Origin of the sequence: Myxosarcina sp. GI1 (assembly GCF_000756305.1) — a bacterium.
Taxonomy (GTDB): Bacteria; Cyanobacteriota; Cyanobacteriia; order Cyanobacteriales; family Xenococcaceae; genus Myxosarcina.
Map to the genome: position 1 here is coordinate 1 of NZ_JRFE01000013.1, position 57,671 is coordinate 57,671.

Consider the following 57,671-nt stretch of genomic DNA (forward strand, 5'->3'; position numbering starts at 1 on the left):
ATTTATCTGACTATAACATTGCCATCATTGACGAATTTTCAATGGTGAATCGAGACAACTTCCAAGAAATAGTGACGGCGGCTCGTAGCTCGATTTTGACTAAAGTAGTGTTTGTTGGAGATGAGGCACAACTGCCACCAGTCAAAGAAAAAGAGCCAATTGTAGCCACTTCCAAGGTAATTAATCAAAGTGCTACTTTAATTAAAGTAGTTCGCTATGATGGGGAGCTTGCCTGTGTAGCTGAAGCCATTAGAAGCAATCCTGAATATAGTCGGGTTATTTATCCTTTGACTACTACGGGCGACCAAAGCATTCTTTGTCTTCGGCAWGTTGAATGGAGAGAAAGAGCGTTGGCGTTATTTAAGACTGAAGAATACAAGCTCAATCCCGACTATGTAAGGTTTCTAGCYTGGAGAAATCGCACRGTAGACTCGTTGAATAAATTCGTCCGTAGTAAATTATGGGGTGAAGATGCACCACCATTTGTACCAGGCGATCGTTTAATCGCCAAAAAACCTTTGTTTAGACCCAGACCAGGGGGAAAAGGGAAAAACAAATGGCGTATTTTAATTAATAATTCTGAGGAAGCTCAAGTTATAGAACCTGCTCAGCTAACAGAGTTAGTATTTCGGAAGCAGACTTATCAATATTGGCAAGTTAGAGTTCAGCCTGAAGCTAGTAAATCTCAAACCCTAAATATTCTGCATGAGAGTTGTCTTCATTCTTATGCAGAACAGATTAAATATCTTGCCAGTAAAAAGCAATGGTCTTACTACTTCGATTTATCGAGAATGTTTGATGATGTTGCCTATGCCTATGCTTTAACTATTCACAAAGCTCAAGGCAGCACCATTAATTATGTGTTCTTGGATGTTCGAGATCTGCGTAGTAGTAGCGATCGCCAAAAGCTCTTGTATACCGCTTTGACCCGCACCAAGAAACAGGTTTTAATTTATCAATAGCTGGCATTCCGCCCTCAAACTTTAAAAAAAGAACAGCAAATATTATGTTATTTCGCTAAGTACAGGACAAAAATTGTAGGGAGAAAAGAAATTCATCTTTTTTGAGGTCTAAATCAGTGACGATGGAACGCAAATGATCGAGACCATAACGGAAAATACTTTTAGCAAGTCTTCCGTGCTTTTTTATTTGGATAGGTTCATGTTGATGTAACCACTCTCCTGTCTTGACAGACCAACACAAAGCTAATGTCATTAAAGCTATTAACTTACTCAATCGCTCAGAGCGATTAAAGTGAGTCGATTCTAAGCAAAACCCCCTAGTCTTAAACATGCCAAATAAGGTCTCAATACCCCATCGCTGTCCATAGTCAGAAATAGCTGTGTCACAAGAGTCGGGAGTAATCACAATTAGTAACTCACCATTATCCAGACGTAAAGCAGAAACATAAACTAAACGTCCCCAAACAAGTTTTTTGCCCGATAAAACTTGAGTCTGTCCAGGTTGCAGGTGAGCAAAGATAATTGATGCTCTAAGTTCTTTTCGTCCATCGTTAATGCGATCGCTTGCTCTAATTCTTAATCTAAATCGAATTGTTGGTTCAATCAAAAGATACGAGAGCCAAAACTTACCAATAAATTCGCGGTCGCCAGTAAGATAAGCTACCTTCGCATCAGGGAATATAGAATAAAAACGCTCGAGTAAGTCCATTCTTTCATCGCTATTGGAATTTCCTTTTTTCTCCAGCATTTCCCAAACTAGAGGGTATGCAACGCCATTGTGTATTACTCCTAACAGAAGAATGTTAAACCGTTTCGCGCCAAAAGACCACTCGGTTCTATCAGTGCTTAGCACCCAAGGTTGAGGTATTTGCATCAAAGTCACAATTGCTTTAGCAATGACAACATAATCTAAATCGAAACTACGAAAGAAGCGTTGTAGCCTTTGCGAACGCGAATGCGTTCTAGTCGTCGTAAGACGACGATCTGCGCGTACGCGCTGCATTAGATTCTGTTTTTGCCTTACTTCTAAAGCCAGTTGCCAACTCTACTAAGTTAATTGTCTTTACCCTTAGTAGTGCAATGAGAAACAAAGCGAGGAAATTTAGTCTTGCGCCGTGCCACCCCAAAAGTGGTTTCAAGGTTTGCCGAAGTAAGATAATCTGATTCATAGGGTTCGGTTTGAGTGTAGTTACTTTCAATCAAACCCTTTTCCTGTATTCTTTTGCAAGCTTTTGTTCGATTTTTTGTCCCGTACTTAGTTTTGTTCCATGCTTTCCATGCTTTCTTCTTCATAAGAAATTTTTTGTGAAGTTATTAGAATAGATTTTAGTTTTTTAGAAATATATGTAAATCTAAAAAAGTATTAGAATGGACAACAAACTCTAAGCTTTAAGGCTTAAAAATGAATCTATATACTGCCCACCCAAACAAGATTACCTAAGCACTAAAATACCTAGCCACAGGATGATAAGCCACGATCGCAGTGGTAGACTGTTCGGGATAGAGTTGTTCGCTTTCGTCCATATACATACCAATTCGTTTGGTATCGAGTAAATCTAGTTGCTTGTACTGATCCTGAATGTTGGGACAGGCGGGATAGCCAAAGCTGTAGCGCGAACCACGATAGCGTTGCTGTAAGATATCGCGGATATTATCCGATTCTTCTGCTGCAAAGCCCAACTCTTTACGAATTCTGGCGTGTGTCCATTCAGCCAAAGCTTCTGCCATTTGTACTGCCATGCCGTGATAGTAGAGGTATTCAGTGTATTTGTCGTCTTTAAATAGCTTTTGGGCGTATTCGGTGGCGATTTCTCCTACCGTTACCGCCTGCATGGGGAAGACATCGATATGTTCGGAATTTTTAGTAGCAAAGAAATCGGCAATACAGAGGCGTTTACCAGAAGACTGACGGGGAAATTCAAACGAGGTTACTGGTTTGACAAATCCTTTATCGGTTGGTTCGTAAATGTGCAGGGTGTTACCTTCGGCGTTACAGGGAAAGTAACCATATATTACCGTTAGCTGTAATAAATTTTCTTTGACAACCTTTTGTTTCCATTCTTCTAAAATTGGATGAACGGTATCAGCTAAAAACTTATCGTATTCTTCCCTAGACTGTTCTTTTTTCTTGCGGAATTGCCACTGTCCGACAAATAAAGCCTGCAAATCCAGATAGGGAAAAACTTCTTCAAAGGGTATATCTTCTGGGTTTAATATTTTCGTACCCCAGAAAGGAGGGGTGGGACGTTCTATATCTAAAGCTATTGCTTCCGAACGTTTGGTGTCGATAACTTTTGGTTCTTCCTTTTTACTTGCTTCGTCAACGAAAATTTTATCTTTATTTTCTCCAGCAAAAGGTTGTTCTTCTGTGGATGCGATTGGAGAATTGCCGTTACCTGAATCAGTTTCGTCTAAAAACCCTTTAATATCGTCCCAATTACTATCGGCTTTGGCAGGCATTAATTTATCCATAAAATGCAAATCTGCAAAAGCATCTTTACCGTAAACTACTTTACCTTTATAGACGTTTTGACAATCCTGATGGACAAACTTAGGTGTTAATGCCGCACCACCTAAGATAACGGGAATGGTAATACCTTTTTCATTAAAAGTTTCCAGATTATCTTTCATAAAAGCGGTAGATTTTACCAACAAACCACTCATAGCAATGCAGTCTGGCTGATGTTCTTCGTAAGCTTGAATAATATTTTCTACTGGTTGTTTGATGCCGAGATTGATTACCTTGTAGCCGTTATTAGACAGGATAATATCGACTAAGTTTTTACCAATGTCGTGAACGTCTCCTTTAACCGTAGCGATGACAAATTTACCCTTACCGCTACTGTCGGATTCTTCTTTATCCATGTATGGTTCTAAATGCGCTACCGCCGCCTTCATTGTCTGTGCTGACTGAAGCACAAAGGGAAGCTGCATCTGTCCCGAACCAAAGAGTTCGCCCACTACTTTCATGCCGTCTAACAAGAAAGTATTGACAATATCCAATGGTGGATATTTTTGCATCGCCTCGTCTAAGGCTTCATCCAAACCAATGCGTTCGCCGTCGATAATGTGTTGTTTAAGGCGTTCTTCAATAGGTAGGTTTTTATTTACGGCTTCGGCTTTTTTAGTTTTCTTACCTGCAAATAAAGTTGTCAGTTCCCCTAAAGGATCGTAAGTGCAAGCCTCGCCGTCAAATTGCCGTCTATCGTAAATTAAATCCAAACAAATCTTTTTGTGCCCTTCATCGATTTTAGCCAGAGGTAAAATTTTACTCGCGCTGACAATAGCCGCATCTAAACCTACCTGCATACATTCATGTAAAAAGACGGAGTTTAATACCTGTCTAGCAGCAGGATTTAAACCAAAGGAAACGTTAGAAACACCAAGTAAAATATGACACCCTGGTAGTTCTTCCCTAATGCTTTGAATTGCTTCTACGGTTGCCTTACCGTTTTCTCTATCTTCTTCGATCCCAGTAGAAACGGGTAAAGCCAAAGGATCGAAAAAGATTTCATGAGAAGGAATACCATAGGCTGTTGCGGCATTGTAAGCGCGTTTGGCAATCTCAAATTTTTTGTCCGCAGTCCGTCCCATACCATCTTCATCAATAGTACCGACAACTACTCCCGCGCCGTATTTTTTAGCTAAGTCCAAAACCTGACGGAATCTTTCTTCGCCATCTTCATAGTTAGTGGAGTTGAGGATACACTTACCACCCGCAACCTTTAACCCAGCCTCCATCTTTGTCCATTCGGTAGAGTCAAGCATGAGGGGAAGAGTGACGTTATTCACCAGACGGGATACCAGTTCGTGCATATCCCGTTCGCCATCTCTGCCTACATAGTCTACGTTGACATCGAGGACGTGTGCGCCTTCTTTTACCTGAGATTTGGCTAGAGAAACCAAGCTATCCCAATCTTCTTCATTAAGTAATTCTCGACATTTTTTAGAACCACTGGCGTTTAATCTTTCGCCGACGATTAGGAAAGAATTGTCTTGGATATATGGTTGCGTACTGTAGATAGATGCAGCAGAAGGTTCGTAATAGGGATGACGTTCTTTGGGTTTTAAATCGTTAGTCATCTCCGCCAAAGCTTGAATGTGATCGAAGCGAGTACCACAGCAGCCGCCTACTATCTGCACTCCCAAATCTTCGACGAAGTGCATTAACGCCATGCGTAGTTCCAACGGTGTAAGCTTATAGTGTGCCTGTCCGCCGACATTTTCGGGCAAACCTGCATTGGGTACGCAAGAAACAATAAACGGCGAATGTTCCGACAAATACTTAATATGATCTTTCATTAAATCGGGTCCCGTAGCGCAGTTTAGACCCAAAATATCGATAGGATAGCGTTCTAATATTGCCAATGCCGCGTCCATTTCCGTACCGACTAGCATTGTCCCCATCTGTTCCATCGTCACCGAAACCATTAAGGGAAGTCTGCTACCTTTTTTCTCAAATACCTCTTCTATGGCATTTAATGCTGCCTTAATCTGTAACACATCCTGACAGGTTTCTACCAGCAGCAAATCTACACCGCCGTCATATAAACCTTCTGCTTGTTCGACATAAGCATTGCGTAACGTATCGAAGTCTATATGTCCCAAAGTGGGTAATTTAGTACCAGGTCCCATCGAACCAGCCACAAAGCGCGGCTTATCGGGTGTAGAGTATTTTTTAGCAACTTTTTTGGCTATTTCCGCAGCGGTTTTATTAAGATAGTAAGCCTTGTCTGCTAAATCGTACTCGGCTAAAACTATCGATGTCCCGCCAAAAGTATCGGTTTCAATTACATCCGCACCAGCTTCTAAAAAACCTCGGTGTACCTTCTCCACCGCCTCTGGTTTGGTATGCACTAAATATTCATTACATCCTTCGTATTCCGCACCACCAAAATCGGTTGCGGTAAGGTTTTGTACCTGTAAGTTGGTTCCCATCGCGCCATCTAAGACGAGTACGGGACATTGGGGACTTTTAAGACGATTGAGAAAGAGACTGTTCATTGGTCGCGACTGCGGGTCAACAGAATAAAATTACATAAGTCTTATTATATGGTTGTCTTCAGGAAAAAGGGGAGGCTGTCTATTGCTGGGTTTTCAATCACGCTTCTTTCTTTTAAGCTTTAACTTCTACCAATCTAAATGGGAATAATAAAACTGATAGTATTAAAGCTTGTAAAAGCTAACAAAATATGGAATCTTTTATTATCCTCGCTTTATTTGCTTCTTTGTTTTTTCTTGTTTACATCCTTTATCAAGAAATTAATAAACAAAAAAGAGCTAAAAGAAAATTAAAACTAGATACAGGCTTAAATAAAAAACTTTTGACTATGTTAAACGGCGATGAAAAAGCTGCTTTGAGGCTATTAAGAAATATTCGCCAGAATAATTCTGGCAAAAGTTATGTTTGGTATCAGGAAAAAGTAATTAGAGATCTAGAAAGAGATAGACGTTATTAATATTTCAATCTAGTCGTTATTTGTTAGCGATCGCACTTACCATTCGACATCAAAATAGATCTAATAATTCTAAGCTGAATGCACTTTTACTTCTTGGTACAATCGCTCAGATAGTTGTTCTCGCGCTACTTCTAGATCGTATCTTGTTTGTAGATTCATCCAAAATTCTGCTTCCATGCCAAAAAAGTGTCCTAGTCGCAAAGCGGTATCTGCTGTAATACTTCTTTTGCCATGAACAATCTCATTAATTCGGCGTGGGGGCACTTTAATAGATTGGGCAACATAATACTGACTAATATTCATCGGCTTCAAAAAATCTTCTAATAAGATTTCACCAGGATGTATCGGCGGAAAATCACGTTGAGTCATAAATTTCTTCTCCTTTAATGATAGTCAACTATTTCAACGTCAAAGGCATTACCATCACGCCAAACAAAACATATTCGCCATTGATTGTTAATCCGAATACTATGCTGTCCTTGGCGATCGCCACTCAATGCCTCAAGCCTATTACCAGGTGGTATACGCAAAGTATCAAGAACACTTGCTGCACTTATTTGTTCTAGCTTACGAGCAGCTATTCTTTGAATATCCTGGGGTAACTTGCGACTGAATCGACCGTTAAAAATTTTTTCGGTTTCTTTACACCTAAACGAAGAAATCATAATTCAAATATTAACGTCCTGCGCTAATAACGGCAAGCGTTAATATTATTGCGATCGCGCCAGGGATGTTTTCAAGGTTGCTTTTATCTGATGCGTATCTAGCAAACCTTTTTGCCTGTCTCGCTTTAAATTATCGTCCCACTGCGATCGCACTAGATTTAGTCCTGTCTACGCCTGATGAATTAATCTTTCTATTTCTTACTCTACTTTTGGTTTGGCTTGTTTTAAGGAACAACTAAAACAGGACATGGTGCGAGATTAATTACCCGAATAGTCACACTGTCTGAGGCAGAATCTTCTACTAACCCCAAACCCCGACAACCCATTACAATTAAATCGGCATTAATTTCATCAGCCACATCACAAATAACAAATGGTGGCATACCTTCTTTTTCGATAGTTTCGGCGTTAATTCCGCGATCGCTCAAAAAACTCTTAGCAGAAGTAAGTAATTTAGCAACTTGTTCGGTGGAACTCATGACACCTTCGGCAGAGGTTTCCACTACCGATAGTATGACCAATTTACTGTTGTGGATTTTAACCAAATCTGCGACAACTTCAGCAGCACTTCTGGCTTCTCTAGTAATATCAATGGCAAATAAAATAGTTTGGAACATAAGACAAAATCTTCTCCAACACAATACCTACAAATTTTTAGAGCGATCGCTCTGGTTTAAATTGATTCTTACCTACGGGCGATTGGCAAAGCCAGCGCGCAAAGCGAGATAAGCCCGAAGGGAAGGGCGCGTCTGGCGATGTTTCGTCGCCAGTTTATGCCGCCCGTCATCCGCTTTGCGATCGCCAAAGGTATAAATAATTTTATTAATTCAATATACAGCGTTTTTTAGTTACATTTTATACTTTTTGTTCTAATACATTGGGCAATTAATAAGTAAAGCAAAACTGAGCGATTGGATATATTTGGCGATTATTGCCTATTAGGGAGTGCAAATAGAGCAAAAATCAAGAATATTTAAATTTAATTCTTTAATCCTGCTTGATGTTTGGTATTTATTTTTGTAAATATGAATTTCACTCTCTCAAAAATTACTATAAATATTTATTGCGTCAATAACAATTAAGAGGTGTATTTGTGTATCTGACACCAAAAGAAATGGAACGCCTGACAATCTTTACTGCTGCTGAAATTGCGCGTCGTCGTAAAGCAAAAGGGATTAAATTGAACGTTCCAGAAGCGATCGCTTACATCACCGATACGGTAGTAGAAGGAGCGAGAGAAGATAAGACAGTAGCTCAGTTAATGAGTGAAGGAGCAAATTTATTAACAACCGATGATGTTTTGCCAGGAGTAGCCGAACTAATTCCTTTAATTCAAGTAGAGGCTCATTTTCTCGATGGCACAAAATTAATTAGCATTCATAATCCCATCAGATCTCCATAATAGATAATTTAGGCATTTAAAGCTTATAACTAAAGTTGAGCTTAGTTCATTCAATAGAAAACTACCTTTTGACTTTTGATTTTTAACTTTTGACTCCATCATGATTCCAGGACAGATATTTTTTGCCGATAATGAAATTGAGATTAACGCAGGTAGAGACAAAAAAACTATAGCAGTAGCTAATACAGGCGATCGTCCGATTCAGGTAGGCTCTCATTTTCATTTTTTTGAAGTCAATCGCGCTCTTCAATTCGATCGCGCTACTGCTTTTGGTTTTCGTTTAGATATTCCTTCTGGTACGTCGGTGCGCTTTGAGCCTGGAGATACCAAAGAGGTTAGCTTAGTGGCAATTGGAGGTAACAGAAAAGTTAGAGGACTTAATAACTTAACTAACGCCACATTAGATAATTCTCAACATAAAGATGCTGCGATCGCCAAAGCTGAAGAATTGGGTTATATATCATAACGAGACGAGTAACTAAAACATGAGAATCAACCGCGAGCGTTACGGAGAACTATTCGGTCCGACGACAGGCGATCGCCTACGTTTGGGAGATACTTCGATAATTATTGAAATAGAAGCCGATACGGGGGTTTATGGCGATGAATGCGTCTTTGGTGGTGGTAAAACGCTGCGGGATGGTTTGGGTTTGGCACCAGGGGTTACGGCTGCTGAAGGAGCTTTGGATTTAGTCCTCACTAACGTCATTATCATGGATGCGGTTTTGGGAATTATCAAAACCGATTTGGGCATTAAAGACGGCAAAATTGTCGGCATTGGTAAAGCTGGCAATCCCGATATTATGGACGGAGTAACACCCAATTTGATTGTCAGTGCTAATACAGACGTGCGCTCGGCTGAAGGCTTAATTGCGACTGCTGGCGGTATCGACGGTCACGTTCACTTCGATAGTGCAGGATTGTGTGCCGAAGCTCTCTCTAGCGGTATTACTACCATGATTGGTGGCGGTTTGGGACCCGTGACCGTAGGAATTTGTTCCGGTGGCGCGAGAAATTTAGGAATCATGCTGCAAGCTACAGAAAGCTTTCCGATTAATTTTGGCTTTTTAGGCAAAGGAAGCTCTAGTCTACCCGCGAGTTTAAACGAACAAATAGAAGGCGGCGCGATCGGCTTAAAGATTCACGAAGATTGGGGAGCAATGCCTCCAGCGATCGATACCTGTCTGAGGGTAGCGGATGAATACGATTTTCAGGTACAGCTACATACCGATACTCTCAACGAATCTGGTTATGTAGAAGATACCCTGGCAGCGATCGCAGGTAGAACTATTCACATGTATCATACCGAAGGAGCGGGCGGCGGTCACGCACCAGACATTATTAAAGTTGCGGCATATCCTCACTGTCTGCCTTCTTCTACCAATCCTACCAATCCCTATACAGTTAATACTTTTGACGAACATCTAGATATGGTGATGGTCTGCCATCATTTAAACCCTAGAGTTCCCGAAGATATTGCCTTTGCCGAATCTCGGATTCGGGCTGAAACTATTGCTGCCGAAGACATTCTTCACGACATGGGTGCAATTTCGATGATGGGTTCGGACAGTCAGGGGATGGGACGCATTGCTGAAACTATTTGCCGCACCTGGCAACTAGCTTCTAAAATGAAAGACCAACGAGGCGCATTACCAGAAGACAGCGATAGGAACGACAACCAACGAGCCTTACGTTATTTAGCCAAATACACAATTAATCCCGCTCGCACCTACGGTATCGATAAATATGTCGGTTCTCTCGAATCAGGAAAAATAGCCGATATCGTCCTGTGGCAACCTGGATACTTTGGCATTAAGCCAGAATTGATTATTAAAGGCGGTTTTATTGCTTGGTCGCCTATGGGAGAGTCTAATGCTTCTTTGATGACCTGCGAACCAATTATTTATCGTCCGCAGTGGAGTAGTTTTGGTATTGCTCCTCAAGCTACTTCCTGTTGTTTTATGACTCAGGCGGCAATAGATAAAGGTTTACCCGATAAATTGGGCTTACGCAAACCAGCATTACCCGTAAGTGGTACTCGTACTCTATCTAAAATCGATCTAACGTACAATAATATTTGTCCCGATATTGAAGTCGATCCCGATACTTTTCAAGTAAAAGTCGATGGCGAGTTAGCAATGTGTCAACCTGTCGATCGCGTACCTTTAGGAAGATTGTACATGTTTCGGTAAGAACTTAAGACATTTAATTGTTAGTTTTTGACATATTGGCAATCGCAATAATCATTTCTATATATCCATTAATAAAAACAATCTTCACGCCAATTACGAGGATTTTCGATTATGTATTCTGCAATTCGTAAATAGGATTGTTCGTCTCGAATAATATGGTCGTGAAATCGAGATTGCCAACAAAAATCAAATCCCAATCGCCGTGAGTGTTTTGTTATCGCTGATTTATATCCCCCAACAATTGATGAAATGGTATTTTTGCCCTGGTTTTGAAACCGATTGCGACCAATTTCCCTGGTTTTATGGTTTACGGTAGAGACAAGGCATGCCTTGTCTCTACGTCCATCAATTGCGTTGTTGTTACTAGAATTATCCAAAATTAAAATTCCGTGAATATGGTTGGGCATTACCACAAATTCCCCCAAATGAAATCATCGGGCGGTCAACGTTCCGAGGAGACCTCGGAACTACGCCCGTTCAATATTTTTGGCATGATTTTTGATTTCGTACCACAGCACATCCGCAATAATTCCCACATGGGATAATATCATTTTGCCCCGTACCACCTCTCCGAAAAAATGACGGCGATCGCCCGTGCAAATGGTAATAAAATACATACCATTTGAACCATAATCCCAAGACTGTAAACGAGCCGAAGCAATACGATATTTACCTTTAAATTTTTCCTCGTTCAACGCAAACTCCTATTCTCTATTACCAAACTACTCTCCTCTAAGGTCTCAAATCTGTAATTTGAGTACTAAACTGCATAGACTCTCCCTTTAGCTTGCCTATAAGGTAAAACGATATAATAGGTCTTTTTAGGAGGGGTTCAGATTGCAATGGGTCTTAAAGAACAAATTGGTGAAGATATTAAATCGGCAATGAAAGCCAAAGACAAACTGCGCTTAGAAACAGTTAGAGGCATTAAAAAAGCCATTTTAGAAAAAGAAGTCTCTCTGCGTCCTCAAGGACAAGACAGCTTAACTCCAGAACAAGAAATCGAACTATTAGCGCAACAGGCAAAACAGCGACGCGACTCGATCGCCCAATTCCAACAAGCAGGACGAGAAGACCTGGCAGAAAAAGAAAGCCAGGAACTAGCAATTATTGAAACCTATTTACCCAAACAGGTCAGCGATGACGAGTTAGAAGCGATCGTTGACCAAATTATTGCCTCAGTGGGTGCCTCGTCGCCAAAAGATCTGGGTAAAGTAATGGGACCTGCGATGAAACAGCTTAAAGGCAAAGCTGACGGTAAAAAAATACAGGCTTTAGTTAAGAACAAGCTGGCTTAAATTTTGGGTTACAACTTCCAGTCACTTGAATTTAAGCTTTAGGCTTAAGATAAACTAAAGCTTGCCGCCAAATCATTGTCTGCTGGTCGTAATGATCTACCAAGCAAAAGCAATCATCGTCTTGCCAGATAATTTTGCCGAACAGCAAATCGTCAGTAACTAGCTTTAGTTCTACTTCTTGTTTGTCTTTAATATAGTCTTGGACTTTTCTGACGCTTGGTAGACCAGTATCAAATTCACTCATTTTAAATCGTTATTATTAGGAAAATTCGCAAATGACAATTGAGTTTAGCAAATATCAAGGATTGGGTAATGATTTTATTTTGGTCGATAATTTGCACTCTGTCGAACCCATAATAACTCCAGAACAAGCCGTAAAAATGTGCGATCGCCATTTTGGTATTGGTGCCGACGGTGTTATTTTCGCGCTGCCAGGGCGAGAAGATGCTGATTACACCATGCGTATTTATAATTCTGACGGTTCGGAACCAGAAATGTGCGGCAATGGTATTCGCTGTCTGGCTAAATTTATTGCTAAATTGACAGGCGAAACCAACGATAACAAAGCTTACAAAATTTATACCCTCGCTGGCATAATTACGCCAAAACTAACTGGCAACGGTGAAGTTACAGTAGATATGGGTATGCCACAGCTAACAGCAGCCAAAATTCCTACTACTTTGGTTGCTGAAGATGAAAAAGTTATCGATCTTTCTATCGCTGTCGGCGGTCGCACCTGGTCTGTTACCTGTGTCAGTATGGGCAATCCCCACTGTATTACTTTTGTTGAAGATAGCCAGGCGATCGCTTTAGAAACTATTGGACCGCTATTCGAGCATCATCAGGTTTTTCCCCAACGTACAAATACGGAGTTTATTGAAGTTGTCAACTCGGACTATATAAAAATGCGCGTCTGGGAACGAGGGGCGGGAATCACTTTGGCTTGTGGTACTGGTGCTTGTGCTTCGGTAGTTGCAGGGGTACTCAATAATAAGTGCGATCGCGCCTGTAAAGTAGAACTTCCAGGGGGATGCTTGCAAATTGAGTGGTCTGAATCTGATGGACGAGTTTACATGACTGGTCCTGCAATTGAAGTATTTACTGGTAAATATCTATAAAAAATCCCACCGCTCGTTATTAAGGGTGAGATAAAAAAGGATACCACTAAACACAAACATCAAATAACTTCGAGCTTTTTTGAGGCAATTTAATACAAACTTTACTAAATAGTCTGCTAGATAAATAATTTTACTTATTTAGTTATTAGCTCTGTTATTTATTAACCTCATTATAAACTTGAATCGGTAAAATCATCTAGTTAATTTGCCATGCTTTATCAAAGCTTTAAATAATTGGTTAAATAGATAAAAACTCTAAAAATTATCTAATTGTAAAAAAACTGGCAAGAGCAAATGCTAATTGAAATGAAGCTTAATAATTTTACCTGGTGGTTCTTAATAATTATTTTGCTAATTATTGCCTGGTCAACGATAACTTCTATCAGAGACGACCGACAGTCTCTAGCAATTAAATCTTTACTTAGCGATCCTTTTCTACAGCTACCTACTCCAACTTCAGTTAATGTGGTGTGGTTTACCGAATTTTCTGGCGATCGCCACTGGGTAACATACGGACAAAAGTTAGAAAATAAGGCTGTTGCTACTACTACCAAACTCAGTCGAGTTAGAGAAGACAAAGATTCGGAGTTTGATAACAATAGTACTAAACCCAAGCTTAGAAATATTTGGCGACATGAAGCGGTAGTTAAAGGACTATCTTCAGGTCAAGTAATTCCCTATCAAGTCAGTAGTGAACTTGGTGGCGCAATTATCAATAGCTCTACTTTTACCTTATCTAGTTTACCCGCCCCAGGAACGCCTTTAAGAATACTGCTCACTTCCGATCATCAGTTAATGCCGATGACAACTGCCAATCTGCAAAAAGTAACAGAAACTATTGATAACATAGATGCGGTTTTTATGGCGGGAGATTTAGTTAACGTTCCCGATCGCGCTTCAGAATGGTTTGATGACAATCGAGGCGGTGCTTTTTTTCCTGGCTTACAGGGACGCGCTAGCTACGAACTAGAAACTAATGGTGTTAAAACCACATATCAAGGGGGAGAAATAATTCAACACGCACCTTTGTTTACTGCTATTGGCAATCATGAAGTAATGGGGAGATTTTCTACTGAAAAACTTCTGAAGGAACAGTTTAATGATGGCGTTCCCCGTTCGGTTGCCGCCGATTATTACCGACAGACTAATCCTAATGGCGATCGCCCAATTCCTCATAGCTGGCTGGTAGACAATTCTTTTAATACCAACACCTACGAAGAAATTTTTAGTCTACCTCAAAGCGATCGCTATTATGCAGTTACCTTTGGCGATATTCGTCTGGTAGTTTTGTATGTAACTAATACCTGGCGCAGTCCCGATCTCGAACCCGATGTAAAAGGTAGATATCAAGAACGCCAAGCAGATTTAGACAATCCTTGGGAGTGGGGATACGGACAGCATATTTTTGAACCAATAGCCAAAGGTAGTTCTCAGTATCAGTGGTTAGAAACAGAACTAAACAGCGAAGCCTTTCGACAGGCAAAATACAAAATGGTCATGTTTCACCATCCTCCCCATACTCTAGGAGGTAATATCGTTCCCGCATACACCGATCCTCAACCGCAAGTTGAATATGAAGACAATAAAATTACCTCAGTTCGCTATCAATATCCCATTGCTAAAGACTATATCATTCAAGATTTGATTCCCCTGTTAGAATCGGCAGGAGTACAGTTAGTTTACTACGGACACTCCCATCTTTGGAATCGTTTTATCAGGCCCTCTGGTATGCACTTTTTAGAATCTTCTAACGTTGGTAACACTTATGGGGCGCATTTGGGTGACAACAAACGTTCCGTACCCGAAGACGATCCAGAAATTAACTACGCTACCGTCGGAGATCCCAATGGTTTAGAAGCGATCGTTCCTAGTATCGCACCGCTAATCGACGAGTCGGGAGTTCCTCTGCCTTATATAGCTAGTAATGAAATTACCGTTTTTAGCATTTTTGACACTGCTACAGGAACTATTAGCAGCTACCGTTACAATACCAGCCAGCCAGAATCGCCAGTAGTTAAGTTTGATGAGTTTTCATTAGATTAAATTGCGATCGTGGCATCGCGTCAAGCCAAATAACCAGAGTCGTCAACTACCGTAGCAATGAAATTGTCTATTGTATTTAGATCGCTCGGTATTTGCTCCTCAAAATAGTCATTTATGCCACAAGCTGTTAACTGTTGAATTTCCTCTCTAATATCAAATTCTGTCCAGCTATTTGCCAAGGTATTAATTTGGCGATCGTAATTATCTAAGTCTAGTTGTGAATCTTTGATTTTGTCTTTAACTGCAAGTAAAGCATCGGTTACTTTAGCTTCAACCATACCAGCAACATTGTTAAAGTCAGCATCGGTAGCATATTTAAAAGTTACCTTACCCGATTCATTACTACAATTCCACGATAAATTTTTATCTGAAGTAGTATCGTCACCGTCTACCCTATCGCTTGTAGTTCTAGTTTGAGGTTGGCGAGGATCGAAGCTGTTAGTGTCGTAAGTAGGTAAATTAGGAAAAATCTCGGCAAAATCGGCTAGATTAATATATTTGAAGTTAGTATTATTTTCAATTTCGCCATCTTCAGAAACTGTTGCAGGTTCGTTAAAACTATCCTGCACTACTAAAAGTCCAACAGGATAGTCATCGCCTAAAGGGACATTAGTAACATCTATGCCATCGGCTTCTTCTACACCGTCGATCTGCTTACCGTCTTCAATAGCAAAACTGCCAAGGTATGAATTGCTATCAGCGCGGTCGTAAATTGCAAAGGTGCTGTCTCCCTGACTTGAAGCTAATAAGTAACCGTTGCCGTCTTCGCCATAATAAATCGTCAATCCTTCTATATCTGCTGTCAGAGGAGAATTTCCCCAAATACCGTCTACCGTATCGACAATTGTTCCCTCATTACTTCCGTCAGGTTCGGCAGAATATTTCCAAATTCCGTATTCTTCCTGTGCGACATAAAGAACGCCCGTTTCGCGATCGACTACCATACCTTCTACCTGAGCATCTTCTAGTTCTAGCCCTTCGGGTACGGGAACTTCAAAAGTACGAACTATCTTGGCATTGACTACTGGTTCATCAGCCAGACCAAATGTCGGAGTTATTTCTAATTGAGCTATTTTATTGCTTTCTGCCTGAGAAACAAAGACATAAGTTTTATCATCAACAGTGCTTTTGTAGGTAGCCAAACCATAAGCGGTTGCTTCTCCATCATCTACACCAAAAATCGATTCGGGAAATTCAAAACCTTCATCCCATTTATATAGTTTTTTGGTTTCTGGTTCTATAGAAAAGAAAGCCAGGGTATCATTAGCGCGATCGCTGACGATTGCTAAATCTAAAGTGGCGGTTTCTCCAACAAACTGAGTTTTATATTCAACTCCATAGGCAATATCTACATTCTCATAGCGAACATTTTTAGGTGTAATGCTTTGTAATTCTTTTCCTTCTAAGTCATAAACTCGCAAACCACCGTTTTCAAAAGTAGTTATAACCAAACTTTCTTCAGGGTTATCGGGATGAACGTAAATCGCGGGATCGCCAGCATCAAAATTTTCAGCGGGTGTTTCTTTTGTGGCAGTAACCGCAGGTATAGCTTGAGTATTCATGGCAAAAGCTACATACCAGGTAGCGTGACTGTAGTTAAAATTATTATCGCTTATTTTCGCTGGTAAAGATTGATAATTGTTTGCCGTTAGCAAAATTTATTGTTGTGGAGATAATCATCATTACCATCGTCATAGCAAGAGCAGTTGGCGATCGCTCTATTCTTACTGTAAAAGCAAATTGGCAGCTATAAATCTTAGCTAGACTTATTTTTTTTTGCTCTCCTTTTAGCAATTATTCGTTCTTTGAATTCTAGTTCTGCCTCCCAAAAATCGAAGAGAGACTCGGTATTCTTTTTAGCCCCAGTCTCACCATCACCTGAATCGTAGAAAATTATTGGGTCTTCGACACCTTTTTCTGCTATAAAATACCATGATTCCATTCTATATTTCATAGCAAAAATAAAAGCGTTTGCAGGTAGCATTTTTTCTGTAAAAGCCGCTTTTTCTTCTGGTGGCGTTTCTAGTAGTACTTCTCGATCTGAATCTCTAAACAATTGGGTCAACAACAGTGGACTTGGATACAAAAATTCTAAATCTGTTGCCACAGAGCCAAAATTATGACCAAAGTATCTAAGAAAAACTTTATAGCTATATGGTAAAGATAGTTTATAGGTCTGCTCTATTTCAGCAATTTCTTGTTCGCTACAGCCTTTAAGTCGTTCTGGTGTAGCCACCTGAGAGCGGATAGCTCTGTGGTATAAATTATCTGCTCTAGCATCAAGAGACTGTTTGAGATTATTGTTCAAATTGTCCATATACTCTTAATCTAAATATTATTTAGAAATAAAACTATTTAGGATGACCATCGCCTTTAATAACATAGTGTCGGTTTATATTGACGAATCTAATTGTAAAAGTCTGTTAAATATATAGAAACAGTATTTAGACAAGTTAAATCATATCATTTTAATGTTTCAAAAATTTGTCTTTCTGCCAGTCCCAAAATAAGACGGATTTTGCTTTTGATTCTAACCACAGTTGCGAATTGTTTTTAACCTCTCCTACTACGGCAAAGTTAATATCTCGCTGATGAAACTGTTGCTCTACAACATCAACATTGTCTGGAAAAATGCTGAATATAAAGCCATAACTAGGAAAAGTTAGCAGCCAAGTTTCTAAAGGTATAGCTAGCGGACGGGGAATCTTATCTAGATCTAACACCGCACCACAATTAGAAGCTTCAATGAGCATTAACAAAGTTCCGACAATTCCCCCCATACTGATATCTTTTCCAGCCTGACATAAATCTCTTTCTGCCAGGTAAGGAAGAATGTTTAAATCTGCTTGCAGTCTGTCTGGATTGGATTTGGTTGCAGCATTCCAAAATGGAAATTGAGGGTGCATTTCTCCGCGCAGATCGATCGCAACAGCTAATAAATCTCCAGGCTGTGCTTCAAAACTGCTTATCAATTTATTGGCACGTCCCAAAATTGCTACCGATAAAGCATTGTAAGCACTTTTAAAATTAGTGTGTCCGCCGACAATAGGTACGTTGTAAGCTAGGGAAGCTGCTTTCATACCTTCTAGTAGCGGTGTGGCTTTAGCTGCATCCTCAGTCCAAATTGTATCCACAACAGCAGTAGCTTTACCTCCCATTGCGGCAATATCGCTAACGTTAACCATCACCGCACACCAACCAGCAAACCAGGGATCGCTTTCTACAAGTACGTGCCAGATTCCCTCGGCTGCCAAGAGTAAATAACCATCTCCATCTGGTATCGCCGCACAGTCATCGCCGACGCGAATAGAACTGTTCGTCGATAGAGCTAAAATTTTATCGGTAATTTGAATATCTTGTTTTTGAACGATGCCTAATGACTGTCTCAGTTTTGCTGCTAATTGCTGAAGTTTAGAAGTCTGGCGATCGCTCATGTTGCAACTTTTGTTTCTAGATTGAAGCGATCGCCGTTCGTCGCGTTAATATTTACGATAATAGTCGAGCAATATTTGAGTATAGCGATCGCTCGTCGAGTTAGCAATTAGGCTGAAAACCATACCAAATAGGCACTTAACCTCAATGCGGATGAAGAGACTCGAACTCTTACGTCAAAGACACTAGAACCTAAATCTAGCGCGTCTACCAATTCCGCCACATCCGCAGAAAATTACTAATCTACATCATAACAGAGACTGTCAATAAATTTACTGTAAATCGCAAAACTTACGCTGGCGATCGATATCGGGTTCTTGCCAGGAATATGCAAAGTGACTGACAGAATTAATTTCAGGAGTAGCTTTTCGCAAGGCTTCCATTTGTGCTTCTAAAGGAGGATGATCGCGATAGGGTTGTCCCCAGGTACCAGCCAGAGCGGGAGTAACTTTAGTTTCTGGAGCGGCTTTTTGTAGCACAGTTTTTACCTGTTGGGCGATACAATCGGTGCCTTCACACACCGCATACGCCATTGGATGCCATTCTAAAGCAGCAGGAAACTTATCCCAAGCCTGTAAGCGCGAATCAAATCCCGCTTTACCGACAATTTGATTGGCATCGGGAAAAAAGACCGCTCCTGCTGGAAGACTGCGATTGATAGCGGGAGCAGCAGCAAAAGAGAGAAAATCGAGAATTCCTTGTGCCGCATGAGCTACAGAAAATAGCCAGAGATCCGATTGAAAGATACGTTGGCGTTCTCCTAAAGATAGTTCTGATTCTGCAATAATTTTACGACCTTGCCAATCAGCATTTTCGTCTGGATACTGACGGTCGATTTCGGCAATGTCATTAGCTGTAATAGTGCCATGTTCGATATATTTAGCGATCGCTGCCCGTCCCTTATTATTCTTGGCACGTCCCAACATAGTTTGTAGTGAAGATTTACCATAAATCCACAGGTCGCGAACGCTACTAACCGCAGAATAACCATCCATACCGCGAGGATAGCGAATATAGTCGAATAAAATTCCATCTGGGTTGCGTTTGAGAACCGCTTCGACTAAATTGCGATAGTCTGCTTTGGCTTGCGGGCTGTAGGGGTCGATAAATGCTTGCGAGCGGTCTTGAACGAAAGTCAGGCTGTTATCTCCTGTAGCGTTACGCGCTAAAGCATCTTGTCGTTGGGGATCTTGAGCGTATGTATAGCCAAAATTCATGGTAAATAGCCAGGCGTAGACCTTTAAACCCCGTTGGTGACCTTTGGCAATAGTTTGCTGTAATAAGTCGAGATTTTCCGCACCAGGCGATCGCACTACTGGTATCCAGGGAGTAGGATTGTCTGCTGGAGGTAAGAGAACTTGACCGTCATAAAAAACTTCGAGATGAATTTTGTTATAACCCAAATTAACGATGCGATCGAGAACATAATCGAGGGAGCCTGGGCTGACATCGCAAGGATAGAGACGCAGCCAAACCGCCTGTTCTTCGGGCCAGCTTTGAGAGCGGCATTGTTGCAGCATTAAACTATGTTTGCGAACGATAGCTTGATACTCGGCGGCAGCTTGGGTATTATTTTCTAAAGCGGAGGCGAGCAACTGCTCTTTGGCAGCAACTTCTTCGGGAGCAAATTGGCAATATGCTCCCGTCGCAGCATGAGCAGATTTTATCGAGTGTAATGGAGATAATAAGCCTGCGGCGATCGCTACTCTGATTATAGTAGACCGAATTACCCGATTTTTAGTTGTTTGCCGCACTATTGCAATGCCTCCCTCGCTTCAATTTTCCTACGATATACCAAACAGAGTTTGTTGCTCTTTTTTTTAAAACTTATATCAATTTAACCTACATAAATTTTATTTTGATGTCGAGAGTAATTCTATCGATTGAAGTTCAACAATGAATAGCGACCATTGAGCGACCATCGATCAATAATAAATGCTTGATGATAACTGCTTTAGCAAAAAAAAGTCCCTCTCAAAATAATTTCTGAGAGAGAAACTACTAATAATTAAATGAAAAAACTAAACGCCTCGTTTGAGAGATATCTCTACCTGTTTGAATTCTTGGTTGAGTCTTTTCTTAAGTTTATCGGGTAAAGGACGATTGCCATAGGAACTATAGTAACCAGCAACTGCATTTAAAGCTGTTTGCATGGTGGTAAAAGAACGCAGACCAGAAGTTTTGGAATTGCGTCTATATCTAGAAGCATAATCGCTGATTTTTCGGCGTGCGTCGAGAACGACAGCATCTTTATCTGGAGAATTGTCTGGCAGATCGATCGCCCTTCTCAAGCTGTCCATAACTGCTACAGTATCTTGACTGAAATTACCCGATAATCCCGAAGGATTGGAAGTACAGCCCATTAAACCAATTACTGCTACTAGCATCAGAGCTAGTAGACGCGACAAAAATTTTTTAGAAAACATAAATTTATTTAGTCTCAATCCCAGGTTCAACTTATCCTATCAAGAAATCGGTACCTACCAATACCTCTTATAGATAGAACTAAGCTATAAATCAACCAAAACGACCGCTAACGTATTCTTTAGTTGCTTCTTCTTTGGGATTTTGGAAAATTTCTTCGGTCGGAGCGAATTCACCTAAATAACCCTGACGATTGCCGCTTTCGGTAGCCGTAACGTTAAAGAAACCAGTGTAGTCTGCCACCCTCGATGCCTGCTGCATATTATGAGTGACAATTACGATTGTATAGTTTTCTTTTAGTTGGTGAATTAATTCTTCAACTTTGAGTGTAGAAATGGGATCTAATGCCGAGCAAGGTTCGTCCATTAATACAACATCTGGCTGTAACGCTACGGCTCTGGCAATACATAAGCGTTGCTGCTGTCCGCCACTAAGTGCCAAACCGCTTTGTCTGAGTTTATCTTTAACCTCATCCCATAGTGCTGCCTGTCGGAGCGATCGCTCTACTAGCTCATCCATATCTCCCTTGTAGCCATTGATTCTGGCTCCAAAAGCAATATTTTCGTAGATTGATTTGGGAAAAGGATTGGGACGTTGAAACACCATGCCAATTTTACGTCTGACCTGCACTGGGTCGATGTCTTTTGCGTAGAGGTTTTGACCGTGATAGGTAATCAAACCTTCCAAACGAAAAATAGGTATTAAATCATTGAGGCGATTGTAGCAGCGAATGAGGGTACTTTTGCCACAGCCCGAAGGTCCGATAAAAGCGGTAACTTTATTTTTAGGAATATCTAAATAAATACCTTTTACAGCTAAAAAATCACCATAATAAACATTAACGTTTTCAGCTTTTAAAACCGTCTCTGTTTGAGTAACAGTTGCGCGATCGTACATAATTTTTCTTGCTCTTAATACATATAAATTTTAATAAACAGTTTGCAGACAAGATGCAGACTTAATTTATCATATTTTTCAGTCAAACTTTGCCTCTTTTTGCCAACCAAACTGTTCTATGTTGGCAACTTTTTAAATTTAAATAAATTTAAAGTCGATTTTATTCAATGCTAGCTGATGCGGGTTATGACTGAATTAACTTTCAATTAAACAATATGTTAACCTTTATTTAACCTAATCTTAAACTAAGGCGACGTTGAAATTAATTGAAGCGAAATACGTAGCAGGTATTAAACCTGTTTTATACCATATTAAACTAAAAAAGGCTTTCAAAATTTCGTTTCCCAAAGCTAACAAACGTTGCCTTTTAAAAGCTCGAAAATTACTATAAACAAATTTCTTATTGACATTATGGGTTTGTCTAAATTTAATCTAGCTATAGTACTTACCTATACAGGAGCGATTTACTCTTCAGCAGCATTTGCTTTACCTACACCATCTCAGTCAGTAGCAGAAGTAGTGTCTCATTTAGAGGGTGTTATGGATACTTCGGCTCAAGCTGCTGCTAATTCTGATAAAGCCAACGTACGCATGACCACCTGTAGAGTGGAAGTTGCTGACGCAAATAATTCTAGTTCGGTATATCTCTATCAAGAACAAGCTTTGAACGAAAGTTTGGATGCTCCCTATCGCCAAAGATTTTTAGAGATTTATCCAGGCAAACGCCAGGATATAGTGGTTTCCCGTTCTTATAAACCCGAATCTACCGAAGTTTGGAACGGATTTTGCGATCGCCCCCAAGCTCAAAGAATTGTAGATAGCGATCGCTTGGGTCAACCCTTGTGTAGCGTATTTCTTAAAAAGCTAGTTAGTGTATATGAAGGTAAAACTAAACCAGGAGGTTGTCCGACTAATTTTCGGGGAGCAAATTATATTACCAATACTATAATTTTACACGATCGCGGCATGGATACTTGGGATCGGGGTTTCGATAAGGCTGGCGATCGGGTTTGGGGTGCCGACGAAACTGGTTATCAATATCGTTGGTCTAATAAAGAGAAATAATTACACATAGATATGATAGAAAATTTGCCACCAGCCAACATTGAAGCCGAAGAAGAAATTTTAGGTGGTATTTTACTAGATCCCGAAGCCATGACTAGAGTGGCCGAACTATTAGTCAAAGATGCTTTTTACGTAAAAGCACATCGAGAAATCTACCAAGCTGCTTTAACCTTGCATGGTCAAGGTAAACCTACAGACTTAATGGCGGTTACTAGTTACTTGAGCGATCGCAATTTGTTAGACAAAGTTGGCGGTACTACCAAACTAGCGACGCTACTCAACCGTACCGTTTCGGCTGTGAATATAGATCGCTATGCCAACCTGATTATGGATAAATATATCCGTCGTCAGTTGATAACTTCGGGTCATGAAATTGTCGATCTCGGTTACGATAACGCCACCGAATTAGAAGTAGTTCTCGACGAATCCGAACAAAAAATCTTTCGCCTCACTCAAGAACGCCCGCAGCAAGGGTTAGTGCCAATATCCGAAACTTTGGTGACTACCTTTAATACGATTGAAGACTTGCATCAGGAAACCGCCTTACCAGGTATTCCTTCAGGCTTCTACGATTTAGATTCTATGACCAGCGGTTTTAGCCGTTCTGACTTAATTATCGTCGCTGGAAGACCGTCAATGGGTAAAACGGCATTTTCTCTTTGTATAGCTTCGAGTATCGCTAAAAATCATCAACTACCAGTGGCAATCTTTAGTTTAGAGATGTCAAGAGAGCAATTGACTCAAAGACTCTTATCTAGTGAAGCTAAAATTGCCAGCAATCGGCTGCGATCGGGTAGAATCGCCCAGAATGAGTTTGAACCGCTGGTTAACGCCGTTAGTAACCTTTCCGAACTGCCAATTTTTATCGACGATACGGCAAATCTTTCGGTGATGCAGATGCGATCGCAAGTACGCCGCCTACAGGCACAGCAGAAAGAACCATTAGGGTTGGTGTTACTCGACTACCTACAGCTAATGGAAGGTGGCGGCGATAACCGCGTTCAGGAATTATCCAAAATGACTAGAAGTCTTAAAGGCTTGGCTAGAGAACTCAATGTGCCGATTATTGCCCTATCTCAATTGAGTCGGGGAGTAGAACAAAGAACCAACAAACGTCCCATGCTATCGGATCTAAGAGAAAGCGGTTCCATCGAGCAGGACGCAGATTTGGTAATTATGCTCTATCGCGATGAATACTACAATCCCGATAGCCCAGAACGCGGTATTGCTGAAGCTAGTATAGTCAAACATCGTAATGGTCCTGTAGGTACGGTCAAGCTAATTTTTAATGCCGAATTGACTAAGTTTGAAAGTATGGCTAGACCTGGTGGCTATTGATGCTAAGAGAGTGTCTGCCACAACCAACGAATTACCAAGACGGTAAAGGTAGCAAATCCAACGACAATAATTACCAGTAGCAGAATCAACCCAGTTAAAAATAACCAATCGCTCTTACGATTATCACCATCGTACTGTATGTGTTTTTCTAACAAAGTCATGTTTCTGACGTTAGCTTTCCAACCAACATCAAAAATGTCGCCGATAACTGGCACCGTACCCAATACCGAGTCAAAGAGAATATTACCTACCATCTGCCAAATGACTTGTCGCGGTATTCCCATTCGTGCGGCTTCGACAATAATATATGCCCCCAAAGCACCAGTTACGGTATCGCCACCGCCAGGAAGCAACCCCAAAATCGGATCTAATCCGATACGATAGCCAATTCCAGGTATGGCGATCGCATTATCGAGTAAGTTAGAAAGACGACGGAGACGATTAATTTTAGTGGTATGAGGTTGAGGAGTTGGCATAAAGCTGTAATTCTCTTAAGGAAATAAACAGAACCGCGAGCCTTATTATACTTTGAGGTAAGATCGCCTTTAAATTTTAGCTGTTAGTAAAGCGATCGCCTACAGCAATCGTTCTCAGAAATAGTTACAATCTAGAATGGTGTTCGGCAATATACGAACTCCTGATAGGTTGCAAAGATAGAGGAAAAGATTATGGCTAATAGCCGTCGCGTGTCTCGCGTAGCTTCACTGATTAAGCGAGAAGTCGGTCAGATGTTGATTAACGGAATCAAAGACGATCGCGTTGGTTCTGGACTGGTCAGCATTACCGATGTCGATGTTTCTGGAGATTTGCAACACGTTAAAATCTTTGTCAGTATCTATGGTACTGAAGAAGCTAAAGCCGAGACGATGGAAGGGCTAAAGTCTTCTGTTGGCTATGTTCGTCGAGAGTTGGGACACAGAATGCGGTTGCGACGTACTCCAGAAATTGCCTTTTATGAAGATCGCTCTTTAGAAAGGGGCGATCGCATGTTAAATTTACTCGACGAAATAAAACAGGATCGCAAACAAAAAACTCATACGGCACAATTAGATGAAGATGTCAGTTAAATATTAGTGTCTACAACTTCATATAGTCCCACTTTATCTTTAAAACAACAAATCGGACAAATGATTATTGTCCGCGCTTCTGGCTATCTATTCGACCATCAAATTAGATATCCTGCCTGGGAAGCTAGCAACACTAAGTTACAAACATGGCTGGAAGAATTAAACTTAGGCGGAGTAATTTTATTAGGGGGTAGCAGTGTCGAACTACAGGCGCGATCGCGTCAACTGCAAGCCTGGGCAAAGACTTCTTTATTTATCGCAGCCGATATTGAAGAAGGAGTAGGGCAGCGTTTTAGCGGTGCGACATGGTTTCCGCCACCGATGGCGTTAGGGGCAATTGCGGCTAAAAACCTCAGCTTGGCAGAGAAATATGCAACAGAAATTGGTGCTATTACTGCCAGAGAAGCCTTAGCAGTAGGCATTAACTGGCTATTAGCACCTGTAGTAGATGTCAACAATAATCCTGATAACCCTGTAATAAATATTCGTGCTTTTGGCGATAATCCTGTTATTGTCAGTAAATTAGCAGCGGCTTTTATTAAAGGTGCCAATTCCCAACCAATTTTAACTACCGCCAAACATTTCCCAGGACATGGAGATACTGCCGTCGATTCTCATTTGGCTTTACCCTCGTTACCTCATTCAGATTCGCGTCTGGCAGCAGTGGAACTACCGCCGTTTGAAACGGCGATCGCTGCTGGCGTAGACAGCGTGATGACGGCGCATCTATCTATTCCTGTTTGGGATGAAAGATACCCTGCAACTTTGTCTTCGGCAATTGTAAACGATCGCCTGAGAAAGCGGCTAGGTTTTGATGGTTTGGTAGTTACCGATGCTTTGATTATGGGTGGTATAACTAAATTTGCCTCTCCAGAAGAAATTGCGATAAGGGCAATCGAAGCTGGTAGCGATATTTTATTAATGCCCGACGATCCCGAAGTGGCAATCGCTGCTATTTACAATGCCGTAATGTCTGGGCGCATCAGCCGACAAAGAATTGAAGAGTCTCTCGCCCGCATCGCAAAAGCGAAAGCTAAAGTAATTAGTAATAGTGAGGCAGAATTATCCCTGTTATCTACTAAGAAAGCAAAAGTTTTGGTTAAAGCAGTTTTACAAGACTCGTTGCGATCGGGAGGCAAGTTACCACTGCGATCGCAGCCAGATATCGAGCAACGCTCAATCGCAACAGCCCTTCAAAGAAGGGCACGCCCCCTAGCGGGGGCGGGGAAGCAGAGCTTCCCGTCTGGAGGGAACCTCCAGCGACCGATTGAGTCGCGCAATTTAATTGTGGTAGACGATGTACTTAACTGTGCTTTTTTAGATATTCATACTCCAGCAATAACTATTCCCCAACAGTTTAATTACCACAGACAGATCGTAGATTACAATACCATTGGCGCGATCGCTACCGCTCCCAGACCGACGCTACTACAAATATTTATTCGGGGCAATCCTTTTCGCGGTACTTCTGGGCTAACTACTCAAACTAAAAGTATTTATCGGCAACTTGTATCTAAAGAATTGGTAACGGGTTTAATTATTTATGGCAGCCCCTATGTTTTAGACTGGTTTATTAGCTTTATGTCTCAAGATTTGCCCTGGGTATTTTGTTACGGACAAATGTCAATAGCGCAGGCGATCGCGCTAAAAACTTTATTTAACCTTCCTTCAGATGAAAAGTACACTATTACTAAAACTGAAATAGATTTTGGATTTTAGAGATAGTTCGGTTATAGATGAAGATTTTTGAGTAATTAGAAGTTTTGTACGTTTCGATACAGCAAAAAATTAATTACCCCTTCCATATTCTGCTATATGGTTTATAGTTATATGTATAGTTATAAATTTATTTTACAGATATATGACAACTGCAACTGTTTCACCTGCTCCTAAAATAGGCTATTCCTTAGATAGCATCAAAGACGAAGCTCGCCAGCTAATTGAGAAAGGCGTTATTAGTCGCCAACAGCCAATTTACGTACTTTGTAAGTTTATCCCCGCTCGTGAATGGGTCGGAGTTGAATGCGAATTGGAAAGATGTGATTATTTACTCCGCGATCCTATTGGCGATTTGGTTGCTTATCAAACTTGGGAAAATGATTGAGTTGAAACCTTTTCATTAAGTTTTTTTAATAGTTTTATAAAACCAAAAAATTTTTTTTAGCAGCAAAAACCTAGTAAACTAGGTTTTTTTTATATTATATTTATTTTTTTCATCTATCAAAAGAAATAATCTAAATTAGCGATAGATTATCAATATCGCTCGCTCGATACTTTTAAAAAAGTAAAATTAAAAGATTAAGTTTGCTTTAAAAACTTAATCTTTTTTGACAAATAAGTAATCAAATATACAAAATAACAGAGTATTATTAAATGACATAGATAAATTGATTTCGCACTGCAAAATATTCTTTATTCGTTTTAGTGGGTAACTTTTTATGAGTACCAATGCCGCTTTAGCCCCAAACTCCCTTCAATATTCTATAGAAACTCTTCGAGAAGAAGTACGTCATCTAGTAGAACGAGGAGTTATTCGACGCACTCAACCCCTATATGTTTTGTGTGAGTATTTACCCGCTAGGGAATGGTTGGGAATTGAGTGCCAATTGGAAAGATATGACTACTTGCTTCGCGATCGCATTGGAGATTTAATTGGCGAACCACGGTGGGAAAGCGATTAACCGTTATCAATGAACAATGTTTACCGATCCGTTGTTGATTGCTCATTGCTCATTGCTTATTGTCATTTACACTCTTTCTAAATATGAATTTAAATCATCAACTAGCTGAGTTAGCTCGACTTCAGTAGTAATGCGAATGCGCTCATCACGCATGGTCAGCAAAATCTTAGCTGCAAAAGGACTGGGATAAATATTGGGATTGCAAAATATCTCTAAAAAGATTTCTCCCGTATAGCGATACTCCATAGATTTTTGAGGTTGAGGTCTACTGCCGCTATTAGGATCGCGAGTTGCAGACGCTTTCAGACTTTGCATGAGATTAGATATTTCTTGCTGAAGCTGTTTGGCTCCATCAGGTGTAAAGTTGAAGCTAAGAGAACCTTGAGGAATATTAATCGTTAGTTGAGTCATAAATAACTAATATATATATCTGCCAACAAAAATTGAATTAAAACTAGGCTATTCAAACCTCAAGCGATTGTCGATCGCATCAGCTAAACTTTGAGGTAATTGGAAACATTTTAGGTTTTAAAGCGTAGGTAATAGGTTTACTTAACTAATTTGCAAACTACTGTATGTGGAAAACAGCATTGCAATACCGATTCCTAAAAGCAGTCCAACAACTACTTGAAAAGGAGTATGTCCTAAAAGTTCTTTTAATCTTTCTTCATTAAAATGGTGTTTTTCTTGAAACAATTCATCGACAATTTGATTGAGGATTTTAGCCTGTTTTCCTGCTGCTTGCCGCACACCTGCTGCGTCGTACATGACAATTACCGCAAATAAACAGGCGATCGCAAATTCTGGAGAAGACCAACCCATATTTAAACCGATATAGGTTGCCAAAGAACCGACTAATGCCGAATGCGCGCTAGGCATTCCCCCCGTAGTTACTAAATAGTTAAGATTGACTCTGCGTTTCCTAATCAACTCAATTGCTAGCTTTAATCCTTGAGCAGTCAAACAAGCAAGGACTGCAACCAGCAGTGTCTGATTGTGGAATATGTCAGCAAATTCCTGCATGGTTTGTTTTGTGCCTCAACAACTTCATCTAAGTTTGGTGCGTTTTTTATTAGCGAAAGATCGTGTTCCAGAAAAAATTAAAAATATAGTAGTTCTATCGATCGCGAGTTACGATAAATTCGGCAATTGCTGTTAGCGGTTTGGCTCTGTCGCCATAAATTTTTAGTTGGGCGATCGCTTCAGCTACTAACTGTCTGGCTTGAGCCTGAGATTTTTCTAATCCCCATAAACTAGGATAGGTAGCTTTTTGCGCTCGTATATCTTTGCCTGCGGTTTTTCCTAATTGTTCGTTTGTCGCCGTAATATCTAAAATATCATCAATTATCTGGAAAGCCAGACCGATGTTTTGAGCATAACTAGTAAGTCTGGCAATATCTGTCTGACTAGCACCTGTTAAAATTGCTCCCGATTCTACAGAAGCTCTTAATAAAGCTCCTGTTTTATGAGTATGAATAAAAGTTAAAGTTTCTGCATCCAAATCGGTTTTACCTTCGGATTCAAGATCTAGCACCTGACCGCCTACCAAGCCTGCCGCACCTACCGTACGTCCCAAACAGGCAATAACCTGTAAGATTTTTTCTGGCGCGACGTTTTTGGTTGTCAGGGCAACATGCTCGAAGGCATAAGCTAACAGTCCATCACCCGCTAAGATGGCAATATCTTCACCATAAACTTTATGATTGGTGGGTTTTCCCCGACGATAATCATCATCGTCCATTGCCGGCAGATCGTCGTGAATTAAAGACATGGTATGAATCATCTCTAAAGCACAGGCGGTCGGCATTGCCATTTCAATTGTTCCTCCTGCCAGTTCGCAAGTTGCCAAACACAAAATTGGTCGCAACCGTTTACCTCCAGCCAGAAGAGAATAACGCATGGCCTCATAAATCGTCGCAGGTCTAGTAATAGATATAGAGCGATCCAAAGCCTGTTCGACTAGAGCTTTTCGCTGCTGTAAATAGCTTTTTAAGTTAAATGTAGATTGCTCCGTCTCGGTCAGTATTTCTTCAGTCTCTACCATATCTATTGCTGCTTAACTAACTGTACTCATTATTACCCGATTGGTAACTTTCACCAAACAAAAATTGCAGTTTATTCGGCAAGTTCCTGAACGAGTACGAATGGCTGTACGATGAGCGTGGCAAACTGTTTTTGCGGTGCTAGATTCCAGTCAGCAAGCTGTTGAGAAGATGGTTTGCCAATTTTCTGTCGATCGATCCAGTTTTTAACCAGGCAAGAATTATCTTTAGCAATTGCCGCACCTACATCAACTAAATTCAGTGTTTTTGTAACTACAATTACCGCATCTCTTTTGGCATGAGGTATGAGATCTTTCCAGGCAATATTAGCTAGATCTTGACTTAGTCGGTCTTGAATATCTGGCATTTCAGGTTCGTTCTAAAGCAATAGAGCCATCTTAGAATTAAATATTGCAATTATCAATTGGTTTACTCTCGTCGGTGGATTCAGCTAAACTTCTTAATAAGACATATTCGATTCTGTTTATATTTACTACTTAAAATCAGGCTTTTTTTATCTAAATGCTCGTCAATCTAAAAATTAATAATTTTGCTTTGATCGATCGCCTGGAACTCGATCTAGATCGGGGTTTAAACGTGCTTACAGGAGAGACTGGAGCGGGAAAATCGATTATTCTCGATGCGATCGATTTGGTGTTGGGAGGCAAAACTAGCAGTCGCCAAATCAGAAGCGGCAGCGATCGCGCTTTAATCGAGGCAACTTTTGCTATTGCTCCAGAGCTAAATAGTTGGCTGAGTTCTTTAGAAATCGATCTTTTAGAAGAAAATATCTTAATTTGCAGTCGAGAATTAGTAGTTAGTAAAAAGAATAATAGTATGCGATCGCGCTGTCGGGTTAATGGTACTCTAGTCAACCGACAGTTAATGGCAGAGTTGCGATCGCGGCTGGTTGAAATTACCGCTCAGGGACAGACAATAAGTTTATTGGTTACCGAAAAGCAGCGAGATTTACTAGATCTCTATGGGGGTAAGTCGTTAGTAGAACAGCGTCAAAAAGTCGCTGCGGCGTTTGAAAAATTTCAACAAACTTCAAAAAAATTAACTAAGCGTCGTCAATCAGAGCAAGAATTATTACAGCGTCAAGATTTACTAAAATTTCAGCTAAAAGATTTAACCGAAGCCGAACTCAACGAACCAGACGAATTAGAACAGCTACATCAAGAACGCGATCGCCTGGCTCATGTAGTGGAACTCCAGCAATTGAGTTATCAAGTTTACCAGCTTTTATACCAAAACGATAACGAAGCCGCCGCTGCTGCCGATTTATTAGGAGAAGCAGAGTCTCATTTGAGTGAAATGACCGAATACGATAGCGAACTGACGGCAATTTTAGAAATGGTGCAGTCGGGAATAGCTCAAATTGTCGAAGCAGGACAACAAATCAATCGCTATGGTGAAGATTTAGAAGCCGATCCAGAACGATTAGCCGAAATTGAAGCCAGAATCAGGCTATTAAAAAATATTTGTCGCAAATACGGACCCGATTTAGCCGACGCGATCGCCTTGGAAAGTAAGTTAAAGCAAGAATTAGCACAGTTAACCGACAGTGGACAGTCTATTGAAGTTTTGCAACAAGAACATCAAGAGGCTGCCAAACGTCTAAAACGTGTCTGCGAGGGATTGACCAAGCTGAGAAAACAAGCTGCGATCGAGCTAGAAAAACAGTTGACTGCAGAACTCAAGCCTTTAGCGATGGACAAGGTCGTATTTGAATGTCGTCTTGTGTCTTGTCCCCCAAGTGCTACAGGTGCAGATAAAGTGGTATTTTACTTTAGTCCCAACGCGGGGGAGCAGATTCAACCCCTATCGGAAACCGCTTCGGGGGGAGAAATGAGTCGGTTTTTACTGGCACTCAAAGCCTGTTTTTCCGATTCCGAACGGGGTTCTAGTACCTTAGTATTCGATGAAATCGATGCGGGAGTATCGGGCAAAGTCGCCCAGGCGATCGCTGAAAAACTCTATCAACTTAGCGTGCAACATCAGGTACTGTGCGTAACTCACCAACCGTTAGTAGCGGCTATGGCTGACGGACACTATAAGGTAGAAAAAACTATTGTCGAAGAAATTGCCGCCAACCTCGAACATCGCAACGGCGACTCGGCAATTCCCGATATTCGTACTGTAGTAAGAATCAAACCCCTCAGCGATCTCGGACTTCGTACTCAGGAAATAGCCCAAATTACAGGAGGACATTCGGCAGGAGAAGCGGTAGCGTTTGCCGAGTCCTTATTAAACCAGGCTACTGTTTATCGTCAGCAAACTAAGAAGTAGAAAGCAATTACTACTTTCAAACGCAAAAAAGTTTAAAATTTAATAAACTTAGTTGACAATTTTATGACTACTTCTCCCAAATCTACAGAAAGCAACGATATTAAGTATGGGGAAAGAAAGATTGCCGTAGGAGATTTAATTACTTTCCCTAACCCCAGAGTGGGTAGACGTTATAACGTTAATATTACTCTGCCAGAATTTACCTGTAAGTGTCCGTTTTCTGGCTATCCCGATTTTGCCACAATTCATCTAACTTATTCGCCTAATGAAAAAGTAGTCGAGCTAAAAGCGTTGAAGCTATACATTAATAGCTATCGCGATCGCTACATTTCTCATGAAGAAGTAATCAACCAAATATTAGATGATTTTGTTGCCGCTTGCGATCCCCTGGAAGCAAAAATTACGGGCGATTTTAATCCCAGAGGTAACGTTCATACAGTTATTGAAGTGCAGCATCAAAGAGATGTTCGATAACAATAAATGTAACGTTTGGTAAAGAAATCTATTAAAATACCAAGTGAAAAACTATTACAAATTGTTTAGATAAGAGGTAAATCGATAATGTCACAAACTCAACCTACTGTTACCCCCAAACTAGAGGAACCTAAATTTGGATTTAACTCTTATGCCGAACTACTTAACGGTCGTGCTGCCATGATTGGTTTTGTTTTGATGATAGCGATTGAATATGTAACTGGACAGGGACTGCTTGCTTGGTTGGGTTTGCAGTAAACGACCTTATGAACATAAAAAAATAGTGCTTTTTTAGGCAGGGAGCAGGGAGCAGTGAGCAGAGGTGTTAATTTTGTCTTGCTTATTTCTCCTTTTTTCCTGCTTCTAAGTAAAACTATATTCCTATCAAAGTTTTACTTTCTCACTTTCCCCACATCAGTCAAGCCACTCACCTATGTCGATCGCCAGTCTTTGTCCGAGTTGCAGCAGGGGTTTCATCTCCGATAATTTCCAGCGACAGGTGTTTTCTTCGTGAGAGGAGATAAAGCAATTAGGCACGATACGTTGATGAAAACAGTTATAGTAAGTTTCTTGAGCGCGATCGAGGGATAAACCCAAGTGTAATTTTTCTCCTACTGAAATCGCCCGTTCTAACCTGGCTACATCGGTTTCTAGAGTATCAGGATCGCCATCATAGAGTAATTTCCAAAGCAAACGCAAAATTGACTGTTCTAAAATCTTTTTCGCTTTGGGCAAATTTAGCTGGCACTGAAGATGATTGGCTTCGTTAGCGGTGGCTATTAGTTCGGCTAAATGGACATCTAGCTTTTGGGGATCGCCAATTGCTTTTTCTAAAGCAGAGATCGCGTTGCGACAGCGAGTAGAAAGAGCTACTTCTGCGGCTACTTTTAGCTCTTGGGGAACGGGTAGTTCTTCCCGTTGAAAAGCCGCGATGATACTGTAGTTTTCTTGATAAACCTGACCGTACAGGCGGTCGAGATGTACTTTAGTTTTGATCGTCAACAGACGCACGATACGCTGTCTTTCTTCGGCAAATAAATGCTGTAAATTAAAAGAGCGATCGCCAAAAAAGCGATTCATTGTGGTAATCGTTCGTGCCGCACTAGCCTGCTTGAGATCTGCAAATAGCTGCTGTTTTAATTCACTGTAGGTCAAACGTCCGTTAAAGACTTTAATGCAGCAGTGAAAATCCCAACCCCCCAAATGCAGTACGGCAAAAACATAGTGATGGCTTTCCCAGGTAATTTCCGAAGTCAAGCGTACCTGTCCTACAGATAAAGCCAATCTTCCCATCTGCTGTTTTTGGTAGTCTAGCTGCTCGACTTTATAGCAATAAATTCTCTCTTGCTGGAGATAGTTAATAAATAACGAGCTAATAGCATAATGTGCCGTTACCTGCTCGAAACCAATTTGCGCCGAAGATACTAATTCTTGATAGACTTTGGCACCGTTGCCAAACAATTCCACATTACTAGGAGCTTGCGTCAACCGCAAGATAAATTCTTCTCTAAGCTGAATTCCCGTTACTTCTCCCGCCAATTCTAAAGCGCGAGCCGCATAACGCAAAATTTGCACTCCTTCAGGGCGCGATATTTCTTCAAAAAACCAACCGCAACTGGTGTACATTAGTAGCGCGTGACGCTGCATTTCTAACAGGCGCAGGGCATCGATGCGCTCTTCTGCCGTTAGTTCGTAAGCTTGATGAGTTTGTAAAAATTGTTCTACCTTCTCGACGGAGCGATCGCCAATAACGGCTACGTATTCATCTCTAGCTAACCAGGGATCGATAAATAGTTTTCTACCTCTATCTTCATAGACTTCAATCGTGCGATCGCGCAGCCAGTCTAAAGTTTCTCTCAGGGGTTTGCGCCACAGTTGATGCCAAACACCACCGCCACCACAACCGCAATTATCTTGCCAGCGATCGACACCATGAGCGCAACTCCAGGCAGTAACGGGTTTGAGAACTACTTCCCAGGTTGGAGGAGAGATACTCAAATAGTGAGCGTAATTAGTAACCGTCCAGCCACGATGGGGAAATTCTTCAGTAAAAGCATATCCCAAACATTTTTCCGTTCCGTTTTTATGATGTCCAAAAGTTTCTCCGTCAGTAGCAACGCTGATTATTTGAGCGGGACGGCGATCCCCTTTTACTGCCTGTCCGATTCTACTGGCAAAGTTATCGGCAGTATTGAGAACATCGTTAAAACCCATATCGCGAGAAATTGGTCCATCGTAGAAAAAGATATCGATGTAGCGACCATCTTCAATGAAACAGCGATAGGGACGGGTGGGATCGATTTGCGAACCGCCCACTTCATGCCATTCTGGCTCTGATGTCTCTGCTGTGGGAAGCGGACGACAGCGTTCGGCTTGAGAGGGTGCCAGAATGATAAAGCGAATTTCTTCATCAATCAAAGCTTCGACAGTTGCATAGTCTACTGCCGTCTCAGCCAACCACATTCCTTCGGGATCGCGTCCGAAGCGAGAACGGAAATCGGCTTTGCCCCAGCGAATTTGAGTGTATTTATCCCGCTTATTAGCTAGAGGCAAAATAATATGATTGTAAACTTGCGCGATTGCATTACCGCGTCCGTTTAGTCGGCGACTGCTTTTTTTATCGGCTTCAATGATGCGCTGATAAACTTCGGGATCGTATTTTTCCAGCCATGACATCAGAGTTGCACCGATGTTAAAGCTTAAATACTCAAAGTTATTAACGATTCCAATTACTTCTTGTCGGTCATTGAGAATTCTGGCAAAAGCATTAGGACGATAGCATTCATGATGAATGCGTTCGTTCCAGTCGTGATAGGGATGTGCGCTAGGCTGTCTCTCAATCGTATCTAAATAGGGGTTTTCTCTAGGTGGTTGATAAAAATGCCCGTGAATAGTAACGTAAACACCGTGAGCTTTTTTTAAAGGCTCGCTAAAATTAGAGCGATCTGAATTGGAGCTAAAAACTTTAGTATTCTTTGCTGTAGATACCATATTTAAAATATAAATAAAGTCTTGCTAATTTAATTAAAAAGCTGAAGCTTAAAAGTGCCGTGTAGAGAGTTGAGCCTTTATCTATTTAAGCTTAAATTTCGGACAAATGGATACTTTTGTCAAAATTACCTGACAAAAGCTTTTATTTTTAATTCGCTCTCTTTTAATTATTATTGACTACAATTATAAAACAAAAGAGCTATTGTAGGCAACTATCTAGCGATCGCAATATGTAATTAAAGCCATTTTTAACTTGATAATGCGATTTACATATTCAAACTATGACAGACTGTCTTTTGACTGCGAGCTACGGATATCGCTATGATAACGACTGCTTTTAGAAACACTAATAATAAAAATGGCTATTAGCGATCGACAAGAACCTTTATCAATCGAGCAAAAAAAAGCCAAAAGACGGCTAATTAATATTGGATACGCACCACATAGCGGTTGGATTACTATTGGAGTTTCGCCTCATGGCTTTATTTCCATTGGTGCGGTTCCTCACGGCTTTATTTCTATCGGATTAGTACCAATGGGCGTGTTATCTTTTGGCGTAGTTTCAATGGGTTTACTGAGTGTGGGAACAGTGTCGATGGGCTTGCTGAGTTTTGGCAAAACCACTATGAGCATCGTTCAACCACACGAAGGACATAATATGACAATGCCCAACGAGACTAATTCTGACATGAATATGTCTCATTAATTTCATAGCTTTAAGCTAGATAATCTTCAAAAACAAGCTCGATACAAAGTATCTAGAGTTTGTCCATCGTTGGGATATTCGGCAACAGCAGCCTTACAAACAACTTGAAAGCGATTGCCTTCTAGCGAAGTAAAAATTTGCTTTCTCAATACAGTTAAGACTTCTGCTAAATGTTCCTCTGCTTGAGCTTTGCTCAGATTAGGCATACCGATCGCAAAATCGCCATTACCCCAATAGCTGGCAATTTCATCACCGCGAAAAGCTGCGTGAATTATTTTTCCCCATTGGGCTAAAATGCGATCGCCAATAGTATAACCGTAGGTGAGATTAATTTGCTGTAGTTCTAGTATTTTCAATACTGCTAGACTAAAATTCTGCCGCTCGTGTTTTGCCTGCTGTAAACTAGATTCCAATTTGCGGCTGCCTTGAAAGCGATTATCAAGTCCTGTAATGCGATCTTGGGTTGCTAGAACGTGTAACAAGCGACTGCGATCGAGACGGTTATTAATTCGCGCGATTAACTCCGCGCCGACAACGGGTTTGGCAATATAGTCGTCTCCTCCCACTTCAAATACCTGTCGTATCGTTTCGGCATCTTGATGGGCAGTAAGAAATAGAGTCGGTAATTCTTGCCACTGGGGATCGCTACGTAGAGTCTGACAGAGTTCGATACCGCTGATATCGGGCATTTCTACATCTAAAATTAACAAATCGGGCTGAGTAACTGCCAATACTTCCCAAAAGCGGCAGGGAGTTTCTAAAGTAATTATTCTCATCCCCCAAGGCTGTAAGAGCGAGCGCAAGGTTTCGAGAAAAATAGAATCGTCATCGACTACTAAAATCGTGGAAATTATAGATTGCTCTTGTTTTAATAACCGATCGGTAGTTTGCCAGACGAGATCGGCGGTGACGGGTTTGACCAAAAAGCTACTAGCACCTGCGCGGACTACTTTAAGGCGATCGCTCAATCGCTCTGTAGCTGATATAATAAGTGTCGGAACTTTAGGTGTCCGATTAGTTAATTCTTTAATTAAAGATAATTCTGACTGAAGATCGACTGTTTCGGTATCGATCGCCACCAAATATGGTGAGTTAGTTTGCAGCCACTTCTTAGCAGCATCGAGCTTAGCTACCCGATGCCAAATCATTCCTGACGGTTGGCTTAACTGCTGTAACTCATCAGTCAATTTAGTACCGTTAGAAATTAGCAGTAATGTTGGTTTGGTGGTATCGGAATCAGATTCTATAGTTTCATTTAAAGCTAAAAGACTGTCTAGATCCGTTACCAACGAAATAAACTTAGCCTGTTGCGCTCGATCTAGAATGGAATTGGTTTCTAATAAAGTTTCTATTTCGCGAGCAATTGCCGTTCCCGTATTTCTGGAGAACATCCCCAAAACTCCTGCTAGTTTGTGGGCGGCGCGTTCGGCCTCTTGGTGCAAACTAGTTGCTAAGTTATTTTCTTCGATCTGGGCTACGGCAGTTTGCAAGACTTTCATTCTGGCTGCCATTTTGCCTTGATATTGCAGCCACATCTGTTCCATCTGCTGCTGGAATTCTGACTCAATGGAACTCGATTGGGTATTGGCTACACTGCCGATTTTGGGGGTTTCTAAAGCTTGAGAATTTTGAGGATTTAGACGATAGCCAATACCATAGACATTTTCGATCCAGTTTACTACTCCTGCTTCTTTGAGTTTTTTTCGTAGTCCTTTAATATGTGCTTTGACGCTTTCTTCTAAAGGGGGATCGTCAAATGTCCAAATTTTGTCTAAAATTTGCGAGCGACTAAATACCCGTGCGGGGTTGCGTAAAAATAATTCCAGCAGGCTATATTCTTTGGCAGTTAGTTTGATTTGCTGTTCTTGATAACTAACCTGACAACTACCAGGATCTAGTCTCAAACCGTTAATGTCTAAAACCGCAGTAGGAGTTACATCGCCACGACGAGATAAAGCCCGAACTCTAGCATTTAGTTCTCCTAAATCTAAAGGTTTAGTAAGATAGTCATCTGCACCAGCATCCAAACCTCGAATGCGTTCTTGAGTGGCATCCATAGCGGTCATTAAGAGAATCGGGGTAGTATAACCCTGCGATCGCATCTTTTCGCACAAACTCACCCCGTCTAATTCTGGTAGGTCTACATCCAGCAAAACTAATTCGTATTCCCCACTTTGAACGTACTCCCAACCCATCAGACCATCTTCTGCCACTTCTACCACATGGCGTTGCGCGGTAAGGGACTGACTGAGTACATCTACCAAAATTTCATCATCATCTACTACTAATATTCGCATGATGCGATCGCCTTTCTAATTTGCTTCTTGCCTAACTATCATCAAGCTAACTAGGGAAGAAATAGGGAAGCTAATTACGATCTTACATAAATAGCGACTCGAAAGGCGTTTTAACACAACTTTTGTAAAATTCTGTTGCTGTAGTTTTTGTCGATATAGATAATTAATTGGCTTAAGATTTAAACGAGTAGAGATCGATCGCGGTCGCTAATAAACCTGATGACAACTAACTGGAGTAGCAAAAATTTCGTCTGTGCGATCGGGTAAAGTTAATTTGGTTGCTGTAACTGTTTCACAAATGCTGCGTGTTCGGAAGAATCTAAACCCTGTTGCAGTACCTCTAGCACCTGTTTCATATCCTCTGCTAGCAATGCTGAAACCGCCAACCATAAGCCTGGAAATACTTCACTGCGTATAATTCCACTATCATCAGCCACTAGTGATTCATACACACCTTTTCGTAGGATAAACCAGTCCAGCTTTTGCTCTAAAACTTGCCAAACAATGTATTCTTTCACTTCATTGCGACGATAAGCAGTTTTCTTATCGTATAGATCGTAAGCAGCGCTACTAGCGGCAATTTCGGCTACAAGTTCTGGTGCGCCTTCAATGTAGCCATCGTTACTTAATCGAGTTTGCCCTCCTGCATCTGGTTCGATAAGCAATACAGCATCGGGTTGAGGTTCATTATCTAGATCGAGCCTGACAGTTGGCGCATCACTTAAGTCAACGCCAGGGGTCAATGCCTGATATACTCCTAGCCAAGTCATTATGCGACTGTGAGGTCTACCGTGTTGCTCGTGTCGTAGGGGAGATGCCACGTAAACCACTCCTTCGACTAGTTCCGCTTTTTTGATGTGAGGTGCAGCTAAATAGCGTCGCTCAAATTCATGACGAGTCAGGCGATCTCCACTTTCTAGAGGAGGTAGTTGCCCGTTTACCGTACTCGATTGTGAATTATCTTGTTGCAGAACCATAATCAAATACTGAAATTCACTAATATCATAAATTTAGCAAATTTCGATTCGAGAAGCGATCTCTTTTTCTTGTCAATCGTGTATTTTGGTGGGGTTCCAATATAAGTACTTAGTTAGCGATCGCAAACCTTTTGCTATCAGCTTTTATTCAATCGTGTCGCTTTACTTATAAGTTGTCTTCTTCAATTTACTTTAATGTTTGCTTAAGTTTTAAATGAGTAAAGATTGAGTGCGATCGTCTATTGTTCGATTAACGGAATTATCGGCAGTTAAAAAGCGAATTACCCGAAATTACTATAACGGGGAATCAATCTGTCCTGGACTGACCTGGACAGCAAAAAGGTAAAGCAATTCCCCGTTTCCTGAGATTCGAGTAATTACGCGAAATAACAACTATAGAGAATTGAGCAAAACTGAGCCTTTAATGTTAACTCCAGATAGCAATTCTTGATTCTAAAATGATTCGTTGCTAATACCAATAAAAAACCCGTTCGCCGATCTCTTGATGAATTTGGGATTGTTAAGAGAGACTAAAGATGCAATTCTGTTTAAAATTAATTTATCTTCTTTTAAAATATCGCGATACACTCCAAACATCACAGCAGTATCTCGAACATTTACATATAATTCTAGCTTTGCTTTAAGATCATCCTTAAGATTTTCGATTTCTTCGGGAAGTTTGTTCAATCTTCGGTTAAAAAATATAGCATCAGGATCGGGAATTAAAGTTTCATCATAATAGCAATTTCGTTCACCCACTATTCGTATAGATATGCTTCCAGGATTAGGTTCGCGTACACCAGGAGGACAAATAAGACCAACACCTATAACTTTCTCTGGACGAAAAGCTGCTAATTTGTACTGAAAATCATCTAGATTCTTAAGCTCATTGGAAAAATTATGTGATTTTATATACCGTGAATTTAAAATCGTGAAAAGAGCGTTATGTGCATTATAAAAATTATCTTGCACTTCTTGCAATAGACCTAAAATCAAACTATTTTTATTCTTTACTAAACTATCAAGCATATTAGAAGCTTGGTATTCTGTAATGACTAAGGCAAATTCACACCAATTAATTAGCTCTATCAACTTTCCTAGTCTATTCTCGTAGAAAAATAAGTACGTCAAAGCTTCACTAAACCTATTCCATTCCTCAGTATGTATTCTATATCTATCTATTTCGCCTTCAGGAAGATTAAAATAATTTAATTTAATAGTCTCTAACGTGACATATCTTTCTTGAAGTAATGCAATTGCTACTTCTTCTCTCACTATGGTTTTTATTTTACTTGGAAGTTCATCAAGCTTTTGTATAATTTCTTGGTTTTGTTCTTTAATTTGATTTATTTTAGAGTCAATAACTTGAAGATATTCTTTTATCTTTTTTAAACCGCATCTACTTTGAAAACCGTAGTTTTTCTTCTTCTGGATCGAGGTGTTTTTTAACCCACAAGCGATCGCTTAAAAACAGTGGAGTAGTATTAATTAGATGCTGAAAATCAGCAACAGCAGAAATTAACTCTTGTTGTTGGTCATAACAAACATGATAAGTTATGTCTTCTCTGAGCCATTGCCAAAGATGTTCGACAGGCATAAAATCTGGGCTATAGCCAGGTAATTGTAGAAGATGGATGTCCATTGCTGATGCTGCCTCGGTGACCACTTTAGCACGATGATATGGTGCGCCATCCCAAACCACAGTTATTTGTTGCTGGGGAAATTCGACTCGCAACTTTTTGAGAACATCAATGGTATTAATTTTCTCTGCTTTCTCATAAGGAAAAATTCTGGTTTGCGCCTGATTATAGAGGTAAACACCATAAAAAGAGACTTTCTTTCTTCCAGGAGAACTAGAGCTGACCCAAAACCTTTCTCCCCGAATTGACCAACCGTAACCTTCATCGGTATCTAAATGTATATGGGCTTCATCAATATAGATAATTAATCGCTTTTGATGAAGTGCATCCTCTAATAATTCAGTAATTTGTTCGACAAATTCAGCTCTTTTGGCGGTATTGCCTTTATTAAGCAACTTCTTCGCTTTCTTCCAGGAAAAACCCATCTGCTTAAGAGTTTTTCTGACTGTCTCTCGACAACAATTTATCTTCCACTTCTGTTTCAGCCAGTGGACGAATCTTTTTAACGTCCAACGTGGAAACCCTTGAGATTTCCTCCCTCTTTCTTGTGGTGCTAATGCTGACCTTAAAAGAGCTTTCTGGATTTGATTCCCTAAATCTTTTCGCACCGTTTCGGAAAAAAAGGGTTTCTTCCTCCCGTTCTTTGATACTCGACGGCTTTGAGACCTTCTTGATTATAACGATGCACCCATTCCATTACTGTTTGGGGATTTCTTCGGGTTTGTTCCCCTACCTTTGTAGCACTTTTCCCTTCACTAATTTCATACAATGCCATCAGTCTCTCTCTTGTTCGAGGATGTTTGGCAGCCAATGCCTCTGTTCTTAATAACTCTTTGCTTTGATTCCAACGAGCGTAATCTACTTTTAACATCAAATCGATCTTATTTTTCTTCTCTTAATCAGCCTATTTGATTTTGAGCCAAAACTCCAGTTTTCAAACTGGACGGGGTTTAATTCGCCAATAATTTTTCTATTTTCATTTCGCTCGGCAAAATAACCAGCAACAGTAGCTATTCCACTTATAACTCCAGTAGCATTACTTGCGTATTCAATCAACTCTGGATTTAAACCAAATTTATTTGTCAAATATTCTTCGACAAATTTTACATATTTACCTAAATCTACAAGCGGTTCTTCCATATTCTTTTTGCATGCTACAAAATATATTATAAGGTATAGTGGAAAATTATTTTATTCTAAATATACCTATTGAATAGGACTGGAGTACAGCTAAAATATGTCTTTCTTTAAAAATTTGTTTAGATAAATCTTGTTTTTCTCAGATCGAGACATAGCACCTAGCAGTGTCTCCAATATTATAATTTAATAGACACACCAAAACTTCACAAAAATAGTGTCCATTAAATCGCATTAAGAACATTCACAGATACTAGTGTCACCAAATCGATATAAGAAAAAATTATTTCAATCGACCAATGACAACTTTTGAACAGCTTACGCTTCGAGTTACAAATTGATATTTTTTTCTACTTCAGCAACGCGCCGCTTGACTTGAATAACGCTATCGGGATTGAGGGAGATAGTATCGATGCCAGCCTCTACTAAGAAAGCAGCAAAGTCGGGATAGTCGCTTGGTGCCTGTCCGCAGATACCTACTTTACGTCCTTTTTGACGAGCGGTATCGATCAGACGGCGAATCGTGCGTTTAACAGCAAGATCTTGTTCGTTAAATAAGTGAGATAGTTCGGCAGAATCGCGGTCTACGCCTAAAACTAACTGTGTTAGGTCGTTACTGCCAATCGAAAAGCCATCGAAGCGATCGCTAAATTCGGCAGCTAGTTCGACATTAGAGGGAATTTCACACATTACATATACCTGCAAGCCGTTTTCTCCCTTTTTCAAGCCATTTTCTGCCAGTACTTCTAATACCTTGTCTGCTTCTTCTAGAGTTCGGCAGAAAGGAATCATAATAATTACGTTGTCAAAACCAATTTTTTCTCTTATCTGCTTAATAGCACGACATTCGAGAGCAAATCCCTCTCGATAGCGATCGCTGTAGTAGCGACTCGCACCGCGAAATCCTAGCATCGGGTTTTCTTCTTTCGGTTCAAACTGCTGTCCGCCGATTAGGTTGGCGTATTCATTGGTTTTAAAGTCGCTCATGCGGACGATAACGGGATGGGGATATTGAGCGGCGGCTATTTTGCCAATACCCTGAGCCAGTTTATCTACGAAATAATCTCGTTTGTCTTCGTATCCCTGAGTCAGATCTCGTATTTGCTGCCAGGCTTCTTTGTCTTCTAGTTCGTCGTAATGAATCAAAGCTAGAGGGTGAATTTTGACGATGTTATTGATCGCAAACTCCATTCTTGCCAAACCGATACCCTCGGCTGGCAGTCGCCACCAGCGAAAAGCGGCGGCAGGACTGGCAATGTTCATCATTAGTTGGGTTTTGGTTTCGGGAACGTCATCGAGGTCAATTTCTTCGGTAGCGTACTCTAATTTACCTTCATAGACGATGCCGCGATCGCCTTCAGCACAGGATATAGTTACTTCCGTACCTGTTTCTAAGGTACGAGTAGCATCTCCCGTCCCCACAATAGCTGGAATGCCCAATTCTCTACTGACTATTGCCGCGTGACAGGTGCGTCCGCCGTAGTCGGTAACAATTCCCGCTACGCGCTTCATAATTGGCACCCAGTCGGGATCGGTCATTTCGGTAACGAGAATGCTGTTGTCTTCGACACGCTCGATATCTTGCGAACTTTTAACCCGACACACTTTACCCGATGCGATCGCTTCTCCAATACTCAAACCTGCGATTATTTCCTCACCCTGTTCTTTTAGCTTGTATGTCTTGAGGGAACTGGCAGATTTTTGGGACTGTACGGTTTCGGGACGTGCCTGAACGATATAGAGTTCGTTTGTATCGCCGTCTTTTGCCCATTCCATATCCATTGGCTTGCCGTAGTGAGATTCAATTGCTACTGCCCAATTTGCAAGTTGTAAAATCTCCTTATCGGATAACACAAACGCTTGACGTTCTTTACCCGAAGTATCGACATTTTTAATAGTTTTACTGCCTTCGGTAGCATAGACCATTTTTTTCTCTTTGCTACCTTTGGTTTTTTCAATAATCGGCTCTAACCCTTCTTTAAGCAAAGGTTTAAAAACTGTATATTGATCGGGGTTTACCGTACCCTGCACCACATTTTCACCCAAACCCCAGGCAGCGGTAATAATTGCCGCATCGGGAAAACCCGTTTCCGTATCGATAGAAAACATCACTCCCGCACTGGCGCGATCGCTCCGCACCATCTTTTGAATACCCACTGAAAGGGCGACCTGAAGATGATCGAATCCTTTTTCTTCGCGGTAGCTGATAGCGCGATTGGTAAATAAGGAAGCATAGCACTTGCGACAAGCTTCTAATACCTCTGCTTCTCCCGTCACATTGAGAAAGGTTTCTTGCTGTCCTGCAAAGCTGGCATCTGGTAAATCTTCGGCAGTCGCGCTACTTCTAGCAGCAATATCTACTTCTTCAGTATCATATCTTTGACTTAGTTCCTGGTATGACTGGCGAATGGCGTGATCGACTTCCTGGGGAAATTCAGCCTGGTAAAATAAACGACGTATTGTTTTTCCCGTCTCTTCTAAAGACTGTTTGCCAGCTTCCAAATCGCCAATTTGAGACTTAATTTCTTCGGTCAAGTCATTGTGTTGCAAAAATTCTCGATAAGCTTTGGCAGTAGTGGCAAATCCATCGGGTACGCTTACTTTTTCATCTTTAAGAGAACGAATCATTTCTCCTAAAGAGGCGTTTTTACCTCCTACTAGTTCTACATCCTGATTGGTTAATTCGGCAAACCAGCAAGTATAGGCGTTTTGATGTTTTTCATTCATGTTTTAAGCAGGGTAGAGTTCGATCTTTTATTGTGTAGGTTCGAGCGTTTCCAAAGCTTTAGCTTTATTTTGAAGTCAAAACGAGTTTTGTGGTATTTTTGCAGAGTATGGCTAACTTACAGTTATAAAATTAGTTCTGGTTTTAGTCTCAAACAGGACTACCAAAATCTATTTAATTCTTGTATAAACTTTTCCAATGTATTTTTAGGTATATCTTTGCAGGCAAATAATAGCTTGACATCTCTTGCTGGTTAGAGATTCTAGAAAAAATTGTTCGCTAAAACAAAAAAAGCAGCAAGTATCTTATTAATACCTGCTGCTTTATCTCTTTGTTCGGAAAAATTACAAAGGTATAACTTGAAAATCTACCATTGCTGAAACCTCTGGGTGTAATTTGACTTCTGCCTGATATTCTCCAGTTTTACTAATGTCGGGAACTTCAATACCTCTACGATCTACCTCAATACCAGTTTGTTCTTGAATGACATCGGCAATTTCTTGCGCGGTAACGCTACCAAAAATGGCATCTGCTTCCCCTACTTGTTTGCGAATAGTCAAAAGACCAATAGTTTTGAAAGCAGTTTTTTTATTTTCTGCGGCTTGCTTGACGGCTAGCTTTTCTTGTCTTTCTTTTTCTCTTCTTTGTTCTACCTGTTTGACAATTCCTGGCGTTGCCAAAACGGCTAAACTCTGAGGAATAAGATAGTTGCGTGCATAACCTGGGGCAACTTCTACCAAGTCGCCGTTGTTACCTAATTTACTGACACTTTGGTTTAAAACTACAGATATACGTTTGGACATCTTTTCTCCTATACTTTGCTTAAATTAAATTACTTCCTATAATTCGGGCAGAAATAGTTGACAGCCAGAATTTTTAATTATATCAGTTGTTTATATAGTCGTTCTAATTGATTTACTCATGGTTTAAGTTATCGTTTTAAGGGAACGCTCGCCAAGATAGGGAATAGGGAACAATAAGTAGTACGTTTTTCCTATGGTTTTTATTTGGAATGACTATAGTTCGGAAATAGAGCTATGTTTGAAGCAAATAAGCGATCGCTTGCCACAATACAATAATTTACCTGAAGATAAGAATATCGTTCATTGTCTCAACGAATAAAACCTAAAATATCTGTTATTCTGCTTTTACACTTTCCAAACATAATTGAGGAGAAGTAGCAGTGGTTTTTACGGCAATATCTCTATCGTTGGTAATTGTGAGCAGTTGAGCGATCGCAGTTTCGGCTTTTTTGTTGGCAGTAGTTAAAATGCCATCATGACAAGCGTTGTTAACTATATATTCTAAAGTCTGCCGCTGCGCTAGAGTTTGCAGTTGTGGTGCGACATCGGGACCTAAATTGAGAAATCCGCGATCGTAATCATAAACGCGAGAAGCATTAACATCTATCTTGCTGTCGAGTATTTGAGGTGATGGTAGGTTGACTGTAATTTGGTTATCGCTAACGCTAATATTATTTGCAGTAATGTTACTTAAATCTATACCCGCTTTGACTTCACCGCGAGCTATGTACAGTAGTTTGGTAGTAGCGAGAGAAAATTTGCCAATTTTGCGATCGGCAGATGTAGGCACAACTGTTTCAATAGTATAAACGGTAGTTGTTAATTCTTCTACGCTTTTAATTTTTTCGGCGATCGCGCCAGATATTTCGCTTTGCAGTTGCAGTGGTTGCGGTTGCAAAAACCCTTGTAGAGTCGCTAAAAAGCGATCACTTGTTTTCCAAATACCAAATATTATTAATAAAACAGTCGCACAAACGTTACTAGTAACTATTAAAAGCAAAAGTTGCCAAGTCGATCGCGATGGTTTGGTTTGGTTCATAATAAAAATTTAAAATACAGGTGTAAATGAAATACAAATACTTAAAAAATTCGTAATTTTAAAATATATTGCAGTTTAATAACAGCTTGCTATAGTTCGCTTTATGTATATAGAGCGGCATAACTCAATCTTAACCGAATAAACAACGACTAAAATTGCTATGTATATTTTGACTGACTATAAATTCCAGAATAATGTACCTGGTGCTTTGATTTTGAACGTTCGGTTTTGGTTGTATTTGCTAATATTATTCTTTAACCAATCGCAGACAATTACTCGTTATTTTAAATAGGGTGAGGAAATCCGAATCATCGTTGTCTGGGTATCTCCGAATGAGCTATTAGTGACATCGCTCATAATCGATCTTAAAACCGTAGTAATTTTAATTTAGTAAAGACAATAACTTATGGCTGTACTTGAAAAAGGCAACATCACGATTCATACCGAGAATATCTTCCCAATTATTAAAAAGTCCCTTTACACCGACCACGAAATCTTTTTACGGGAATTGATCTCTAACTCTGTCGATGCTATTTCCAAGCTTAAAATGGCATCTTTAGCAGGAGAAACTCAAGGAGAAATTGAAGAACCTAAAATTACTATCGCTTTAGACAAGACGAATAAAACTATTTCTGTCTCCGATAACGGTATTGGAATGACAGCTGATGAGGTAAAAAAATACATCAACCAGGTAGCTTTCTCTAGTGCCGAAGACTTTATTAAAAAGTACGAACAAAATTCCAACGATTTGATCGGTCACTTTGGCTTGGGTTTTTATTCCTCATTTATGGTGGCGCAAAAAGTAGATATCGATACTCTTTCTTACAAAGAAGGTGCGACTGCCGTACACTGGTCTTGTGATGGTTCTCCAGAATTTGAGTTAACAGAGAGCGATCGCAAAAAGGTAGGAACGACTATTACTCTAACCCTGCAAGATGATGAAGTAGAATATGCCGAACCGCAACGAGTCAGACAGTTAGTTAAAACCTACTGTGACTTTATGCCAGTTAAAATCGTTCTTGACGGGGAACAAATTAACAAGCAGGAGGCTCTGTGGAAAAAATCGCCTCAAGAACTCAAAGATGAAGATTATTTAGAGTTCTATCGCTATCTCTATCCCTTTCAAGAAGATCCTTTGTTATGGGTGCATTTAAAAACTGACTATCCCTTCTTACTCAACGGAATTCTTTACTTCCCCAAACTCAAGCCAGATGTAGACGTATCTAAAGGACAAATTAAGCTTTTCTGCAATCAGGTATTTGTTAGCGACCACTGCGAAGAAATTATTCCCGAATTTTTGATGCCGTTACGAGGTGTTATCGATAGTCCCGATATTCCTTTAAATGTTTCTCGTAGTGCTTTAACTAACGATCGCACCGTTCGCCGTATCGCTGACTTTATTGCTAAAAAAATAGGCGATCGCTTAAAATCTCTTTACAACGATGACCGCAGTGAATATATTCGCTGTTGGACGGATGTAGGCACATTTGTTAAGTATGGCGCGATCAGAAATGAAAAATTCAAAAAACAAGTTGAAGATTTCATTATCTACCAGACTACCTATCAGCCAGATAGTGCTGCCAAAGCTGAAGAAACTCCGAAGGTAGAAGTTCAAGCCGAATCGGGAGATGCCTGGCAAGATGTTTCGGATAAGAAAGACAATGTCGCTACCGAACCCTATACTACTTTACAAGAGTATCTCGATCGCAATAAAGAGAAGCAGGAAAATCGCGTTATTTACTGTAGCAATCCCGATACTCAAAGCACCTATGTCGAACTATATAAAAAACAGGGTTTGGAAGTTCTGTTTTTAGATTCTTTTATCGATGCCAATTACTTTATTCCTTTCTTAGAAAGAGAATATTCGGACGTTAAATTCTCTCGCGTCGATTCCGAACTAGATAATACCCTGGTTGAAGACGACAAGGCACAAGAAATAGTCGATCCCAAAACCAATAAAACTCGCAACGAATTAATTAAAGAACTGTTCGAGAAAGCAATAAATAAACCCAGAGTCAATATCAAGACTCAAGCGATCAAATCCGACGATCCGCAGGGTACGCCACCTGCAATGGTTTTATTACCAGAAGCGATGCGTCGCTTGCAGGAAATGACGGCATTAATGCAGGAAACATCTATGGCATTCCCCGAAGATCATATCTTGTTAATTAACACCGCTCATCCTTTAATTCAAAATCTACTCGATTTAGATCGCGGTACGATTATTCAAGGCAGTGGCGATGGCAGTAACCCTATGGTCAACCTCATGTGCCAACATATTTACGACTTGGCGTTAATGGCACAAAAAGCCTTTGATGCCGACGGTATGAAGTCTTTTGTCGAGCGTTCCAATCGAGTTTTAACACAGCTAACCCAGAAGTAGCAGCACAACAGGGGCGAGGCAGTGCCTTGCCCTTACGCTATATAGAGGTATACCGCACACAACCGATAATTGCTATAATCAGAGACTGTGTTATTAAACTGGAGGCTAATTGTGGCTCGTAGATGTCAACTTACAGGTAAAAAAGCAAATAACGCCTATGCGGTGTCTCACTCTCACCGTCGTACCAAAAAACTACAGGAAGCAAATCTTCAATGGAAAAAAGTTTGGTGGACAGAAGGCAATCGTTGGGTTAAATTGCGTCTTTCTACCAAAGCAATTAAAACTTTGGAGAAAAAAGGCGTTGGTGCTATGGCAAAAGAAGCAGGAATTAATCTCAACAAATATTAACTATAGTTATATTTGCTTTAACCAGTTGTCAGAATGCTTTTTTTCTATAAGAATTAGTATGAGTTTTATTCAATCCTCCTAAATTTAGGAGGATTTGTGTTATTTAGGGTAATAACTAAGACTGATGTATAATCAGGCGATTTCCGTCAGGATCGTAGGCATACAACTCTCTACCATGAGAAGCAAATATAATTTCTCCTGGCGGAGGATAGCCAATTGCTTGCAAATGTGCGATCGCCGCTCCTAAGTTGGGAACTTCCAGGCACAGGCTTATACTCCCACGTTTTGAGTTGACAAACTCGGTTTGATGTTCTACTTTTGGCTGAAAAATACCAAGACGCAATCCTTTGAGCTTGAATTCTGCATAAACTTGAGGAATATAAGGCGATGGTTGCTGTTGGAGAAGCTGGCTATAAAAGGCAACTAAAGCTTGGCTATTGACCGTAGCTATTGTCAAAAAAGCATCATCACAAACAAAATTCATGTTATTTTCAAGCTAAGATAGTTTTAATACTACCGTATACATACAATAAGATACAAGGGATCGACCATAATATCAGATTTTGTAAATCCAACACCACTTTTTTTCATAGTCTATTTTGACAGGTAAATTTTATTTTTAAAAACTATTCAAGCTCTGTATGGTTAATAATAACTTAAAGATCGAGATTGCTCGTCGTTATTCCAATGATTAAAGTTTTAATAGTTGAAGATCAAAAAACAGTTCAAGAGATCCTTAAAAGCCATTTAGAAACAGAACCTACTTTGGAATTAGTAGGTTGTGTAGAAAACGGGCAACTTGCTTTAGAAAACATCGAAATTAATCGACCTCATATAGTTTTGATGGATATAGAAATGCCCGTTCTTGATGGTCTGACAACTACTAAAATTATTACAGAGCGATTTGTAGATTGTAACGTTTTAATTCTTAGCGTTCATGACGATGACACTTATTTAAATACTGCTTTGCAAGTTGGTGCTAAAGGATATTTATTAAAAAATACTCCAGCTAAAGAGTTAATTAATGCTATTTATTCGGCATATAAAGGTTATTTTCAGCTAGGTCCTGGCTTGTTAGAAAAATATTTGTACAAACTAGGTACATCTCAAAATAACTCTCAAGAAATTACTCAATTAAAAAATATTCTGTTTCAACAATCTAAGTTATTAAAAGAAATTCAAGAGCAACCAACTACCAACAAATATCCGCCTAAAGCTAATAAAAAAATTGATGATAAATATTTAGTTTTAGAACAGCAGTATTATTCTTTAAGATACGGTTTGGATAATCTGGCGAGAAAAATTGATTTCGTGCAAAAACTGTGTTTCTTTTTGATTGTAGTTTTTGCACTAGTAATGTTAGCTATTGTTTTGGTCAGTTAATTTTTAAGCGATCGCCTCAGCTTCACCACATAGTTAAATATTTAATTTAACACCGCGAATCGAATAATCTAATAATTCTATTGGATGTAATAAAGAAATATCGCTTTTTTGGCTAGCTAACTGTTTTTTTATTTGCAGAGAACAGCCTGGATTAGCAGAAGCAATCAATTCAGCACCAGTATTAATTAAATTAGCAGCTTTTTGTTTGCCTAATTCATCGGCTACTGCTGGCTGCAACAGATTATATACTCCCGCGCTGCCACAACATAAGCTAGCGTCAATTGGTTCTTTTAACTTAAGGTTGGGTATTTGCCTTAATAATTGACGGGGTTGCAGACTAATTTTTTGTCCGTGTAGCAAATGACAGGCATCTTGATAAACTACAGTTAGTTCTTCTGAAGTTAAGGGAGATAGTGGGGCTGTTAACTCAATCTCGGCTAAAAATTCCTGCACATCTTTTACTTTGGCAGAAAATTCAACCGCTTTATCTCGATATTCTTTATCATCTGCTAATATATGCCCGTATTCTTTTAAAGTATGACCGCAGCCTGCCGCATTAATAATAATCGCATCGACATTAGTATCAGCAAAGCTATCTATCATTTGTCTCGCTAAAGCTTGAGCTTGAGCTTCTTGTCCTTGATGGGCGGGTAAAGCAGCACAACAGCCCTGATTTTTAGGAATAACAACTTCACAACCATTTGCAGTTAAAACTCTCACCGTCGCTTCGTTTACAGGAGAAAAAAATAGTCTTTGAACGCAACCCAAAATAACTCCTACACGACAACGGGTTTTTTCTTGGGCAGGAATCACCTCTGGTAGACTATTAGGTACAAAAGGATTGGTGATTTTCGGTAAGATTGTCTCCATTGCTGCCAAACGAGGAGCAACTTTTTTTAGTATTTGGGTTTTACGGATTAATTTAGATAATCCCGATTTTTGATACAACCACAAAGGCGCAAGCAAAGGGCGTAAACGATTGGGATATGGGAACAAATTAAAGATTAGACCTCTAACCAGTTTATCTGGCAAACTGCGTGATTGATTGCGTTCGATTTGCGGACGAGTAGCGGCAAGCAGTTTACCGTACTCTACGCCAGAAGGACAGGCAGTAACACAAGCCAAACAGCCCAGGCAAGTATCAAAATGGGAAGTAGTCGTATCGTCTATAGCCGCCTCACCGCGTTCGATCGCATCCATTAAATAAATTCTGCCTCTAGGTGAATCCATTTCTTTGCCAATTACTCGGTAACTCGGACAGGTAGCCAGACAGAAACCACAATGAACGCAGGTGTCAATTAGTTCTGGTTGAGGTGGATTTTTAGCATCGAAGTTGGTGGTCATATTTAAATTTAGCTTTACCGAATAGCTAAGGGTTGGTGTGGATAAGAGTTAGTCGTTAGTGGTTAGTCGTCAATTTCAAACGTTTAATAGCTAAGGAGACGATCGCGCCTTGGACTGTTCAGATTTTGCCGACAAAACGACCTGGATTTAATATTTGGCTGGGATCGAATTTATTGGCGATCGCTTTCATGACATTTATGGCATTACCGCTATAACCCCAAATATCTATTTGCCGTTCGATCGCTTGCGGAGCATTTAATAGGGTCAAATAACCGCCACGTTCCTGGCAGAAAGTACGCAGGATTTGAATTGTGGCTGTAGTTGCTTTTGGTAACTGTACGTGTCCGACACCACTACCTGTATGAATTACGGCTAAATTTTGGCGATCGTTGTCTGCTAGTTTTAACAATAGATCTATAGCCGCATTGGGTGCTATTCCTATTTTGGCAACAATTGCGGTTTCTGTGTGGGGAATTCGCACGATTTCAGACAGTTTTTGCCATAAATCAATTTCGTTCTTGTCTAAATAACTAACTGTTAGTTCGTTCTCTTTAGCGATCGCTACAATTTTTTCTGACTGCTGTTCGATGCTTTCGGCTATGGTTTGAAAGCGAACTAATAAACCCATGTCATTACCTAACTCTAATTTTGTCATTACCGCTGCCGAAACTAAATCCATCGCCGTAGGACTCAAGCTAGAACTGCGAATTGCCTGTGTAGCTGTAGCCAAATTTGCAGCCTTTCCTTGTAATAAAAGGGTTTTTGAGGCTGGCGGTAAAGGATATGTCCGAAAAGTTGCTTGAGTAATAATTCCCAAAGTGCCATAAGCACCTGTAAACAGCTTCATTAAGTCGTAACCCGCCACGTTTTTCACGACTCTGCCTCCAGCTTTAGCCATCTCGCCATCAGCACGAACAAAAGATATTCCCAATAACATATCTCTAATGCCACCATAACGCTGTCGCCAACTGCCCGTATCGGCAGTGGCAATTATGCCGCCAATGGTTGCCTGTTGGGGATAAACGGGATCGATCGCCAAAAACTGCTGATGAACTTTTAGTTTCGCCTGTAAATCGGCTAGTTTCATTCCCGCTTCTACCGTAACGGTGAGATCGCCAACGGCGTGTTCTATAAGGCGATCGCATTTTTGGGTACTGACTACCAAATCGATTTTAGATGTCGAATAGCCCCAGTCTAATTTAGTGCCGTTACCACAAATTAAAATCCGCCACTGCTGCTGTTGCGCTAGCTTAATAACCTCGGCAAGTTTGGTAATGGTTGCAGGTAAGACTAAATGAGAACAGCTAGCAGAATCGACTATAGCTCGATCGATCTTTTTCGACCAAAATTGGTTATTGTTTAATTCGATTAATTCGGTGTCGGGATCGACTAGAGATTTTAGTTTGGCGATCGCCTCGATCATTTTAAAAATTTAGCTCGATATTAGATATTATTTATTCTCCCACTTCTTTACAACTAAAAAAAACGCATAATATCAAACGTTACTAGAGTTACCGCGATCGCTCTGCCACCGAGAAAGCAAAAATTGAGTAGCTTTAAATACAGCTAGCATGAGTATGACAATAACAATTGCTGCCGCAAACCAGGGTATGGTAAAACCCAGAATGGATAGAGTGGCTGCCCCTAAAGCTTCTATGGTAGCGATAACAAAATTACTCAGTCCCCCCGTTATTCCCGTAGAGGCTAGACGACTAATACCAAATACGCTTTGAATAATACCCGCACTGCCACCGCCAGCAATTGCTGCTAGTGTCCACTGTAAGACGGGATCGGCATCTGTAAGATTGGCTGCGGTCAAAACAGTACCAATGCTTATTGCTAGTGGAATCGAAATGGTGTCTAATAAGTTATCGAGTAAGGGGAGATAATAAGCCAGAATTTCAATTAAAGTTGCCACAGCTAATGCGATTGCTGCTTCGGGTGTACCCAGCCAGGCAAAACCCGAAGATAGGGGAAAATGAGCATAAATAGCAGCCAAACTCATTGCCAGAGGAGGTACAAAAACCCGAAAGCCACAAGCAGCACTTAAGGTTATTCCCAAACAAAGTCCTAAAATAATTTCCATAGCCTGTGTCTGTTTTCGGTGGTAGGAGCGCAAAAAATTTACTTAGTTATAAAGTAGCAACAATAAATTAGATGCGTTTCCCCGACCAATTATTTTAGATCGGAGTAATTATATTTTTAGGTCGCTACAGATAAAAATCAGGTGCATATAAGATACAGAAATCGCGATCGAGAATTTTACTGAGCTAAAAGCCAATTCACTCAATGGTGGTGATTTATGAATTTTGAGATTAGTTTACTGCAAGAAAACGAGCTACCGAAAGCCGAAAAACTTCTGCGACTTTCCTTCGGTACTTTTTTAGGACTTGCAAATCCTATGGATTTTGGCAATGGGGCAGAATATACTTCTCGTTGGTATCGAGATCCTTCATCTGTCTTTGCAGCTAGAGACGATAAAGAACTTATTGGATTTAGTATGGTGGCTAATTGGGGGAGTTGTGGCGGATTTGGTCCAATTGTCACCCACCCCGACTATTGGGATCGGGGTATTGGTTCACAGTTGATAAGTGCCTCATGGTCGAAGTTTGATGAGTGGAGAAGCGAGCAGATTATATTCTGTACTCATGCCAACAGTCCCAAACATATCCATTTTTACGGAAAATTCGGTGCCGAACCTCGATTTTTAATTGCTTTATGTACTAAAGCTATCTCTGGTATTCGCTCGACTACCCTCAAAGCCAAGCGCTATTCTCAACTCGACCCCAACCAACAAACAGTAAGTTTAAATGCTGCCTATCAATTAACAGACGAAATTTATCAAAGATTGGATTGGCGTTCTGAAATTCTTCTCGTAAGTCAACGTTCTTTAGGAGACACTTTATTTGTTTGGGATGATACAGATTTAATCGGTTTGGCTATTTGTCATTATGGAGCGGGGTCAGAAGCTGCTAAAGGAAACTATTATCTTAAATTGGGAGCGGCTAAATCTGCCCCAGCATTCGAGCAATTAATTGAAGCGTGTGAAACTTTGGCGGTAACGTTGGGTATGTCTTCTCTGGTAGCTGGCATAGATATGGCTTGTGTGGATGCTTACCGCCTCTTAATAGCACAAAAATTTCGCCCCTCTAATCTTTCTGTCTCGATCCACAAACCCAATCGAGCGGGTTATAGTCGTCCTGATGTTTATATTATCGAAGATAGACGTTAAATTTTTTTGGTGCGATTGCAAAGCAGATGCCCTTAGGGCTTATCGTGCTGGTGACGAGAACGATTGATATATTGACCGTGAATATTAACGCAATAGGGAACTAAGTAAGTAATTGCTCCCGATAACCACCGCTGACGGGTCATTTTACCTCGAAACAATGCCGTTCCGTGATTAATTACAAACAAAGTCGAACCGACTACCAAAGCCACCCGAAAAGCTGTGGGTGACAGTTTGGGATCGATTAAGGCTTTGATAAATTCTTTCATTTTAAATACTTAGGCTGTAGCTTGTTTCCGATAGGCTAAAACCAGCCTATTAATTTGAGTATGATTTTAGTACAGTTTTGGAAGGTACAAAAATGCCTCAGATAAAAGTTAGCTTAAACGATAACAACCTAGATTTTGTAAATAAATTTCGAGACTATGGTTATAGTAGTAAATCTGCTATTGTTGACGATGCGGTAAGAAAATTACATGAAAAATTGAGAAAAGAAATATTGCTCGAATCTACGGAACTCTATCAAGAAATATATCAAAGCAATCTGGAATTACAAGAACTTACCGATGATGCAGCAAGTTTATGTCTGGAATAGCTTTCAGACTCAAAAGAAATGATATCGTCGATTTCTATCTATAATATTACCCAAATACATTAAAACACACTTGAAATTTGTGTTTGTAGTTCTACTTGCTATTTACTACTTTCTACTATTGTTTTCGGATTAAAAATATAATTTGTTGAAAAACTCTATTGATGGTAATCTTTGCCAGAACCGTATTGCCAAGCATCCAACCAGCGATGATAAAAATACTGTTGTTTGGTAGATAGATTGTCTGCTATTGGTTTTAGAGATTTGCCCAGGGGATACAAACCGCTATACAAAGCAAGATTGAAATAATGAACGAGCCAGTTTACTAAAGGATTGATGCCGACTTGCGGTATTATCGGCAACACTAACTTAGGATTTACTAAAGGTAAGGTTTTTGCTAGCGGCACAAACTGAATCACATCTTGTAAAAAAGGTTTGAGAACGCCATCTCCCAACTTATCCATAACGGCAAAAACGCCGCTCATTAAATTATTTATTTGGTTGGGATCGGGATTTTTATTTACTCCGACACTCATAGTTTGCTGAAACAGCCAGGTAACAGAGATATTAGGTTGATATGGTTGCAGTAAAGCCAAATCTTTGCTGGACAAACTATCGGTACGTAAAGCTTCACTAACGCCATCAGTCAGTCGCTTGAGGTGTCGTATCATCGCTCCAAAACCACCAAAACTGACGGGCGACTGTCCTCCAGCACTATCGCCAATGGGCAACAAGCGATCGCATGGTATAGTCAGGGGACTGTTATGATAGGCAGGAAAAAAACCAAATAAAAATCGCTCGAACTGTAGCTGTTCTAGCTCGATATTTTGATACTCTGGCAAAAGTCTTAAATACTCTTCCATAAAGTATTCTAAGCTGGGACGTTGAAAATGAGCATCTAAATAACTAAACATATAGGTGGTTCTGCCATCCCTGGCGGGAAAAGCTTCCCAGAAATACTGACAGTTATTAATAATGGGCGTAAAGGAATAAATCAAATCTCCCGTACTGTTTTCTGTATAGCCTTTGGCACAACTACCCACAACTACACACACCGCATCGGGTTTGATGCCGTTTCTAAATTGTTTTACGATTGGTGAAAAATGCCCCATCGCGTCGATTAACAAACGTGTTGTTAGTTTGGTTTCACCTGCGACTATTGCTACACCATCGGGATGAACTGTAGCTGTTTCAAAAGCACTATTTTCTAGTAAATTACCGCCAGC

Annotated in this window: 59 protein-coding genes, 1 tRNA gene and 1 pseudogene (1 of these 61 running past the window's edge); 24 read left to right on the plus strand and 37 right to left on the minus strand. The window is 40.4% G+C overall.

The window, feature by feature from the left end:
* On the plus strand, positions 1 to 962 hold a 962-nt coding region (locus KV40_RS06520), incomplete at its 5' end, for an ATP-binding domain-containing protein (protein ID WP_036479161.1).
* Positions 963 to 1,017: 55 nt separating this feature from the next.
* Here the strand turns inward: KV40_RS06520 and KV40_RS06525 are convergent.
* The 3 genes and pseudogenes from KV40_RS06525 to metH all read right to left on the minus strand — a co-directional run bounded on the left by KV40_RS06525 (position 1,018) and on the right by metH (position 5,966).
* Positions 1,018 to 2,131: pseudogene (locus KV40_RS06525) on the minus strand (IS4 family transposase).
* Positions 2,016 to 2,255: a hypothetical protein gene (locus KV40_RS35650; protein WP_172657245.1), complete on the minus strand. Its 240-nt coding sequence runs from the start codon at positions 2,253 to 2,255 to the stop codon at positions 2,016 to 2,018. The pseudogene KV40_RS06525 and the gene KV40_RS35650 overlap by 116 nt, the downstream one beginning before the upstream one ends.
* Before the next feature lie 144 nt (positions 2,256 to 2,399).
* Positions 2,400 to 5,966 carry a methionine synthase gene (gene metH / locus KV40_RS06530; RefSeq protein WP_036479163.1) on the minus strand — a complete coding sequence of 1,189 codons (3,567 nt, stop codon included), beginning with the start codon at positions 5,964 to 5,966 and terminating at the stop codon, positions 2,400 to 2,402.
* A 188-nt stretch (positions 5,967 to 6,154) separates the two neighbouring features.
* On the opposite strand from metH, the gene KV40_RS06535 reads away from it, so the two are divergent.
* Entirely contained in the window at positions 6,155 to 6,421 is a 267-nt protein-coding gene (locus KV40_RS06535) for a hypothetical protein (protein ID WP_036479165.1), read from the plus strand.
* Positions 6,422 to 6,490: 69 nt separating this feature from the next.
* Here the strand turns inward: KV40_RS06535 and KV40_RS06540 are convergent, their stop codons facing one another.
* The 3 genes from KV40_RS06540 to KV40_RS06550 form a co-directional block, all read right to left on the minus strand.
* A complete protein-coding gene (locus KV40_RS06540; RefSeq protein WP_036479167.1) occupies positions 6,491 to 6,790 on the minus strand; it encodes a HigA family addiction module antitoxin in 300 nt (99 codons plus the stop codon).
* A 14-nt stretch (positions 6,791 to 6,804) separates the two neighbouring features.
* A complete protein-coding gene (locus KV40_RS06545) occupies positions 6,805 to 7,086 on the minus strand; it encodes a type II toxin-antitoxin system RelE/ParE family toxin (RefSeq protein WP_036479168.1) in 282 nt (93 codons plus the stop codon).
* 224 nt (positions 7,087 to 7,310) lie between these two features.
* Positions 7,311 to 7,703 (minus strand): universal stress protein, encoded by a 393-nt coding sequence (locus tag KV40_RS06550; RefSeq protein ID WP_036479171.1) that lies wholly within the window; start codon positions 7,701 to 7,703, stop codon positions 7,311 to 7,313.
* 476 nt (positions 7,704 to 8,179) lie between these two features.
* On the opposite strand from KV40_RS06550, the gene KV40_RS06555 reads away from it, so the two are divergent.
* The 3 genes from KV40_RS06555 to ureC all read left to right on the plus strand — a co-directional run bounded on the left by KV40_RS06555 (position 8,180) and on the right by ureC (position 10,680).
* Positions 8,180 to 8,488 (plus strand): urease subunit gamma, encoded by a 309-nt coding sequence (locus KV40_RS06555; RefSeq protein ID WP_036479173.1) that lies wholly within the window; start codon positions 8,180 to 8,182, stop codon positions 8,486 to 8,488.
* A gap of 100 nt (positions 8,489 to 8,588) precedes the next feature.
* On the plus strand, positions 8,589 to 8,954 hold the full coding sequence (ureB, locus tag KV40_RS06560) for an urease subunit beta (protein WP_036479175.1): 366 nt from the start codon (positions 8,589 to 8,591) through the stop codon (positions 8,952 to 8,954).
* A gap of 19 nt (positions 8,955 to 8,973) precedes the next feature.
* Positions 8,974 to 10,680, plus strand: a complete 1,707-nt coding sequence (gene ureC / locus KV40_RS06565; RefSeq protein ID WP_036479176.1) for an urease subunit alpha — start codon at positions 8,974 to 8,976, stop codon at positions 10,678 to 10,680.
* Between the two features lie 68 nt (positions 10,681 to 10,748).
* On the opposite strand, the gene KV40_RS36090 is transcribed toward ureC, so the two are convergent.
* Together KV40_RS36090 and KV40_RS36095 are read right to left on the minus strand one after the other, a co-directional pair.
* Positions 10,749 to 11,087, minus strand: a complete 339-nt coding sequence (locus tag KV40_RS36090; protein ID WP_216595551.1) for a transposase — start codon at positions 11,085 to 11,087, stop codon at positions 10,749 to 10,751.
* Positions 11,088 to 11,147: 60 nt separating this feature from the next.
* Positions 11,148 to 11,375 (minus strand): hypothetical protein, encoded by a 228-nt coding sequence (locus KV40_RS36095; protein WP_216595552.1) that lies wholly within the window; start codon positions 11,373 to 11,375, stop codon positions 11,148 to 11,150.
* 147 nt (positions 11,376 to 11,522) lie between these two features.
* Between KV40_RS36095 and KV40_RS06575 the strand changes: the two genes are divergently transcribed.
* Positions 11,523 to 11,978 (plus strand): GatB/YqeY domain-containing protein, encoded by a 456-nt coding sequence (locus KV40_RS06575; protein ID WP_036479177.1) that lies wholly within the window; start codon positions 11,523 to 11,525, stop codon positions 11,976 to 11,978.
* A 31-nt stretch (positions 11,979 to 12,009) separates the two neighbouring features.
* On the opposite strand, the gene KV40_RS06580 is transcribed toward KV40_RS06575, so the two are convergent.
* Positions 12,010 to 12,222 (minus strand): hypothetical protein, encoded by a 213-nt coding sequence (locus tag KV40_RS06580; RefSeq protein ID WP_036479178.1) that lies wholly within the window; start codon positions 12,220 to 12,222, stop codon positions 12,010 to 12,012.
* 31 nt (positions 12,223 to 12,253) lie between these two features.
* On the opposite strand from KV40_RS06580, the gene dapF reads away from it, so the two are divergent.
* Entirely contained in the window at positions 12,254 to 13,096 is an 843-nt protein-coding gene (gene dapF / locus KV40_RS06585; protein ID WP_036479179.1) for a diaminopimelate epimerase, read from the plus strand.
* Positions 13,097 to 13,402: 306 nt separating this feature from the next.
* A complete protein-coding gene (locus tag KV40_RS06590) occupies positions 13,403 to 15,139 on the plus strand; it encodes a metallophosphoesterase (RefSeq protein ID WP_081942794.1) in 1,737 nt (578 codons plus the stop codon).
* 20 nt (positions 15,140 to 15,159) lie between these two features.
* Here the strand turns inward: KV40_RS06590 and KV40_RS06595 are convergent, their stop codons facing one another.
* The 7 genes from KV40_RS06595 to pstB all read right to left on the minus strand — a co-directional run bounded on the left by KV40_RS06595 (position 15,160) and on the right by pstB (position 21,892).
* Positions 15,160 to 16,794: a phytase gene (locus KV40_RS06595; protein ID WP_052055427.1), complete on the minus strand. Its 1,635-nt coding sequence runs from the start codon at positions 16,792 to 16,794 to the stop codon at positions 15,160 to 15,162.
* Positions 16,795 to 16,895: 101 nt separating this feature from the next.
* Entirely contained in the window at positions 16,896 to 17,456 is a 561-nt protein-coding gene (locus KV40_RS06600; RefSeq protein WP_036479181.1) for an SMI1/KNR4 family protein, read from the minus strand.
* 151 nt (positions 17,457 to 17,607) lie between these two features.
* On the minus strand, positions 17,608 to 18,573 hold the full coding sequence (locus KV40_RS06605) for a sll0787 family AIR synthase-like protein (RefSeq protein WP_036479182.1): 966 nt from the start codon (positions 18,571 to 18,573) through the stop codon (positions 17,608 to 17,610).
* Positions 18,574 to 18,719: 146 nt separating this feature from the next.
* Positions 18,720 to 18,800 (minus strand) — tRNA-Leu (locus tag KV40_RS06610).
* A gap of 43 nt (positions 18,801 to 18,843) precedes the next feature.
* Positions 18,844 to 20,325, minus strand: a complete 1,482-nt coding sequence (locus KV40_RS06615; protein ID WP_253274181.1) for a family 10 glycosylhydrolase — start codon at positions 20,323 to 20,325, stop codon at positions 18,844 to 18,846.
* Between the two features lie 267 nt (positions 20,326 to 20,592).
* A complete protein-coding gene (gene psb27, locus KV40_RS06620; RefSeq protein ID WP_036479187.1) occupies positions 20,593 to 20,997 on the minus strand; it encodes a photosystem II protein Psb27 in 405 nt (134 codons plus the stop codon).
* A 91-nt stretch (positions 20,998 to 21,088) separates the two neighbouring features.
* On the minus strand, positions 21,089 to 21,892 hold the full coding sequence (gene pstB, locus KV40_RS06625) for a phosphate ABC transporter ATP-binding protein PstB (RefSeq protein WP_036479189.1): 804 nt from the start codon (positions 21,890 to 21,892) through the stop codon (positions 21,089 to 21,091).
* Positions 21,893 to 22,303: 411 nt separating this feature from the next.
* On the opposite strand from pstB, the gene KV40_RS06630 reads away from it, so the two are divergent.
* The gene (locus tag KV40_RS06630; RefSeq protein WP_052055428.1) at positions 22,304 to 22,957 is read left to right on the plus strand and encodes a chromophore lyase CpcT/CpeT; all 654 of its coding nucleotides are present in this window, start codon (positions 22,304 to 22,306) and stop codon (positions 22,955 to 22,957) included.
* A 12-nt stretch (positions 22,958 to 22,969) separates the two neighbouring features.
* On the plus strand, positions 22,970 to 24,295 hold the full coding sequence (gene dnaB, locus KV40_RS06635; protein WP_036479191.1) for a replicative DNA helicase: 1,326 nt from the start codon (positions 22,970 to 22,972) through the stop codon (positions 24,293 to 24,295).
* Between the two features lie 2 nt (positions 24,296 to 24,297).
* On the opposite strand, the gene KV40_RS06640 is transcribed toward dnaB, so the two are convergent.
* Positions 24,298 to 24,771: a DUF4112 domain-containing protein gene (locus KV40_RS06640; protein WP_036479192.1), complete on the minus strand. Its 474-nt coding sequence runs from the start codon at positions 24,769 to 24,771 to the stop codon at positions 24,298 to 24,300.
* A 192-nt stretch (positions 24,772 to 24,963) separates the two neighbouring features.
* On the opposite strand from KV40_RS06640, the gene rbfA reads away from it, so the two are divergent.
* The 4 genes from rbfA (at position 24,964) to KV40_RS06660 (ending at position 28,043) form a co-directional block, all read left to right on the plus strand.
* The gene (rbfA, locus tag KV40_RS06645; RefSeq protein ID WP_036479194.1) at positions 24,964 to 25,362 is read left to right on the plus strand and encodes a 30S ribosome-binding factor RbfA; all 399 of its coding nucleotides are present in this window, start codon (positions 24,964 to 24,966) and stop codon (positions 25,360 to 25,362) included.
* A gap of 6 nt (positions 25,363 to 25,368) precedes the next feature.
* Positions 25,369 to 27,081, plus strand: a complete 1,713-nt coding sequence (locus KV40_RS06650; protein WP_036479197.1) for a glycoside hydrolase family 3 N-terminal domain-containing protein — start codon at positions 25,369 to 25,371, stop codon at positions 27,079 to 27,081.
* A gap of 142 nt (positions 27,082 to 27,223) precedes the next feature.
* Positions 27,224 to 27,466 carry a DUF4327 family protein gene (locus KV40_RS06655; protein ID WP_036479198.1) on the plus strand — a complete coding sequence of 81 codons (243 nt, stop codon included), beginning with the start codon at positions 27,224 to 27,226 and terminating at the stop codon, positions 27,464 to 27,466.
* Positions 27,467 to 27,800: 334 nt separating this feature from the next.
* A complete protein-coding gene (locus KV40_RS06660; protein WP_036479200.1) occupies positions 27,801 to 28,043 on the plus strand; it encodes a DUF4327 family protein in 243 nt (80 codons plus the stop codon).
* Positions 28,044 to 28,109: 66 nt separating this feature from the next.
* Here KV40_RS06660 and KV40_RS06665 read toward each other — a convergent pair whose 3' ends face one another.
* The 4 genes from KV40_RS06665 to KV40_RS06680 form a co-directional block, all read right to left on the minus strand.
* Entirely contained in the window at positions 28,110 to 28,454 is a 345-nt protein-coding gene (locus tag KV40_RS06665) for a hypothetical protein (protein ID WP_036479202.1), read from the minus strand.
* 141 nt (positions 28,455 to 28,595) lie between these two features.
* A complete protein-coding gene (locus KV40_RS06670; protein ID WP_036479204.1) occupies positions 28,596 to 29,066 on the minus strand; it encodes a divergent PAP2 family protein in 471 nt (156 codons plus the stop codon).
* A gap of 94 nt (positions 29,067 to 29,160) precedes the next feature.
* Positions 29,161 to 30,087: a geranylgeranyl diphosphate synthase CrtE gene (crtE, locus tag KV40_RS06675; protein ID WP_036479206.1), complete on the minus strand. Its 927-nt coding sequence runs from the start codon at positions 30,085 to 30,087 to the stop codon at positions 29,161 to 29,163.
* A gap of 71 nt (positions 30,088 to 30,158) precedes the next feature.
* Positions 30,159 to 30,452 carry a DUF2288 domain-containing protein gene (locus KV40_RS06680; RefSeq protein WP_036479208.1) on the minus strand — a complete coding sequence of 98 codons (294 nt, stop codon included), beginning with the start codon at positions 30,450 to 30,452 and terminating at the stop codon, positions 30,159 to 30,161.
* Positions 30,453 to 30,607: 155 nt separating this feature from the next.
* On the opposite strand from KV40_RS06680, the gene recN reads away from it, so the two are divergent.
* From recN to KV40_RS34710, 3 genes are all read left to right on the plus strand, one after another.
* The gene (recN, locus tag KV40_RS06685; RefSeq protein WP_036479210.1) at positions 30,608 to 32,377 is read left to right on the plus strand and encodes a DNA repair protein RecN; all 1,770 of its coding nucleotides are present in this window, start codon (positions 30,608 to 30,610) and stop codon (positions 32,375 to 32,377) included.
* A 63-nt stretch (positions 32,378 to 32,440) separates the two neighbouring features.
* Positions 32,441 to 32,851: a preQ(1) synthase gene (gene queF / locus KV40_RS06690; protein ID WP_036479212.1), complete on the plus strand. Its 411-nt coding sequence runs from the start codon at positions 32,441 to 32,443 to the stop codon at positions 32,849 to 32,851.
* A gap of 87 nt (positions 32,852 to 32,938) precedes the next feature.
* Positions 32,939 to 33,109, plus strand: a complete 171-nt coding sequence (locus KV40_RS34710) for a chlorophyll a/b-binding protein (protein WP_036479214.1) — start codon at positions 32,939 to 32,941, stop codon at positions 33,107 to 33,109.
* Between the two features lie 156 nt (positions 33,110 to 33,265).
* Here KV40_RS34710 and KV40_RS06700 read toward each other — a convergent pair whose 3' ends face one another.
* The gene (locus tag KV40_RS06700; protein ID WP_036479217.1) at positions 33,266 to 35,842 is read right to left on the minus strand and encodes a DUF3536 domain-containing protein; all 2,577 of its coding nucleotides are present in this window, start codon (positions 35,840 to 35,842) and stop codon (positions 33,266 to 33,268) included.
* Positions 35,843 to 36,200: 358 nt separating this feature from the next.
* Here KV40_RS06700 and KV40_RS06705 point away from each other — a divergent pair, with 358 nt between their 5' ends.
* Positions 36,201 to 36,548, plus strand: a complete 348-nt coding sequence (locus KV40_RS06705) for a hypothetical protein (RefSeq protein WP_052055429.1) — start codon at positions 36,201 to 36,203, stop codon at positions 36,546 to 36,548.
* A 26-nt stretch (positions 36,549 to 36,574) separates the two neighbouring features.
* Here the strand turns inward: KV40_RS06705 and KV40_RS06710 are convergent, their stop codons facing one another.
* The 8 genes from KV40_RS06710 to rplI all read right to left on the minus strand — a co-directional run bounded on the left by KV40_RS06710 (position 36,575) and on the right by rplI (position 46,127).
* Entirely contained in the window at positions 36,575 to 38,845 is a 2,271-nt protein-coding gene (locus KV40_RS06710) for a response regulator (protein WP_036479219.1), read from the minus strand.
* A gap of 269 nt (positions 38,846 to 39,114) precedes the next feature.
* Positions 39,115 to 39,822 (minus strand): Uma2 family endonuclease, encoded by a 708-nt coding sequence (locus KV40_RS06715; protein ID WP_036479221.1) that lies wholly within the window; start codon positions 39,820 to 39,822, stop codon positions 39,115 to 39,117.
* A 453-nt stretch (positions 39,823 to 40,275) separates the two neighbouring features.
* On the minus strand, positions 40,276 to 41,097 hold the full coding sequence (locus tag KV40_RS06720; RefSeq protein ID WP_036479224.1) for a hypothetical protein: 822 nt from the start codon (positions 41,095 to 41,097) through the stop codon (positions 40,276 to 40,278).
* Positions 41,098 to 41,221: 124 nt separating this feature from the next.
* Positions 41,222 to 42,070, minus strand: a complete 849-nt coding sequence (locus KV40_RS06725) for an IS630 family transposase (protein WP_072013741.1) — start codon at positions 42,068 to 42,070, stop codon at positions 41,222 to 41,224.
* Positions 42,055 to 42,333 carry a helix-turn-helix domain-containing protein gene (locus KV40_RS06730; RefSeq protein WP_036476788.1) on the minus strand — a complete coding sequence of 93 codons (279 nt, stop codon included), beginning with the start codon at positions 42,331 to 42,333 and terminating at the stop codon, positions 42,055 to 42,057. Before KV40_RS06730 ends, KV40_RS06725 begins: the two co-directional genes overlap by 16 nt.
* Positions 42,333 to 42,602: a hypothetical protein gene (locus KV40_RS06735; RefSeq protein WP_036479225.1), complete on the minus strand. Its 270-nt coding sequence runs from the start codon at positions 42,600 to 42,602 to the stop codon at positions 42,333 to 42,335. Before KV40_RS06735 ends, KV40_RS06730 begins: the two co-directional genes overlap by 1 nt.
* Before the next feature lie 327 nt (positions 42,603 to 42,929).
* Positions 42,930 to 45,326 (minus strand): phosphoenolpyruvate synthase, encoded by a 2,397-nt coding sequence (gene ppsA / locus KV40_RS06740; RefSeq protein WP_036479227.1) that lies wholly within the window; start codon positions 45,324 to 45,326, stop codon positions 42,930 to 42,932.
* A gap of 342 nt (positions 45,327 to 45,668) precedes the next feature.
* Complete coding sequence (gene rplI / locus KV40_RS06745; protein WP_036479228.1) at positions 45,669 to 46,127, minus strand: 50S ribosomal protein L9; 459 nt, start codon at positions 46,125 to 46,127, stop codon at positions 45,669 to 45,671.
* A gap of 193 nt (positions 46,128 to 46,320) precedes the next feature.
* On the opposite strand from rplI, the gene KV40_RS36920 reads away from it, so the two are divergent.
* Positions 46,321 to 46,446 (plus strand): hypothetical protein, encoded by a 126-nt coding sequence (locus KV40_RS36920; protein ID WP_256381110.1) that lies wholly within the window; start codon positions 46,321 to 46,323, stop codon positions 46,444 to 46,446.
* 15 nt (positions 46,447 to 46,461) lie between these two features.
* Here KV40_RS36920 and KV40_RS06750 read toward each other — a convergent pair whose 3' ends face one another.
* Positions 46,462 to 47,166, minus strand: a complete 705-nt coding sequence (locus KV40_RS06750) for a DUF4230 domain-containing protein (protein WP_036479231.1) — start codon at positions 47,164 to 47,166, stop codon at positions 46,462 to 46,464.
* Positions 47,167 to 47,572: 406 nt separating this feature from the next.
* Between KV40_RS06750 and htpG the strand changes: the two genes are divergently transcribed.
* Positions 47,573 to 49,549 carry a molecular chaperone HtpG gene (htpG, locus tag KV40_RS06755; protein ID WP_036479232.1) on the plus strand — a complete coding sequence of 659 codons (1,977 nt, stop codon included), beginning with the start codon at positions 47,573 to 47,575 and terminating at the stop codon, positions 49,547 to 49,549.
* 111 nt (positions 49,550 to 49,660) lie between these two features.
* The gene (gene rpmB, locus KV40_RS06760) at positions 49,661 to 49,897 is read left to right on the plus strand and encodes a 50S ribosomal protein L28 (protein WP_036479338.1); all 237 of its coding nucleotides are present in this window, start codon (positions 49,661 to 49,663) and stop codon (positions 49,895 to 49,897) included.
* 115 nt (positions 49,898 to 50,012) lie between these two features.
* Here rpmB and KV40_RS06765 read toward each other — a convergent pair whose 3' ends face one another.
* A complete protein-coding gene (locus KV40_RS06765; protein ID WP_036479235.1) occupies positions 50,013 to 50,381 on the minus strand; it encodes a glyoxalase/bleomycin resistance/dioxygenase family protein in 369 nt (122 codons plus the stop codon).
* Positions 50,382 to 50,584: 203 nt separating this feature from the next.
* On the opposite strand from KV40_RS06765, the gene KV40_RS06770 reads away from it, so the two are divergent.
* Positions 50,585 to 51,280, plus strand: a complete 696-nt coding sequence (locus KV40_RS06770) for a response regulator transcription factor (RefSeq protein WP_036479236.1) — start codon at positions 50,585 to 50,587, stop codon at positions 51,278 to 51,280.
* Positions 51,281 to 51,313: 33 nt separating this feature from the next.
* On the opposite strand, the gene KV40_RS06775 is transcribed toward KV40_RS06770, so the two are convergent.
* From KV40_RS06775 to KV40_RS06785, 3 genes are all read right to left on the minus strand, one after another.
* Positions 51,314 to 52,624 carry a (Fe-S)-binding protein gene (locus KV40_RS06775; protein ID WP_036479240.1) on the minus strand — a complete coding sequence of 437 codons (1,311 nt, stop codon included), beginning with the start codon at positions 52,622 to 52,624 and terminating at the stop codon, positions 51,314 to 51,316.
* 118 nt (positions 52,625 to 52,742) lie between these two features.
* Positions 52,743 to 54,047 carry an FAD-binding oxidoreductase gene (locus KV40_RS06780; RefSeq protein WP_036479243.1) on the minus strand — a complete coding sequence of 435 codons (1,305 nt, stop codon included), beginning with the start codon at positions 54,045 to 54,047 and terminating at the stop codon, positions 52,743 to 52,745.
* Positions 54,048 to 54,119: 72 nt separating this feature from the next.
* Positions 54,120 to 54,710 (minus strand): DUF4126 domain-containing protein, encoded by a 591-nt coding sequence (locus tag KV40_RS06785; RefSeq protein WP_036479245.1) that lies wholly within the window; start codon positions 54,708 to 54,710, stop codon positions 54,120 to 54,122.
* Positions 54,711 to 54,926: 216 nt separating this feature from the next.
* Here KV40_RS06785 and KV40_RS06790 point away from each other — a divergent pair, with 216 nt between their 5' ends.
* Positions 54,927 to 55,856 carry a GNAT family N-acetyltransferase gene (locus KV40_RS06790; protein WP_036479247.1) on the plus strand — a complete coding sequence of 310 codons (930 nt, stop codon included), beginning with the start codon at positions 54,927 to 54,929 and terminating at the stop codon, positions 55,854 to 55,856.
* 32 nt (positions 55,857 to 55,888) lie between these two features.
* Here the strand turns inward: KV40_RS06790 and nrtS are convergent, their stop codons facing one another.
* Complete coding sequence (gene nrtS / locus KV40_RS06795) at positions 55,889 to 56,122, minus strand: nitrate/nitrite transporter NrtS (protein WP_036479250.1); 234 nt, start codon at positions 56,120 to 56,122, stop codon at positions 55,889 to 55,891.
* A gap of 92 nt (positions 56,123 to 56,214) precedes the next feature.
* On the opposite strand from nrtS, the gene KV40_RS06800 reads away from it, so the two are divergent.
* On the plus strand, positions 56,215 to 56,448 hold the full coding sequence (locus KV40_RS06800; protein WP_036479252.1) for a hypothetical protein: 234 nt from the start codon (positions 56,215 to 56,217) through the stop codon (positions 56,446 to 56,448).
* A gap of 155 nt (positions 56,449 to 56,603) precedes the next feature.
* Here KV40_RS06800 and KV40_RS06805 read toward each other — a convergent pair whose 3' ends face one another.
* Positions 56,604 to 57,671, minus strand: the 3' portion of a protein-coding gene (locus KV40_RS06805) for an NAD(P)/FAD-dependent oxidoreductase (protein ID WP_036479254.1). The gene runs 474 nt beyond the window's last position; the window shows 1,068 of its 1,542 coding nt (coding positions 475-1,542); the start codon falls outside the window, past its right edge; the stop codon is at positions 56,604 to 56,606.

Coding starts and splice junctions, on each gene's coding strand:
- ureC (WP_036479176.1), top strand. CDS start 8,974: ATGAGAATCAACCGCGAGCGTTACGGAGAACTATTCGGTCCGACGACA.
- dnaB (WP_036479191.1), top strand. CDS start 22,970: ATGATAGAAAATTTGCCACCAGCCAACATTGAAGCCGAAGAAGAAATT.
- KV40_RS06540 (WP_036479167.1), bottom strand. CDS start 6,790: ATGACTCAACGTGATTTTCCGCCGATACATCCTGGTGAAATCTTATTA.
- KV40_RS06785 (WP_036479245.1), bottom strand. CDS start 54,710: ATGGAAATTATTTTAGGACTTTGTTTGGGAATAACCTTAAGTGCTGCT.
- crtE (WP_036479206.1), bottom strand. CDS start 30,087: ATGGTAGAGACTGAAGAAATACTGACCGAGACGGAGCAATCTACATTT.
- KV40_RS06665 (WP_036479202.1), bottom strand. CDS start 28,454: ATGACTCAACTAACGATTAATATTCCTCAAGGTTCTCTTAGCTTCAAC.
- KV40_RS06730 (WP_036476788.1), bottom strand. CDS start 42,333: ATGTTAAAAGTAGATTACGCTCGTTGGAATCAAAGCAAAGAGTTATTA.
- KV40_RS06770 (WP_036479236.1), top strand. CDS start 50,585: ATGATTAAAGTTTTAATAGTTGAAGATCAAAAAACAGTTCAAGAGATC.
- dapF (WP_036479179.1), top strand. CDS start 12,254: ATGACAATTGAGTTTAGCAAATATCAAGGATTGGGTAATGATTTTATT.
- KV40_RS06670 (WP_036479204.1), bottom strand. CDS start 29,066: ATGCAGGAATTTGCTGACATATTCCACAATCAGACACTGCTGGTTGCA.
- KV40_RS06800 (WP_036479252.1), top strand. CDS start 56,215: ATGCCTCAGATAAAAGTTAGCTTAAACGATAACAACCTAGATTTTGTA.
- KV40_RS34710 (WP_036479214.1), top strand. CDS start 32,939: ATGTCACAAACTCAACCTACTGTTACCCCCAAACTAGAGGAACCTAAA.
- KV40_RS36920 (WP_256381110.1), top strand. CDS start 46,321: ATGGTTTTTATTTGGAATGACTATAGTTCGGAAATAGAGCTATGTTTG.
- KV40_RS06775 (WP_036479240.1), bottom strand. CDS start 52,624: ATGACCACCAACTTCGATGCTAAAAATCCACCTCAACCAGAACTAATT.
- nrtS (WP_036479250.1), bottom strand. CDS start 56,122: ATGAAAGAATTTATCAAAGCCTTAATCGATCCCAAACTGTCACCCACA.
- rbfA (WP_036479194.1), top strand. CDS start 24,964: ATGGCTAATAGCCGTCGCGTGTCTCGCGTAGCTTCACTGATTAAGCGA.
- KV40_RS06605 (WP_036479182.1), bottom strand. CDS start 18,573: ATGAGCGATCGCCAGACTTCTAAACTTCAGCAATTAGCAGCAAAACTG.
- KV40_RS06590 (WP_081942794.1), top strand. CDS start 13,403: ATGAAGCTTAATAATTTTACCTGGTGGTTCTTAATAATTATTTTGCTA.
- metH (WP_036479163.1), bottom strand. CDS start 5,966: ATGAACAGTCTCTTTCTCAATCGTCTTAAAAGTCCCCAATGTCCCGTA.
- KV40_RS36090 (WP_216595551.1), bottom strand. CDS start 11,087: ATGCCCAACCATATTCACGGAATTTTAATTTTGGATAATTCTAGTAAC.
- ppsA (WP_036479227.1), bottom strand. CDS start 45,326: ATGAATGAAAAACATCAAAACGCCTATACTTGCTGGTTTGCCGAATTA.
- KV40_RS06550 (WP_036479171.1), bottom strand. CDS start 7,703: ATGTTCCAAACTATTTTATTTGCCATTGATATTACTAGAGAAGCCAGA.
- KV40_RS06710 (WP_036479219.1), bottom strand. CDS start 38,845: ATGCGAATATTAGTAGTAGATGATGATGAAATTTTGGTAGATGTACTC.
- KV40_RS06655 (WP_036479198.1), top strand. CDS start 27,224: ATGACAACTGCAACTGTTTCACCTGCTCCTAAAATAGGCTATTCCTTA.
- KV40_RS06680 (WP_036479208.1), bottom strand. CDS start 30,452: ATGCCAGATATTCAAGACCGACTAAGTCAAGATCTAGCTAATATTGCC.
- ureB (WP_036479175.1), top strand. CDS start 8,589: ATGATTCCAGGACAGATATTTTTTGCCGATAATGAAATTGAGATTAAC.
- KV40_RS06780 (WP_036479243.1), bottom strand. CDS start 54,047: ATGATCGAGGCGATCGCCAAACTAAAATCTCTAGTCGATCCCGACACC.
- KV40_RS06535 (WP_036479165.1), top strand. CDS start 6,155: ATGGAATCTTTTATTATCCTCGCTTTATTTGCTTCTTTGTTTTTTCTT.
- KV40_RS06600 (WP_036479181.1), bottom strand. CDS start 17,456: ATGGACAATTTGAACAATAATCTCAAACAGTCTCTTGATGCTAGAGCA.
- KV40_RS06545 (WP_036479168.1), bottom strand. CDS start 7,086: ATGATTTCTTCGTTTAGGTGTAAAGAAACCGAAAAAATTTTTAACGGT.
- KV40_RS06700 (WP_036479217.1), bottom strand. CDS start 35,842: ATGGTATCTACAGCAAAGAATACTAAAGTTTTTAGCTCCAATTCAGAT.
- KV40_RS06705 (WP_052055429.1), top strand. CDS start 36,201: ATGGCTATTAGCGATCGACAAGAACCTTTATCAATCGAGCAAAAAAAA.
- KV40_RS06580 (WP_036479178.1), bottom strand. CDS start 12,222: ATGAGTGAATTTGATACTGGTCTACCAAGCGTCAGAAAAGTCCAAGAC.
- KV40_RS06790 (WP_036479247.1), top strand. CDS start 54,927: ATGAATTTTGAGATTAGTTTACTGCAAGAAAACGAGCTACCGAAAGCC.
- queF (WP_036479212.1), top strand. CDS start 32,441: ATGACTACTTCTCCCAAATCTACAGAAAGCAACGATATTAAGTATGGG.
- KV40_RS06765 (WP_036479235.1), bottom strand. CDS start 50,381: ATGAATTTTGTTTGTGATGATGCTTTTTTGACAATAGCTACGGTCAAT.
- KV40_RS06660 (WP_036479200.1), top strand. CDS start 27,801: ATGAGTACCAATGCCGCTTTAGCCCCAAACTCCCTTCAATATTCTATA.
- KV40_RS35650 (WP_172657245.1), bottom strand. CDS start 2,255: ATGAAGAAGAAAGCATGGAAAGCATGGAACAAAACTAAGTACGGGACA.
- KV40_RS06735 (WP_036479225.1), bottom strand. CDS start 42,602: ATGGAAGAACCGCTTGTAGATTTAGGTAAATATGTAAAATTTGTCGAA.
- htpG (WP_036479232.1), top strand. CDS start 47,573: ATGGCTGTACTTGAAAAAGGCAACATCACGATTCATACCGAGAATATC.
- KV40_RS06715 (WP_036479221.1), bottom strand. CDS start 39,822: ATGGTTCTGCAACAAGATAATTCACAATCGAGTACGGTAAACGGGCAA.
- pstB (WP_036479189.1), bottom strand. CDS start 21,892: ATGTACGATCGCGCAACTGTTACTCAAACAGAGACGGTTTTAAAAGCT.
- recN (WP_036479210.1), top strand. CDS start 30,608: ATGCTCGTCAATCTAAAAATTAATAATTTTGCTTTGATCGATCGCCTG.
- rplI (WP_036479228.1), bottom strand. CDS start 46,127: ATGTCCAAACGTATATCTGTAGTTTTAAACCAAAGTGTCAGTAAATTA.
- KV40_RS06575 (WP_036479177.1), top strand. CDS start 11,523: ATGGGTCTTAAAGAACAAATTGGTGAAGATATTAAATCGGCAATGAAA.
- KV40_RS06640 (WP_036479192.1), bottom strand. CDS start 24,771: ATGCCAACTCCTCAACCTCATACCACTAAAATTAATCGTCTCCGTCGT.
- KV40_RS06630 (WP_052055428.1), top strand. CDS start 22,304: ATGGGTTTGTCTAAATTTAATCTAGCTATAGTACTTACCTATACAGGA.
- psb27 (WP_036479187.1), bottom strand. CDS start 20,997: ATGTTTTCTAAAAAATTTTTGTCGCGTCTACTAGCTCTGATGCTAGTA.
- KV40_RS06750 (WP_036479231.1), bottom strand. CDS start 47,166: ATGAACCAAACCAAACCATCGCGATCGACTTGGCAACTTTTGCTTTTA.